The organism is Arthrobacter sp. P4_F10 (assembly GCF_056401435.1).
Genome location: NZ_JBFUJJ010000027.1, coordinates 1 through 42,432, shown reverse-complemented (window position 1 = coordinate 42,432; position 42,432 = coordinate 1). Strand labels below are relative to the sequence as shown.

Annotated in this window: 38 protein-coding genes and 1 pseudogene; 23 read left to right on the top strand and 16 right to left on the bottom strand. The window is 65.8% G+C overall.

Annotated elements, in window-relative coordinates; all coding sequences use genetic code 11:
* Both AC1DR1_RS18905 and AC1DR1_RS18900 read left to right on the top strand, forming a co-directional pair.
* Positions 1 to 1,363 (top strand): NAD(P)/FAD-dependent oxidoreductase (locus tag AC1DR1_RS18905; RefSeq protein WP_476993084.1); only part of this gene is annotated, 1,363 nt, incomplete at its 5' end.
* The gene (locus tag AC1DR1_RS18900) at positions 1,360 to 2,601 is read left to right on the top strand and encodes a cytochrome P450 (protein ID WP_476993083.1); all 1,242 of its coding nucleotides are present in this window, start codon (positions 1,360 to 1,362) and stop codon (positions 2,599 to 2,601) included. The genes AC1DR1_RS18905 and AC1DR1_RS18900, both read left to right, overlap by 4 nt.
* 184 nt (positions 2,602 to 2,785) lie before the next feature.
* Here AC1DR1_RS18900 and AC1DR1_RS18895 read toward each other — a convergent pair whose 3' ends face one another.
* The gene (locus AC1DR1_RS18895; RefSeq protein ID WP_229993066.1) at positions 2,786 to 3,829 is read right to left on the bottom strand and encodes a Gfo/Idh/MocA family protein; all 1,044 of its coding nucleotides are present in this window, start codon (positions 3,827 to 3,829) and stop codon (positions 2,786 to 2,788) included.
* A gap of 364 nt (positions 3,830 to 4,193) precedes the next feature.
* Here AC1DR1_RS18895 and AC1DR1_RS18890 point away from each other — a divergent pair, with 364 nt between their 5' ends.
* The 3 genes from AC1DR1_RS18890 to ligD all read left to right on the top strand — a co-directional run bounded on the left by AC1DR1_RS18890 (position 4,194) and on the right by ligD (position 8,250).
* A complete protein-coding gene (locus AC1DR1_RS18890; protein WP_364742757.1) occupies positions 4,194 to 5,642 on the top strand; it encodes a sugar porter family MFS transporter in 1,449 nt (482 codons plus the stop codon).
* Between the two features lie 199 nt (positions 5,643 to 5,841).
* Positions 5,842 to 6,822 carry a LacI family DNA-binding transcriptional regulator gene (locus AC1DR1_RS18885; RefSeq protein WP_476993082.1) on the top strand — a complete coding sequence of 327 codons (981 nt, stop codon included), beginning with the start codon at positions 5,842 to 5,844 and terminating at the stop codon, positions 6,820 to 6,822.
* A gap of 189 nt (positions 6,823 to 7,011) precedes the next feature.
* Entirely contained in the window at positions 7,012 to 8,250 is a 1,239-nt protein-coding gene (ligD, locus tag AC1DR1_RS18880; protein WP_476993081.1) for a non-homologous end-joining DNA ligase, read from the top strand.
* A gap of 159 nt (positions 8,251 to 8,409) precedes the next feature.
* Here ligD and AC1DR1_RS18875 read toward each other — a convergent pair whose 3' ends face one another.
* The gene (locus tag AC1DR1_RS18875) at positions 8,410 to 8,667 is read right to left on the bottom strand and encodes a metal-sensitive transcriptional regulator (RefSeq protein WP_229993070.1); all 258 of its coding nucleotides are present in this window, start codon (positions 8,665 to 8,667) and stop codon (positions 8,410 to 8,412) included.
* A gap of 132 nt (positions 8,668 to 8,799) precedes the next feature.
* Here AC1DR1_RS18875 and AC1DR1_RS18870 point away from each other — a divergent pair, with 132 nt between their 5' ends.
* From AC1DR1_RS18870 to AC1DR1_RS18830, 9 genes and pseudogenes are all read left to right on the top strand, one after another.
* Positions 8,800 to 9,423 (top strand): rhodanese-like domain-containing protein, encoded by a 624-nt coding sequence (locus tag AC1DR1_RS18870; protein ID WP_476993080.1) that lies wholly within the window; start codon positions 8,800 to 8,802, stop codon positions 9,421 to 9,423.
* Complete coding sequence (locus AC1DR1_RS18865) at positions 9,420 to 10,178, top strand: sulfite exporter TauE/SafE family protein (protein WP_476993079.1); 759 nt, start codon at positions 9,420 to 9,422, stop codon at positions 10,176 to 10,178. The genes AC1DR1_RS18870 and AC1DR1_RS18865 overlap by 4 nt, the downstream gene beginning before the upstream one ends.
* A 130-nt stretch (positions 10,179 to 10,308) precedes the next feature.
* Positions 10,309 to 11,718 (top strand): MBL fold metallo-hydrolase, encoded by a 1,410-nt coding sequence (locus tag AC1DR1_RS18860; RefSeq protein WP_476993078.1) that lies wholly within the window; start codon positions 10,309 to 10,311, stop codon positions 11,716 to 11,718.
* Positions 11,719 to 11,817: 99 nt separating this feature from the next.
* Positions 11,818 to 13,140 (top strand): MFS transporter, encoded by a 1,323-nt coding sequence (locus AC1DR1_RS18855; RefSeq protein ID WP_476993077.1) that lies wholly within the window; start codon positions 11,818 to 11,820, stop codon positions 13,138 to 13,140.
* A 105-nt stretch (positions 13,141 to 13,245) separates the two neighbouring features.
* Positions 13,246 to 13,830, top strand: coding sequence for an HhH-GPD-type base excision DNA repair protein (locus AC1DR1_RS18850; protein WP_476993076.1), 585 nt, complete (start codon positions 13,246 to 13,248; stop codon positions 13,828 to 13,830).
* Positions 13,831 to 14,024: 194 nt separating this feature from the next.
* Complete coding sequence (locus AC1DR1_RS18845) at positions 14,025 to 14,837, top strand: MBL fold metallo-hydrolase (protein ID WP_364742734.1); 813 nt, start codon at positions 14,025 to 14,027, stop codon at positions 14,835 to 14,837.
* A gap of 203 nt (positions 14,838 to 15,040) precedes the next feature.
* A pseudogene (locus AC1DR1_RS18840) lies at positions 15,041 to 15,606 on the top strand (dihydrofolate reductase family protein).
* A gap of 404 nt (positions 15,607 to 16,010) precedes the next feature.
* Positions 16,011 to 17,057, top strand: a complete 1,047-nt coding sequence (locus tag AC1DR1_RS18835; protein WP_229993077.1) for a metallophosphoesterase family protein — start codon at positions 16,011 to 16,013, stop codon at positions 17,055 to 17,057.
* Positions 17,058 to 17,142: 85 nt separating this feature from the next.
* Positions 17,143 to 18,000, top strand: a complete 858-nt coding sequence (locus tag AC1DR1_RS18830) for a prephenate dehydratase (protein ID WP_229993078.1) — start codon at positions 17,143 to 17,145, stop codon at positions 17,998 to 18,000.
* 721 nt (positions 18,001 to 18,721) lie between these two features.
* On the opposite strand, the gene AC1DR1_RS18825 is transcribed toward AC1DR1_RS18830, so the two are convergent.
* Positions 18,722 to 19,834 carry a serine hydrolase domain-containing protein gene (locus AC1DR1_RS18825; protein WP_229993079.1) on the bottom strand — a complete coding sequence of 371 codons (1,113 nt, stop codon included), beginning with the start codon at positions 19,832 to 19,834 and terminating at the stop codon, positions 18,722 to 18,724.
* Between the two features lie 334 nt (positions 19,835 to 20,168).
* Here AC1DR1_RS18825 and AC1DR1_RS18820 point away from each other — a divergent pair, with 334 nt between their 5' ends.
* Genes AC1DR1_RS18820 through AC1DR1_RS18800 form a run of 5 tightly spaced genes read left to right on the top strand, consistent with a single transcriptional unit; the run spans position 20,169 to position 24,908 of the window.
* Entirely contained in the window at positions 20,169 to 21,515 is a 1,347-nt protein-coding gene (locus AC1DR1_RS18820) for an MFS transporter (protein WP_229993080.1), read from the top strand.
* A gap of 38 nt (positions 21,516 to 21,553) precedes the next feature.
* On the top strand, positions 21,554 to 22,708 hold the full coding sequence (locus AC1DR1_RS18815; RefSeq protein WP_229993081.1) for a maleylacetate reductase: 1,155 nt from the start codon (positions 21,554 to 21,556) through the stop codon (positions 22,706 to 22,708).
* Positions 22,705 to 23,664: a dioxygenase family protein gene (locus tag AC1DR1_RS18810; RefSeq protein WP_476993075.1), complete on the top strand. Its 960-nt coding sequence runs from the start codon at positions 22,705 to 22,707 to the stop codon at positions 23,662 to 23,664. Before AC1DR1_RS18815 ends, AC1DR1_RS18810 begins: the two co-directional genes overlap by 4 nt.
* Positions 23,642 to 24,040 (top strand): 4-carboxymuconolactone decarboxylase, encoded by a 399-nt coding sequence (gene pcaC, locus AC1DR1_RS18805; RefSeq protein ID WP_364742716.1) that lies wholly within the window; start codon positions 23,642 to 23,644, stop codon positions 24,038 to 24,040. The genes AC1DR1_RS18810 and pcaC overlap by 23 nt, the downstream gene beginning before the upstream one ends.
* A complete protein-coding gene (locus AC1DR1_RS18800) occupies positions 24,027 to 24,908 on the top strand; it encodes an NAD(P)-dependent oxidoreductase (protein ID WP_364742713.1) in 882 nt (293 codons plus the stop codon). Before pcaC ends, AC1DR1_RS18800 begins: the two co-directional genes overlap by 14 nt.
* A 109-nt stretch (positions 24,909 to 25,017) precedes the next feature.
* Here AC1DR1_RS18800 and AC1DR1_RS18795 read toward each other — a convergent pair whose 3' ends face one another.
* Genes AC1DR1_RS18795 through AC1DR1_RS18760 form a run of 8 tightly spaced genes read right to left on the bottom strand, consistent with a single transcriptional unit; the run spans position 25,018 to position 32,786 of the window.
* Entirely contained in the window at positions 25,018 to 25,392 is a 375-nt protein-coding gene (locus AC1DR1_RS18795; protein ID WP_229995733.1) for an FmdB family zinc ribbon protein, read from the bottom strand.
* Entirely contained in the window at positions 25,392 to 26,216 is an 825-nt protein-coding gene (locus AC1DR1_RS18790) for an N-acyl homoserine lactonase family protein (RefSeq protein ID WP_229995732.1), read from the bottom strand. Before AC1DR1_RS18790 ends, AC1DR1_RS18795 begins: the two co-directional genes overlap by 1 nt.
* Before the next feature lie 9 nt (positions 26,217 to 26,225).
* Positions 26,226 to 27,242, bottom strand: a complete 1,017-nt coding sequence (locus tag AC1DR1_RS18785) for an alpha/beta fold hydrolase (protein WP_364742709.1) — start codon at positions 27,240 to 27,242, stop codon at positions 26,226 to 26,228.
* A 7-nt stretch (positions 27,243 to 27,249) separates the two neighbouring features.
* Positions 27,250 to 28,467 carry a cytochrome P450 gene (locus AC1DR1_RS18780; protein ID WP_229995730.1) on the bottom strand — a complete coding sequence of 406 codons (1,218 nt, stop codon included), beginning with the start codon at positions 28,465 to 28,467 and terminating at the stop codon, positions 27,250 to 27,252.
* A gap of 30 nt (positions 28,468 to 28,497) precedes the next feature.
* The gene (locus tag AC1DR1_RS18775) at positions 28,498 to 29,349 is read right to left on the bottom strand and encodes an SDR family NAD(P)-dependent oxidoreductase (RefSeq protein ID WP_229995729.1); all 852 of its coding nucleotides are present in this window, start codon (positions 29,347 to 29,349) and stop codon (positions 28,498 to 28,500) included.
* Between the two features lie 2 nt (positions 29,350 to 29,351).
* Positions 29,352 to 30,590: an FAD-dependent oxidoreductase gene (locus tag AC1DR1_RS18770; RefSeq protein WP_229995728.1), complete on the bottom strand. Its 1,239-nt coding sequence runs from the start codon at positions 30,588 to 30,590 to the stop codon at positions 29,352 to 29,354.
* Between the two features lie 18 nt (positions 30,591 to 30,608).
* Positions 30,609 to 31,592 (bottom strand): PDR/VanB family oxidoreductase, encoded by a 984-nt coding sequence (locus AC1DR1_RS18765; protein ID WP_229995727.1) that lies wholly within the window; start codon positions 31,590 to 31,592, stop codon positions 30,609 to 30,611.
* Between the two features lie 12 nt (positions 31,593 to 31,604).
* A complete protein-coding gene (locus AC1DR1_RS18760; RefSeq protein ID WP_229995726.1) occupies positions 31,605 to 32,786 on the bottom strand; it encodes a cytochrome P450 in 1,182 nt (393 codons plus the stop codon).
* A gap of 123 nt (positions 32,787 to 32,909) precedes the next feature.
* On the opposite strand from AC1DR1_RS18760, the gene AC1DR1_RS18755 reads away from it, so the two are divergent.
* On the top strand, positions 32,910 to 33,851 hold the full coding sequence (locus tag AC1DR1_RS18755) for a LysR family transcriptional regulator (RefSeq protein ID WP_229995725.1): 942 nt from the start codon (positions 32,910 to 32,912) through the stop codon (positions 33,849 to 33,851).
* A gap of 36 nt (positions 33,852 to 33,887) precedes the next feature.
* Here the strand turns inward: AC1DR1_RS18755 and AC1DR1_RS18750 are convergent, their stop codons facing one another.
* The 4 genes from AC1DR1_RS18750 to AC1DR1_RS18735 form a co-directional block, all read right to left on the bottom strand.
* A complete protein-coding gene (locus AC1DR1_RS18750) occupies positions 33,888 to 34,457 on the bottom strand; it encodes an HtaA domain-containing protein (protein ID WP_476993074.1) in 570 nt (189 codons plus the stop codon).
* Between the two features lie 3 nt (positions 34,458 to 34,460).
* Positions 34,461 to 36,704: a cytochrome P450 gene (locus tag AC1DR1_RS18745; RefSeq protein WP_476993073.1), complete on the bottom strand. Its 2,244-nt coding sequence runs from the start codon at positions 36,702 to 36,704 to the stop codon at positions 34,461 to 34,463.
* A 24-nt stretch (positions 36,705 to 36,728) separates the two neighbouring features.
* Complete coding sequence (locus AC1DR1_RS18740) at positions 36,729 to 37,886, bottom strand: serine hydrolase domain-containing protein (RefSeq protein WP_476993072.1); 1,158 nt, start codon at positions 37,884 to 37,886, stop codon at positions 36,729 to 36,731.
* A 107-nt stretch (positions 37,887 to 37,993) separates the two neighbouring features.
* The gene (locus AC1DR1_RS18735; protein WP_364742696.1) at positions 37,994 to 38,803 is read right to left on the bottom strand and encodes an SDR family NAD(P)-dependent oxidoreductase; all 810 of its coding nucleotides are present in this window, start codon (positions 38,801 to 38,803) and stop codon (positions 37,994 to 37,996) included.
* Positions 38,804 to 39,117: 314 nt separating this feature from the next.
* Between AC1DR1_RS18735 and AC1DR1_RS18730 the strand changes: the two genes are divergently transcribed.
* Positions 39,118 to 40,605, top strand: coding sequence for an MFS transporter (locus AC1DR1_RS18730; RefSeq protein WP_476993071.1), 1,488 nt, complete (start codon positions 39,118 to 39,120; stop codon positions 40,603 to 40,605).
* A 146-nt stretch (positions 40,606 to 40,751) separates the two neighbouring features.
* Here the strand turns inward: AC1DR1_RS18730 and AC1DR1_RS18725 are convergent, their stop codons facing one another.
* Positions 40,752 to 41,426 (bottom strand): TetR/AcrR family transcriptional regulator, encoded by a 675-nt coding sequence (locus AC1DR1_RS18725; protein ID WP_476993070.1) that lies wholly within the window; start codon positions 41,424 to 41,426, stop codon positions 40,752 to 40,754.
* 175 nt (positions 41,427 to 41,601) lie between these two features.
* Between AC1DR1_RS18725 and AC1DR1_RS18720 the strand changes: the two genes are divergently transcribed.
* Complete coding sequence (locus tag AC1DR1_RS18720) at positions 41,602 to 42,150, top strand: TOPRIM nucleotidyl transferase/hydrolase domain-containing protein (RefSeq protein ID WP_476993069.1); 549 nt, start codon at positions 41,602 to 41,604, stop codon at positions 42,148 to 42,150.
* 60 nt (positions 42,151 to 42,210) lie between these two features.
* A partial coding sequence (locus tag AC1DR1_RS18715; RefSeq protein WP_476993068.1) for a hypothetical protein occupies positions 42,211 to 42,432 on the top strand: 222 nt, incomplete at its 3' end.

The following is a 42,432-nucleotide window of genomic DNA, read 5'->3' as shown; positions in this document are numbered from 1 at the left end:
GCGGTTGCGCGAGGAAGGGTTCACCGGATCGCTGACTCTGGTCGGCGAAGAGCCGCACGAGCCCTACGACCGGCCCCCGCTGTCCAAACAGGTCTTGGCCGGGTCGGCACCCTTGGAAGACACTTCCCTGCCACGCCGCCGGGACATCCGCGCCACTTGGCGGCTGGGCATGGCGGCGACCGGGCTGGATCTGGCTGCGAAGCAGCTCCACCTTGCCGACGGCGATCGAATCGGATTCGACAAGCTGTTGATCGCCACCGGCCTGCGGGCACGCCCATGGCCTAACCCTGTCGAGGCGGCCCTCGCAGGAGTGATGACATTGCGCACCCGGGAGGACGCCGCAACCCTGCGACAGCACCTCGCGGGGCGTCCGCGTCGGGTGCTGGTCATCGGCGCCGGGTTCATCGGTTGCGAGGTCGCGTCCGTGTGCCGGGAACTCGGCCTGACGGTCACGGTGGCAGAAGCTGGCCCGGCTCCGCTCGTCGCTGCCCTTGGCGCGGTGATCGGCGCAGTCGCCGGGGAACTGCAGCTCGAGAATGGCGTGGACCTGCGGTGCGGCGTCCGCGTCCTGGCCCTTGAGGGTGATGCCAGCGGACAGCTGCGCCGGGCCATTCTGTCCGACGGCACAACGCTTGAGGTGGATGTGGCGGTCGCCGCGCTGGGCTCCGTCCGCAATGTCGAATGGCTCGCAGATTCCGGCCTGGCGTGCGGCGTATGGGGCGTCGCCTGCGACGCCGGCTGCCGAGCGTTCGACGCAAACGGGTTGGTCACCGATGACGTGTTTGTCGCCGGCGACATAGCGCGCGCCCCGCAGCCGATGTACGGCTATCAATACCTTGCCGTCGAGCACTGGGGGAACGCCATCTCCCAGGCCGAGGTCGCGGCACACAACATGGTCAGCGGCGAGACCGAACGGTGGCCCCACTTGGAGGTGCCGAAATTCTGGTCAGTCCAGTTCGGCACCGAAATAAAGAGCGTCGGGGTACCCTCGGTCGCCGATGAGGTAGCCATCGTCCAAGGATCGGTGGACACGCGGCGATTCCTGGCCGTCTATGGCTACAAGGGCCGCATCGTGGCGGCGGTCGCCTTCAACCAGAACAAGTGGCTCGACTTCTACGAGCCGCTGATCGAGCAGGCCGCACCCTTCCCGCCGGCGTTCCACCACATCGATGAGTCAGACCAAGCCCGGCCCTTGCCGGCCGGGTTCAAGCCCGCGGTCAGCCCCACCCAGGACGCGACGGTCGTTGTGACCGGCCACGATCCCAATGAACGCCGCGCCAGACTGACCAACACCGCGGCCGGTGAAACGCCTTCACGGAGACCCACAGGCACCGCCCCCCGATCGAAGGAGCCTTCACCATGACCCAGGCCAGCATCTGGGAGCGAATCCTCGACTTCTCCAACCGGGCTAACCCCTACCCGTTTTACGACGAGCTCCGCAGGACCCCCGTGACGCGGCTTCCGGACGGAAGCTACCTCGTAAGCACCTACGCGGAGATCGCCGCCCTGCTGCACGACCCGAGGGTCAGTTCCGACATCAACCGCAACCCGGCTGCCGCTGCTGCGGGCGCCACTGCCGGGGACGACGGGGAAGGTCCGGGCATGTCTCCGACTTTCCTCAGCATGGATCCTCCTGATCACGACAAGTTTCGACGGATCACCATGCGCCACTTCGGACCGCCTACGACGCCGGGCAGGGTCGCCGGGATGGAGGCGAGGATGGCGGAAATTGTCACCGCCTTGGTCGACAACATGACGGCCCACTCCCGGATCGACGTCGTCGATGATCTGGCGTATCCGCTGCCCGTCACGGTGATCTGCGAATTGCTTGGGGTGCCACCGGGCGACGAACAGCGCTTCCGGGTCTGGGTGGACGTAGCCCTGCAATCCACGGATCCCGGACTCGATCCCGAAACACAGCAAGAAAAGAGGGCCGAGGCTGGCAAAGAACTGCGCGCATTCATGGAGGAACTGGTCGAAGCCCACCGGCGGACACCGGGCCCGGACCTGCTCTCGGCGATGGCCGCCGATGACGGCCCGGAAGGCCGCATGCCGGACGAACAACTGGTGAGCACCGGGCTTCTTCTGCTCATCGCCGGACATGAAACCACCGTGAACCTCATCGCCAACGGCGCACTGACGTTGCTCCGCCACCCGGCCGAACTCCAACGGCTACGCAACGATCCTGACCTTGCCATCCCGATGGTCGAGGAATTGCTCCGCTACGAGCCGCCCGTCCATTTCGTCCCCTTCCGCACAGCCCTTGACGACATCGACATCGCCGGCACCACYATCCCCGCCGGCGCCAGCCTCACATTGGTCCTGGCCTCAGGGAACCGTGACCCCGCCCATGTCACCGACCCCGACCTCTTCATCCCGGACCGGCGCAACAACCAACACCTCGGCTTCGGCGGCGGCATCCACCTCTGCTTCGGCGCACCCCTGGCCCGGCTCGAAGCCCAGATCGCCCTCACCGCTTTCGCCACCCGGCTCGAGAACCCGCGGCTGGTCTCCTATCCTCCCCCATACCGGCCGAGCCCGTTCCTCCGCGGTCCCTCGCATCTCCTGATCGACATCGACGGCATCGCCGCTCGTCAATAGTCAACAGCGAAGCATGCCGTCGACGAGGGAGGCGGCGGCGCGGAAGTGAAGCTTGCCGGGGTATCGGAGTTGGGCCGGTCCGGCTTGAGTTACCTGGCCAGGGAATCTTACGACTGCTGCAGAAGCCTCCACGGGAGCCCCTCGCCGTCTGCGTTAGCCTCGAAACAGCCTCTTGCACGCGGGTTCATGGATCCCGTGGCCGTTCGCCGGGGAAAACGATTCCGAGCTGGTTCCTGATGGCATCGGCGACTGCCATGGTTCGGATGGATTCGGCCAGCGGCCGCTGCGGGACTTCCAGCTGCCCTGCCACAATGGCACGGGCGACGGCGGCGGCCTCGTAGTGCAGGCCCTCAAAGTGCGCTCCGGCCGGCTCCTCATAAGCCAGCCGGGTTCCGTCCGGAAAGCGGACGCTGAAGTTGCCTGGCATGTTGAAGGGACCGTCAATGGTCAGTGAAGCCTCCGTGCCCACGATGGTGGCCGACGTCGGCGTGAAATTGTGCAGCTGCGTGTTCATCACGGCCTGGCGTCCGCCGGCAAAGGACATCACCGCTGAAAGCTGGGCATTGACTCCGGATTCGTGCGGTTCACCGAGCGCCAGGAGACGGTCCGGTTCGCCGAGGATGGACGTGATGAGCGAAAGCGGATAGGTTCCCAGATCCAGCAGAGGCCCGCCGGCCAGGGCCGGGTCGAAAATCCGGTGGCTGCGGTCGAAATACTCACCGTATTCAGCGAAGACCGTCGTGAGGTCCCCGAGAATTCCGGTGTCGAGCACTTGCCGGATGACGTCGAACTTGGGCAGGAAGAATGTCCACATGGCTTCGGCGGCGAAGAGGCCGGCCGCGGCTGCCCGGCTGGCGATGCCTGCCGCCTGTTCGCGGTTGATGCCGATCGGCTTCTCGATCAGGACATGCTTGCCGGCGTCGAGCGCGACGAGGGCAGCCTGGTAGTGGAAATTGTGCGGCGTGGCCACATAGATGATGTCGACGTCGGCGGCCGCCAGCTCCTCATAGCTGCCAAAGGCTGCAGGGATGCTGTGCCGTCCGGCAAATATTTCGGAGCGGTCCAGCGAGCGGGATCCGATCGCGGCAATCACCTGCGAGGTGTGCGCCTGGACGGATTCCGTGAAGCGTTCCGCAATCCAGCCCGGCCCCATGATCCCCCAGCGCAGCGGAGGCGCGTCGCGGGGGTCCGGAACCCGGGACGCTGGCAGCGAGCGGTTACCGGTCATGTTAGATCCGCCTTAGTGTCGATATCGATTTTCACGAAAGGCGTAGTCTCCTTCGCCTACTTTGTCCTGACATAATAACAAGTCCGATTCACGTCAGACAAGCCCCGCGGCGCCCGAAGTTCCAGGAAACTGCTGCATCGCAGGCATCGCTTCCCCACGCGGCGCCGTGCCACTTCGCCCTGCACGTGCACCAGGGACGTCCATCGCGGCGCGCCTATTCCTACTTTGATCGAATGTCAGCACAAACTATTGACGGTTGCGTTAGAGCGCTCTAACGTTGAGTTCACGTGATCCAGCACACTCCGGGAACGCTCTCCAAATTCAAAGTCCGCCATTCAGGTCGGCCGAATCGAGGAAGTCAACAATGTCGTTGCACACAGCAAGCTCGCCCGCATCGGGCTCAAAACATCGCGGATATCTCGCGCGTCTCACTGTCATCTCCACACTTGGCGGACTCCTGTTCGGCTACGACACCGGTGTCATATCCGGTGCGCTGCTCTACATGCAGGACTCCCTGAGCATGAGCCCCGTAGAAGAGGCCACTGTCGTCAGCGCACTGCTGTTTCCCGGTGCCGCGGTCGGAGCGCTAAGCGGTGGCCGGCTCGCCGATAAGCTCGGACGGCGCGGCACGCTGCTTGTCTGCGCGCTGCTTTTCCTTCTCGGAGCGATAGGCTGCGCCATCGCGCCGACTGTGGGATTCATGGTGGTGGCCCGCGTCGTCCTCGGCCTAGGAGTCGGTGCCGCCGCCGTAACGTGCCCCCTCTACCTTGCAGAAATGGCGCCGGCGCATCTGCGCGGACGCATGGTCACGATCAATGAATTGATGATCGTGACCGGCCAGATGCTCGCTTTTGCCATCAACGCCCTCCTCGACGCCGTCATCCACGACACGGAGGTCTGGCGCATCATGCTTGGCGTTGCCTCCATCCCCGCCATTGCACTCCTGATCGGAATGCTCGTCCTGCCCGAATCGCCGCGCTGGTTCGCTATCCGTGACAGGTTCGACGACAGCCGGCGCATCCTCGACCTCAGCCGCAGCCCGGAGGAAGCCGATTTCGAGTACAAGGAAATCGTCGAGTCCGCGAATATGGCCCGCAATGAGCGCTCCAGTGCCTGGCGCGATCTGAAGAACAATCCCTGGATGCGTCGGCTCCTCTGGGTTGGCATYGGGCTCGCCGTGGCCCAGCAGGCAACGGGCATCAATACCGTGAACTACTACGCACCCACCATCCTCGAGCGCAGCGGTCTCGGCGTGAGCGCATCGCTCGTAGCTACCATCGCGGTCGGTGTGACGTCGGTGCTGATGACCGTCCTGGGCATCTGGCTGCTGGGCTTCATCGGGCGTCGCCGCATGCTGGTTATTGGCTTCTCCGGCGTCGTGGCTTCGCAGGCACTGCTCGCCGTCGTTTTCACGCTCCCCCAGTCGGACCTTGTCAGTTACACCATCCTGGCGGCGATGATGCTGTTCGTGGCCTTCGTGCAGTGCTTCATCGGAACCTGCGTGTGGCTATTGCTTTCCGAAATTTTCCCGCTGGCAATCCGCGGCTTCGCCATGGGCATTGCGGTGTTCGCACTCTGGACCGTGAACGCGGCGATCTCTTTCCTGTTCCCGATCCTGGTCGTCGCCCTGGGCTCAACCGGCACGTTCACCGTGTTCGTGCTGGTGAACATCCTGTCCCTGATCTTTGTGGCGAAATTTGTCCCGGAGACAAAGGGACAATCGCTGGAAGAGTTGGAGGTGCACTTCCGCACCGGAGGCATACCGATCATCGCGCCCCCCGCGGCGCCCGGCGAGAAGGCCGTAGCGCTGTAAGCCCACCGGTCCGGCTGGCACATGGCCGCCGCGGTCCTCGGCCGCGGCGGCCCAGCAGCAGCGGTGCCGGTTCCCGCACCCATGGGGGCGGCGGCCGGGAGCCGTTGCCCTTCCCGCGATACGCTAGCTGGCAGGAGGCCACTTGTCGGGGAATGCATTAAATCAACATGGAGCGGCCAGGCGCGCCACCATTGAGGATGTGGCGCGGGAAGCCGGCGTATCGCGGGCACTGGTGTCCCTGGTGCTCCAGGGTTCGCCAAAGGTAAGTCAACAAAAAAGAGAAGCCGTCGCCATCGCCATGGCTGCACTCGACTACCGGCCAAGCAACGCGGCCCGCTCACTTGCCAGCGGACGCACGCGAACAGTCGGAGTGCTGCTGGATGACCTTGCCAATCCGTGGTTCGTGGAGCTGCTCGACGGCATGCAGAGCATCTTCCGGGAGCAAAAGCTGAGGATGGTCCTCGGCGACTCCCAATATCTGGCCCGCCCTGGGGAAAGCCCGGTGTCCGCGTTCATGGAAATGCGCGTCGACGGACTCGTCATCGCCGGGGATCTCAACGCCGATGAAGATCTCACCCGTGCCACACTGCATACCCCAGCCGTCGTCGCCGGCACCCGCGCCTTCRACCTGCCGGCAGCGGACCGTGTCACCAACGACGACGCCGCCGGCGCCCGCATGGCCGTCGAACACCTCATTGGCCTCGGCCACAAAGACATTGCCTTCCTCACCGCCCCCACCGGATCCGCTAGGGTGCGGGCCGACTCCTACCGGGACACGATGACCCGCCACGGCCTGCAGGACAACATCCGGGTGGAGCCCACGGACATGAGCGAACACTCCGGCTTTGTGGCAATGCGCCGCCTTATCGACGGCGGCCGGACGCCCACGGCGGTCTTCGCCGCCAACGACATCCTTGCCGTCGGTGCGCTCTCGGCCGCCGACGATCACGGCATCAGCGTTCCTTCACAACTTTCACTCGTTGGATACGACAACACCTATCTCGCCGGGATACGGCACCTCTCCCTCACCACAGTCGACCCCGTCAGCCGGGACGTAGGCATCCGCGCCGCGGAGTTTCTCCTCGCCCGCATCGCCGACCGCTCCCTCCCGCCACGTACCGACGTGCTGACCCCGCGCCTCGTCGTTCGCAACAGCACCGCACACGCCTCCCGCGCCTAACGCCCGCGGCCACCACCCCAAGGCAGCGTGCAGCTCACCCCGTAGGAGCTGACTGCTCCCTGCCTCCCTGGCATTCCCGGGGTACGCGCCCCCCGGACGCCCGAGTGCCCTGGAACTGTTCAGGATCTGTTCAGAGGGCCATTGCTCCAGGATCTGGCTGGGACATCTGATCATTGCTAGCGTGGCGGAATGAACTCGTCGAAGACCCCCGCCGAGATCCTCAACATTGCCGGTAACGAGGTTCGCATCTCGAGTCCGGACAAGATGGTGTTCCCCGAGCCCGGGCTGACCAAGCTCGACTTGGTTCGCTACTACCTCGCCGTCGCGGATGGTGCGCTGCGGGGCGCCGGCGGACGACCCATGGTGCTCAAACGCTTCCCGAAGGGGATCGGCGCTGAGCCGTTCTTCCAGAAGCGCGTGCCTGAAAGCCACCCCGACTTCATCTACACGACGACGCTGCACTACGCGTCCGGGACGTCAGCCGAAGAGGCCGTCATCCGGGATGCTGCGGGCTTGGCGTGGGTGGTGAATCTTGGATGCCTGGACCTCAACCCGCACCCCGTGCGTGCCGAGGACCTCGAGCACCCCGACGAACTCCGGGTCGACCTCGACCCGATGCCGGGGGTCGACTGGCAGCAGATCGTTGATGTCGCGTATGTCGCACGGGAGGTTCTCGACGACGTCGGACTGGTGGGGTGGCCGAAGACGAGCGGTTCGCGGGGACTCCACATCCTCGTGCGCATCGCGCCCCAGTGGTCGTACCGCGACGTGCGGCTCGCCGCCGAGACCCTCGCCCGCGAGGTCGAGAACCGAGCTCCGGGCCTCGCCACCGCGCGGTGGTGGAAGGAGGAGCGCGGCGAGAGTGTGTTCGTCGACTTCAATCAGAACGCCAAGGACCGCACCGTGGCATCGGCGTACTCGATCCGGCCCCTGCCCGACGCCCGAGTCTCGACTCCGCTCACGTGGGACGAGGTGACCTCCACCCGGCCGGAACAATTCACGGTGCCCACGGTGCTTGAGCGCTTCGCAGTGATGGGCGACCCCCACTCCGGCATCGACGACGCGGCCGGGACACTCGACAAACTCATCACTTTGGCTGCCGAGCTCGGCCCCGCAGAAAAACCGCCGCGCGCCGGCGTGGGCCGCCGGCAGTCGCTGATGCCGCTTATCGAGGTGGCACGCACCAAGACCAAGCCCGAGGCGCTCGCGGCGCTCGACGAATGGAAAACCCGGCATGCGGACCTCGTCCCGGCCCTGCATCCCGCCGACATACTCGTCGACGGAATGCGCGGATCGAGTTCCCTCTGGTACCGGGTGCGGGTGAACCTGCAGCATGTCCCCGAAAATGAGCGGCCGCCACAGCAGGAGCTCATCGCTGACTACAACCCATGGGCAGGCAAAAAGTGGCCGGGGCGCCCTGCGTCCTGACACCACAGGATGCTGGCCATGCCACGCCAGGAGCCAACCTGCGCCCGGATGGTCATGTGCAGTCTCGCGAGTCGCGTTCCGGTGACCCGATCATTGGCGAAGTGAGGTCATAGCCCACGGCCCCCCCGCGCCGGGTCGCGGTCAGGGACCCGACGCGACCTATGCGAGCGAGAGGAAGAGCTTTTCCAGGTCCTTCGTGTCCATGCTTCCGTCTTTCCTGACGATGCACTGCTCCAGGCCGCTGGCGATGATCGCGAAGCCCGCCCGGTCGAGTGCCTTCGAGACGGCCGCGAGCTGGGTGACGATGTCCTTGCAGTCGCGGCCCTCCTCCAGCATGCGGGTCACGGCCGCGAGCTGGCCCTGGGCGCGCTTGAGCCGGTTCACTACGGGGGTCAGTTCGGTTGAATCGAGTTGCACGGGAGTCTCCAAGCCACAGGGTGATGCACCCAATCCTATACCCCCGGGGGTGTTTTGCATACCCCTGGGGGTATCTGCAATACTCGGTGGGGTATTCAACCCTGCTTTCCCGCTTGTCTCGAAAGGACACCCATGACACCCCCTTCGCCCGCAGCAACACCGGCGGTAACGGCGCTGGCTCCGGAAACCCTGCGCAGCTGGATCGCCGAGCACCACGACCTCCTCGTCATCGATGTACGCTCCGCCGCAGAGTTCGAGTCCGTTCACATCCGCGGCTCCTACAACGTCCCCCTGCCCCTGCTGTCCGAGCACACCCAGGAACTCGCCGCCCGGCTGGGCAGCAGGGTGGTCCTGGTTTGCCAGTCCGGCGCGCGCGCCGAGCAGGCGCGCCAGCGCCTCGGCGGAGCCGGAATCGACACGGCGTACGTCCTCAGCGGAGGGGTGCCGGCATTCGCCGCGGCCGGCGGCGACGTCGTCCGCGGGAAGAACCGCTGGGATCTGGAACGCCAGGTCCGCCTCGCCGCGGGCTCGCTCGTGGTCCTGGGACTGGCCGGAGGAAAATTCATCTCGCCCAAGATCCGCATGCTCGCCGGCACAATCGGCGCGGGCCTGACCTTCTCGGCCGCCACCAATACCTGCGCCATGGGCCAGGCTCTGTCGGCAATGCCGTGGAACAAGGCCGCCAAGGAGCCCACCCGCGAAACCGCGATCCTGCAGCTGCCCCTGGCCGCGGCGCGGCTGACCCCCGCGGCATGATCCCGGCCCTGGCACTGGGGCTGCTCGTCGGGATCGTGCTCGGCGTCGTGGGCGGCGGTGGGTCCATCATCGCTGTCCCAGCCCTGGTGTACGGAGTGGGACTGAGCCCCGCGCAGGCCATTCCCACGTCCCTGCTGGTGGTCGGTGTCTCGTCACTGGCGGCCCTGCTCCCGCGGCTGCGCGAGGGCATTAACTGGCCCGTGGTACTGCTCGTCGGCGCCGCAGGCGTGCCCGCGGCCTGGGGCGGAACGGCGGTCGGCCGCCTTTTGGCCCCGAACATCCTGATGCTCGCCTTCGCGGCGATCATGGTGATCGCCGGAATCCGCATGCTGACCAGCACCACCGAATCCGAGGGCTCGTGCAGCACCGGGCCCACCAGGGCCTTCCGCACCTGCGCCCCCAAAGCCGTGGGAGTCGGGCTCCTGGTGGGCTTCCTGACCGGGCTGCTGGGCGTGGGCGGCGGATTCCTGATCACCCCGGCCCTCACCCTGTTCCTCGGACTGCGCACGAAACAAGCCGTCGGCTCGTCCCTGGCCATTATCGTGATCAATTCCGCCGCAGGCTTCGGCGCCCATGCCGTCGGCTTCACCATCGAATGGCCCACCATTCTGGCCTTCGCAGTCCCGGCGGTCCTCGGCTCACTCTTCGCAGCCCGCTTCGCCCGCCGGCTGAAAGACAAACACGTCCGCCTGTCGTTTGCCGTTCTCATCTTCGCCGTCGCGGCCTGGGTCACGGCAAGCACCGCCACCGCCTGACAGACAAGGAGAAACCATGGCTGTGGGCCGCGGGCGCACACGCGGTAGTGGATACCCCGGTGGTATCCAGCCTTGAAGCAAGAGCACTGCCACCATTTCCCCTCCACCCCCTTTACGAAGGAGAGCACCAATGCTTATCGAACGCATTTACGATGAAGACCTCGCCCAGGCGAGCTACCTGATCGGCTGCCAGGCCAAGGGTGAGGCCGTTGTTGTGGACGGCCGCCGCGACATCGCGGTGTACCAGGAGCTGGCCCGGAAGAACGGCATGAAGATCGTGGCCGTCACAGAGACCCACATCCACGCCGACTACCTCTCCGGCACCCGCGAACTGGCCGCCGCCACCGGCGCCAAGATTTACGTCTCAGGTGAAGGCGGCCCGGACTGGCAGTACGAATTCGACGGCGGACGGCTCTACGACGGCGACAAGATCACGCTGGGCAACATCACCATCCAGGCCCTCCACACTCCGGGCCACACCCCCGAACATCTGTCCTTCCTGGTCACCGACGGTGCGTTCAGCGACCAGCCCGGCTACCTGCTCTCCGGCGACTTCGTCTTCTCGGGTGACCTTGGACGTCCGGACCTGCTCGACGAGGCAGCCGGCGGCGTGGACACCCGCTTCGAAGGCGCCAGGCAGCTCTTCGCCAGCCTGCGGGACAAGTTCCTGACCCTGCCGGACTACGTCCAGATCCACCCTGCCCATGGTGCGGGCAGCGCCTGCGGCAAGGCCCTCGGCGCCATCCCCTCCTCCACCGTCGGTTATGAGCGCCTTTACGCGTGGTGGGGACCTTATCTGGCCGCCAATGACGAGCAGGGCTTCGTCGACGAGCTCCTCGACGGTCAGCCTGACGCCCACGCCTACTTCGGCCGGATGAAGCGCGAAAACCGCGAAGGACCGGCCGTCATGGGCGAACGCGCTCCCCTGCCGGAACTGGACACCGCCGCCGTCGCCAAGGACCTCGCCGGGGACAGGGTGACCTTCATCGACACCCGCTCCAACACCGAAGTCCACGAAGGCACCGTCAGCGGCTCCCTGAACGTTCCCGCCGGCAAGTCTGTGGCCAGCTATGGCGCCTGGGTGGTGAACCCCGAAACCGACAAGAACCCCTTGGTACTCCTGGCCCCGGACCAGGACGCCGCGCAGGAGGTGTGGGACCACCTGATCCGCGTCGGCATCGACAACATCGCCGGCTACGTCACCAGCCTCGATGGTCTGCCCACGACCACTCCGAAGCTGATCCAGCCCGCGGACCTCGCTGATTTCGATGCGGCCCTGGTGCTTGATGTCCGCAACCGCACCGAGCACGCCGCCGGGCACATCCCGGGATCCCACCAGCTCAGCGGCGGCCGCCTCATGTGGCACCTGGACGAGCTCCCCACCGAGGGCACCATCGTGAGCTACTGCCAGAGCGGGGTCCGGAACTCCGTCGCGGCCAGCGCCCTGCGCCGCGCCGGCTACGACATCGTCGAGCTCGACGGCAGCTACGCAGGCTGGACGGCCTGGCAGCTGTCACGGCAGTCCGTCTCCAGCAACTGACTTCAGGCAGCATCCGAAAATATTGATGGACAGCATGGGCGGCGGCACGGGACACCCGGCCGCCGCCCACGCTGCCACCCCGGCAACTGGAGCGCGTTCATGACGTCCCGCATCACCGCTTCACCACAGCATCCAGGACGGCAGGATGGCATCACGCTGGGCCTGCGGCAGAACCTGGCCCAGTTCATCCTCCTCGTTGCGGTCAACGCCCTCGTCGGCGGCGCCTTGGGCCAGGAACGGACCGTCCTGCCGCTGCTCGCGGAAAAGGTCTTCCACCTGGACCTGTACGCCTCCGCGCTGACCTACATTCTGGCGTTCGGGCTGGCCAAAGCCGCCACCAACTACTTCGCCGGCACCCTCTCGGACCGCTATGGACGCAGGCCGGTCCTGGTGGCGGGGTGGCTCATCGCCCTCCCCGTCCCCCTCCTGTTGATCTTCGGGCCTTCCTGGGGCTGGATCGTGGCGGCCAATGTCGTCCTGGGCATCAGCCAAGGCCTGACTTGGTCCACCACGGTCATGATGAAGATGGATCTCGTTGGCCCCGAACGCCGGGGCCTGGCGATGGGCCTGAACGAAGCAGCCGGTTACCTCGGCGTCGCCGGCACTGCCCTGGCCACCGGCTATATCGCCTCCGCCTACGGACTGCGTCCAGGGCCGTTCCTGCTCGGCGCCGCCTTCATCGCCGTCGGCCTCGGGCTGTCCGTCCTGACCATCCGCGAGACACACCACCATGCCAACGCCGAAGCCGCCGTCCACGTCCCGGTCCACGCCGGAAGCCATGCCGGGCTGAGCAACCGTGACGTCTTTACGCTGACAAGCTTCCGTGACAAGTCACTGTCCTCCGTCAGTCAGGCCGGCATGGTGAACAACCTCAACGACGGCCTGGCCTGGGGATTGTTCCCCGTCCTCTTCGCCGCCGGCGGGCTCAGCATCGAACGCATCGGCATCCTCGCGGCCGTGTATCCCGCCGTCTGGGGCGCTGGCCAACTGATCACCGGCGCCCTCTCGGACCGGATCGGGCGAAAGCCCCTGATCGCCGGTGGCATGCTCGTCCAGGCAGCAGCGCTGGCCATGGTCGCATTCGGAAACGACTTCGGAATCTGGCTGGCCGCTGTCGTCCTGCTCGGTGCCGGCACTGCCATGGTCTACCCCACGCTGCTAGCCGCGATCGGCGACGTCGCCCACCCCGCATGGCGGGCCAGGTCCGTCGGCATATACCGGCTGTGGCGCGACGGCGGGTTCGCCGTCGGCGCCGTGCTCTCCGGCTGCGTCGCCGACGCCTACGGCATCCCTGCAGCCGTCGCCGTCGTCGCCGCCCTGACGGCGGCCTCGGGAATCGTCGTGGCGGTACGGATGCGAACCACCGACCACGCGGTTTTCCGGGGTGAACGGGGGGAACGCGTTCCGCCCGACGGCATCTGAGCGCGAGACGCACGCTCCGAGGATGCGGTTCCTGCGCGGTTCCCCGCCGTCGTCAACCCCTGGAGGTGCCATGACGCGGCTCGGAGCAGGTGGGAGGATGGGCGCATGGAACTGCACATCACTGGCGACCCCGCCGCCGACCAACTGCTCAGCAATGACGCGTTCGCACTCCTCATCGGCATGCTGCTTGACCAGCAGGTGACCATGGAGTCTGCGTTCGCCGGACCGGAAAAGATCCAGACGCGCATCGGGTCCATGGCCCCTGCCGCAATCGCCGAATATGACCCGGCAGGCTTCGTTGAGGTCTTCAAGGAGCGTCCGTCCATCCACCGCTTCCCTAGCTCCATGGCCAGCCGCGTCCAGGACCTCGCCGCAACCGTAGAGCGCGATTGGAATGGCGACGCAACTGCCATCTGGAAGCAGGACGATCCTGACGGCCAGGAAGTGCTGCGCAGGTTGAAGGGATTGCCCGGCTTCGGCGAGCAAAAGGCAAAGATCTTCCTCGCACTGCTCGGCAAGCAGTGCGCACTCCAGGCACCAGGCTGGCGTGAGGCTGCCCACCCCTATGGCCAGGAGAGCGCATTTCTTTCTGTCGCCGACATCGTGGACCCGGAGTCGCTGAGAAAAGTGCGCGCCAGCAAGCAGGCAGCCAAGGCCACCATCAAAGCCGCGAAGACGTCCGGGCGCTGATAACCCGGCCCGCCGGCTTCACGCACGCCCGTCCGCCCGGCCAGCGAGAACGGCGGCCCGCCAACTCAATTGATACCGCAAGGATCTCTCTTCCTAGAACACTTTCGCGTGCCATAGTCTGGGCACGCCAGCCTGCGTCCGAAGGTGAAGAAGGCCGGGAAAGCAGGACACAAGGGGCTTAGAAGGGACCGACCATGCTGATCTGCGCAACTTGCGCCGTCGAACGCGACGAACCTACGCCCGGAGTCTGCCCGATCTGCGCCGATGAGCGGCAGTATGTGCCCGAGGACGGACAAAAGTGGCTCACACTGGACGGGCTGGCGCAGGAGGGCCAGCAGACAGTGTCGAAGGAGAACGAGCCGGGACTGATCGGGATCACGACGGAGCCAAAAGTCGGGATCGGCCAGACCGCTCAGCTTGTGGTGACACACGAGGGTTCGCTGCTGTGGGATCCGGTCGGATATGTCGATGACGGCGCTGTGCAGGCAGTCCTCGAGCGGGGCCCGGTCCTGGCCATCGCCGCTAGCCATCCACACATGTTTGGTGTGCAGGTCGAATGGTCGCAGCGGCTCGGTGGTGTCCCCGTACTTGTGGCGGACGCAGACCGGCGATGGCTGGGTCGCACCGATCCGATCATCGAATATTGGTCCGGCTGTCAAGCTATCGCGGAAGGGTTGACACTGCACCAGACCGGGGGGCACTTCCCGGGCAGCGCGGTGGTGCACTGGTCCGCAGGATCGGGCGGCAGAGGAGTTCTGCTGACCGGCGACAGCGTGTTTCCGAATCCAGACCGTCGCTCAATAGCCTTTATGCGCAGCTACCCGAATCGCTTGCCGCTATCCGGCGCGGTGGCGTTGCGAATCGCGGCGCAGCTGGGAGAGCTCAAGTTCGACCGGATCTACGGCAACTTCAACAATGTCATCGCATCCGGAGCCAAGGCCGTTCTGCGCGATTCCGCCCAACGGCACGCTGCTTGGGCGCGAGGAGACTTCGACCATTTAACCTGAGTTGTCCCCCTCCGGCGTCTGTTTGGCTCCCCCTGAGCGATCCCGGCGCGCACGGCGCCTACTCGCGGCGCGGAGTCTGTGGTCGACGAGGACGATGTGGAAGATGAGTTTTCCTGGACTCCAGGAGTCCAACGGCGATGCGATTCGCCGTGGTATCCAGTCGGTATCTACACACCCGGTCAACCGCACCCGAGGAGAGCATCATGACCGCTACCTACACCTTCGACGTCTTTTCAAGCCTCGACGGCTTCGGCGCCGCCAGCGGCAACTGGACCGGCTACTGGGGCAAACAGGGCCCCGAGCTGCTCGAGCGCCGCCTCGCCTTGTACGCCGCGGAGCAGCGGATGGTCTTCGGCGCCAACACGTACCGGGCGTTCGCGCGGATGCTGGCCTCGAGCACCGAGGAGTCCGAGGTGCGTGACCCATGGGTCGCCCGGATGAGAAGCCTGCCGCCAACAGTGGTGTCGACCACACTCGAAGGACCGCTCAACTGGCCGAACGCAACCGTCGTGAGCGGTGACGCCGTCGACGTCGTCGCCCGGCTCAAGGAGGAGTCCCCGGTGCCGTTGCGCTCGCACGGCAGCCTGTCGATGAACCGGGCGCTGATGGCCGCCGGTCTGGTCGACCGCGTCCAGGTGACTCTCTTCCCTGTGATCACCGGGAACAGATCTTCCAGGGTGCGGCCGACTTCGACCTCGAGCTGATCGAGAGCCGGACGCTCGACGGCAACATCCAAGAGCTCATCTACCGGCCCACCCTGCATGCCTGACCTATATCAAGGAACTTGAACAGGACCTCGCAGAAGAACGGGACCGCGCCGCGTTGGCACGGTCATGAGCGACAGACACGGCGGCCACGGCGGCCACGGCGGCCACGGCCGAGGATCTCAACGACCATTTGCGGCTGCAACAGCCGAGTCCGGGTTGCTTCGGTTCCGTAGACGGATCAGCGGCCTGCTGATTGTTCATCTCCGCGTCACCGCGGGGACGCCAAGGAGTCCGGGGCCGGGAAGGTCGCGTCCATAGTCTGCGAAGCAGGCGTCCGCTCGGCGCCGGCGGCCAAGTGCTCTTCGTTGACATCCAATCCGGATTCACCTTGGCGGTCACCGGCCCCGGGACGCCCACGTCGTGCAGCCTGAAAATAGTCCCGCCCCCAGAACGCAGGAGTCAGTCCATGTCATTACGTATCCTTGCCGCCGCAGGCCTTGCCGTGCTGACGGCCACCACTACACTCGCCCCGGCCAACGCGGCCCCTGTCCCGGCCGAGCAGGCCGCGCAGGAATCCTTCAGCTTCGGCGTGATCGGAGACATCCCCTACGGCCAGCAGGAAGCCGAGCTGTTCCCGTCCCGGATCGGCGATCTCAACGCCGACCGGGACCTCGACTTCGTGGCCCACGTCGGCGACATCAAGAACGGCTCCTCGGCCTGCACCGATGAGTACTTCGCCCGGATCCGTGCCGCCTTCGACACCTTCGAACTTCCCCTCGTCTACACCCCGGGCGACAACGAGTGGGTGGACTGCCACCGGGAAAACAACGGCAGTTACAACCCCCTGGAGCGCCTGGACAAGGTGCGTGAAGTCTTTTTCCCGTCGCCCGGAAAGACGCTCGGCGCGACCATGCCGGTCAAGTCCCAGAACGCCCTCGGCCTGCCCGAGAACGTCCGCTTCACCCACAACCGCGTGGCCTTCTCCGTCCTGAACATCCAGGGCAGCAACAACTCGCTGCAGCCCTGGACCGGACTGGGCCGGACCGAAACCACGCCGGAACAGCGGGCCGAAGTCAGACACCGCATCGACGCCACCATCGACCAACTGCACGCAACCTTCACCGACGCCACCCTGCGCAACGACCGGGCCGTGGTGATCATGACCCAGGCCGACATGTTCGACCCCTCACTGCTGGCCGCCGCCACGGCCGACCCGAAAATCCTGTCCGGCTTCCGCGAAATCATCGACGTTTTGGTCAAAGAAGCCAACAATTTCGACGCCCCGGTCTACCTGGTCAACGGCGACAGCCACATCTTCGCCGAGGACCAGCCCCTGGGCGACGGCTCACCCTGGCTGCGGGTCTACGGCCAGGACACCGCCGCCGATGACCTGCAGCGCATCACCGTCGACGGATCCGCCAACGCCACCAACTATGTGAAGTTCACCGTGGCAGCGAACAGTGACGCCACCGGCAACGTGCTCGACTGGAAGAAGGTCCCCTACACCAGCTGATTTTCAGCCCCGGACGGACGTCCCGAAGGGACACAGAGGGTATCCAGTTGGGTGAGCTGGCCCCTGAGGTGAAACCATACGGACCATGGCCCAGAAGATTGCGTACCAGGGTGAACCCGGCGCCAACTCCAATATCGCGTGTCAACAGATGTTCCCCGAGTTCGAAAGCGTTCCCTGCGCCAGCTTCGAGGACGCTTTCGAGCTGGTTTCCAGCGGGGAGGCCGAGCTGGCCATGATCCCGATCGAGAATTCGATTGCCGGCCGCGTGGCGGACATCCATATTCTGCTTCCGCAGTCGCACCTGCAGATCGTGGGCGAGTTCTTCCTGCCCATACACTTCGACCTCTTGGGTATCCCGGGCAGCACCATCGAAGGTGCCACCGAGGTCCACAGTCACATCCACGCCCTTGGACAGTGCCGCCGGCTGATCCGCGACGCCGGGCTCCGGCCCGTCATCGCCGGCGACACCGCCGGCTCCGCCCGGGAGGTCCGGGAATGGAACGACCCCGCCAAACTGTCCCTCGCTCCCCCGTTGGCGGCCCAGATCTACGGTCTGGAGGTACTGGCATCGCGCGTTGAGGACGACCCCTCCAACACCACCCGCTTTGTGGTCCTGGCCCGGGAAAAGAACCTCCCCACCCGGGATGAGTTGGCCGGGCCGGCAGTGACCAGCTTTGTGTTCCGCGTCCGGAACGTCCCATCGGCGCTCTACAAGGCGCTGGGCGGGTTCGCCACGAACGGTGTGAACATGACGCGGCTGGAGAGCTACATGGTGGGTGACGAGTTCGCCGCCACCATGTTCATGGTGGACGTTGAGGGGCACCCCGAGGACCTGCCGCTGCGGCTGGCCCTCGAGGAGCTGGATTTCTTCACCACCGAGGTGCGTATCCTGGGCGTCTACCCCGCTGCCGGCCATCGGACCGCACGGGCACTCAGCAGCTGAGCCCAACTGGCTGAAGGGCCATCGGCCACATCACTCCTTGGCTGCCGCGCCCTCGCTGCCGCCCTCAGCTGCAGGCTTCACGAGGGATGGCGCCCGTGGCCCGCCTCATCCCTCACCGCCGTCCACGCAGGGACGCCGCACTCCCCCGCTGAACCAGGACAGAACACCCAGTCCCGACGTCAGGCCCGGAACCAGAACAGGACTTCGGGCTGACAGGTTCTCTGCTGCGACATAGGCACCATCTCCCCCCATACGGCAAAGCCCGCGGCCAGGAAAGGCACCGGTCGCAGTCCGGAGTACCTGCCCGCCCTGAACAGCGGAACCCGATGGCCACCGCCTGATCGGGTGGTTGGAGAGCATCTGCTACGGACGGGTTTCACTGGCGGCGACAAGGGGGCGGGCTTAAAATGGCGTTGGCTGGGTAGGGATCGCGGTTTGCGTGGATCGTGCCTCAGATCGGAGAGCGTCATGCTCAGGACCTTGTTGTGTAAGTTGAACATGCGCCATGATTGGCACCTGGAGTCCACCGAGGATGGCGGCCGCTACAAGCGCTGCAGGCGTTGCGGTAAGGACGACGACCGTGGCGGTGGCGGAACCGGCGCGAGTGGCGCTTGGGCTGGCATTGCTGGGATGGGATAAGCCCGCGTGCCAGGCGGTCCCCGGCCACGGTCGCCCGTTCACAACGGTAGGGGCTCCACTCGGGCCCGGCTCCCCATTCTGTTTACTGGCAGAGGCGGTCGAGGGTTTCCTGGGCAGCCTGTTGCATCTGCGTCTGGAGCAGGTCGATGCGGCGCGCGGATGCGGGGTCCTGCCAGGCCAGCGGCCGCAGTGCCATGGTCATCGTGATCTGGCTGCCGCCGTCGGCGCTCGTGATGGAAATACTCGTGTAGCCGAATATGTGCCCTGTATGGCCGTAGCGGACGCCGCCGGAACATGCGTCAGGATACCGCTCCAGACCGAGTCCGTATTCCCAGAATTCGGTCTTCTTCTTCATTTCCTCAAGCATGGCGGGGGAGAGGAGCTGGCCGCGGAGGAGGGCCCGRTAGAAGGTGTTTAGGTCCTGGGCGGTGGAGATGACGCCGCCTGCGGGGGAGCCGACAAAAGCCTCGGGCTGGGTGAGATCGACCCGTTCGCCGCCCTCAATGACGTAGGCGTGGATGTTGTCCGGAGCCTGGCGGTCCGGTTCGGCCAGCGACGTGTGCTGAAGTCCCAGGGGCGCGAAGATGTCTTCTTTGAGCACGTCGGCGACGGGCCGTCCGCGCAGTTTTTCGATCAGCTGGCCGAGAGCCAGGTAGTTGGAGTTCGAGTAAGAAAAGCGGTCCACGTTCTTGGACTCCCAAGGGAGAGTGGCGGCCAGTTCGAGTCCACGTTGCATGCTGAACCGCGTGTTCGCAACCTGCTTCAGTGGTCCCGCCGCGTATTCCGAGTCGCCGAAATCGGGCATGCCGGAGTTATGGTTCAGCAACTGGCGGACGGTGATCGGTCCGGGCGGCCGCAGCGTGGTTCGGAAGCTCTCCAGGACACCGTTCACCGGGTCATCGAGCCCGATAAGTCCCTCGTCGACGAGTTTCAAGACGGAGACGGCGACCATCGACTTCGTAATGCTGGCAACGGATACCCTGTCCTGGGGCCGGGCCGGGTCCTTGCTGTCCAGGTTTCGCACCCCGTAGGCCTTGGACCATTCGCCGCCCGGCCATCTCACCTGCACAACAAGGGACGTCGCCCCGCCCTCCATGAAGTGCTGGACCCTGCGTTCCAGAGAATCCGTCGCTGCCTGGATCGCGAAGACGCTCGGCGGAGCCGGCGCGGGAGGGGCCCCCACGCAACCGCTCACAGCGATAACCAAAGCCGCGGAGAAAGCTACGGCACCGGGCAGAGAAAAACGCGTCCGCCGCCAAGCAGCCAAGGCACCCATGACATCGTTGTACGCTCAAACGTGTCCAGTGGATAGGTCGGGCTCGTAACAGCCTCTACAAGTCCCAGGTAGCCAAGATGTCTGTTCATAAGCATGCAGCCCTGAACGCGCTCAGACCCATATATAAATGGTATATGAGACTGTTATGACTTAGTTGTTTTGTATGCATCCTCCCTCTTACGATCACAGTGACCTGCTGCACATTGAGCAGCCGGGGTTCATCCCTCAGACCACTGTCATCACGGAGGAAGCAATGTCGCTCCCGACTCAGAAAACCCCGGCGCCRCGGAATGCCCTGCGCCGGGTCGCCGCCGCCAGCCTCGCCGGCAACGCGATCGAATACTACGACTTTTCGATCTACGGCCTTGCGGCAGCGCTGGTGTTCCCGCAACTGTTCTTTCCCCAGAGCGACCCCTTCGTAGCCACCCTGGCCACCTTTGGCACCCTCGCCGTCGGCTATATCTCACGCCCGCTGGGCGCAATCGTGTTCGGGCACTTCGGTGACAAGGTGGGCCGTAAGCCGATGCTCGTCATCACCTTGCTCCTCATGGGATTCGCCACCCTGGCCATCGGTGTACTTCCCACATTCGACCAAGTGGGCATGTGGGCGGCAGTGATGCTCACGTGCCTGCGCTTCCTCCAAGGCATCGCCTTCGGCGGCGAGTGGGGCGGCGCCATCCTGATGGCCTTCGAATACGCACCGGAGAACCGCCGCGGGCTCTTTGCAGCGATCCCCCAAGTGGGCCCGGCCACAGGTGCTCTGCTCGGCAACGCCGCCTTCCTGCTGGTCACGCTGCTGCCTAAGGAGGACCTGCTCGCATGGGGCTGGCGTCTTCCGTTCCTCTTCAGCTTCGTGCTGGTCATCGTGGGCATGTTTATCCGGCTCAAGATCGCTGAATCCCCCGAGTTCCAGGCCACCAAGGCCGAGGGCCGGCAGGTCAAGGTGCCCATCGCGGCAGTCCTGAAGAACAACCTGAGGGCCGTGCTCCTGGTGGCCGGCGGCTTCCTGGGCTTCGGCGCCTTCTCCGTGATCGTCATGACCTATCTGGTGGGCTACAGCCAAAGCGTGATGGGCATCCCCGCCTCGACCATGCTCTCCTTCACCATGGTCGCCTTTGCCATCCAGATCCCCATGATCCTGCTCTCCGGCCACCTGTCCGACCGGCATGGCCGGCGCACCCTGATCATCGTTGGCTCCCTGGCTGCCGCGGCCTCCATCTTCCTGATGTTCGCTGCCGTGGCCAGTGCCCAGCCCTGGCTGGTGGGCCTGGCGTACGCCCTCGGTTTCGGTTGGCTCTACACCATCTGCTACGGCCTCCAGCCCGCCCTGTTCGCGGATGCGTTCCCGGCCGAGGTCCGCTTCACCGGGATGTCGCTGGGCTACCAACTGGCCAACGTCGTCGGCTCCGGGTTCACGCCGATGATCGCCGTCTGGCTGGTGCACACCACCGGAAACTTCCACTCCGTTCCCATGTTCGTCGCGGCAACCCTGGTTGTGTCGCTGGTCTGCCTGCTCCGTCTCGCGGCCCTGGCCCAGGCACGGAAAGCCGCCGAGTCCCCCGCCCAGCAGGAGAGCCTTCCCCTGGCTGCCACGCACTAAACGGACCCTTCGCCGACGCACTACAGAAAAAGGACATTATGAAGTTCGAACACATCACCCTGGGCCAGCGCGTACTCTTCGGAGCAGGCCGGGCTGCCGAGCACGTCGCCCAGGAGGCCGCACGCCTCGGTGCGCGCAACATCATGTGCATCACCTCCGAATTCGAGCGGCCCTTCGCCGAGGCTGCCCTGACCCTCGCCGACGTGGGCCTCTGGCACACGGATGTTGTCCAGCATGTCCCGGCGGAAACCGCGGACAAGGCCCGGAAGGCAGCGTCCGATGCCGGGATCGACCTGATCGTCTGCGTTGGCGGCGGTTCCACCACTGGCCTGGCGAAGGCAGTGGCGCTGACCACCGGCATCCCCATCGTCGCCGTGCCCACCACCTACGCCGGGTCCGAAGCGACCAACGTGTGGGGCCTGACGGAAAACGCGACCAAAACAACAGGCGTTGATGACCGCGTGCTGCCCGCCGCGGTGGTGTACGACGCCGAGCTGACGCTCAGTCTGCCGGTTTCCCTTTCGGTCGCTTCTGGCCTGAACGCCTTGGCGCACTGCGTTGATTCCCTGTGGGCACCGCGCGCCGATCCCATCAACCAGGCGCTGGCTGCCGAAGGAATCCGAGCCCTCGCCGACGGGCTTCCGCGCATCGCCGCGGACCCGTCGGAYCTGACCGGCCGGGAGACCGCCCTGTACGGGGCATACCTTGCCGCCGTGTCCTTCGCCTCGGCGGGTTCCGGACTGCACCACAAGATCTGCCACGTCCTGGGCGGAACCTTCAACCTGCCCCATGCGGAGACGCACGCAACCGTCCTCCCCTACGTGGTGGCCTTCAATGGGCCCGCAGCTCCGGACGCGGCAGCACGGCTCGCCGGGGCACTCCGCGCGGGACTGGCCAGTGCCCCCGCCCAGGAGCCCGGCGCTGAACCCGCCGAGGATGCCCTGGCGCTCCTGAACAGCCTCCGGGGCACCCTGGGGGCACCCACCGCACTGCGCGACTACGGCTTCACCGAAGCAGATATCCCCGAAGCCGTGGAGCGGATCCTCAAGGTGGTGCCGGCGTCGAACCCTGCCGCAGCCACAGGGGAAAACATCGGAGGCCTTCTTCGCGCAGCCCTGGCCGGAACAGAACCCACCACCCGGTCCGCCGCACTGGCAGCGGCCGGCGCCGTCCAGAACGGAGGAACAAAGTGACTCTTAGCGAAGTAGCAACCGACTCCGGGGCCGGCTCCCAATTCGCCCGGGAGGAAAGCCTCGTGCACGAGGTGGTCCGTTCCTTTACCGGCGGCAGCAAACGCGACCGTGAAGTGATGGGTTCGCTGGTCCGCCACCTGCATTCCTTCGTCAGGGACGTCCGCCTCACCGAGGCGGAATGGACCAAAGGAATCGACTTCCTCACCCGCGTCGGCCAAATCACCACCRAAACCCGTCAGGAGTTTGTGCTGCTTTCCGATGTTCTCGGCGTCTCGATGCAGACCATTGCCGTGAACAACGAGGCCTACGGCGACGCCACCGAGGCCACCGTGTTCGGACCTTTCTTTGTGGCGGATGCCCCGCAGATCCAGATCGGCGGGGACATCGCCGGCGGCGCCGCGGGTGAGCCCTGCTGGGTGGAAGGAACGGTGACGGACACCGAGGGGAATCCCCTGCCCGGCGCCCGGATCGAGGTGTGGGAGGCGGACGAAGACGGCTTCTACGACGTGCAGTACAACGACGGCCGCACCGCCGCCCGCGCCCACCTCTTCACCGATGAAAACGGGCGGTACGCTTTCTGGGCACTGACGCCCACCCCCTACCCCATCCCGCACGACGGCCCCGTGGGCGGGATGCTGGAGCACTTCGGCCGCTCCCCCGTCCGCGCCTCGCACCTGCACTTTATGGTGTCCGCCCCGGAGAAGCACACCCTGGTGACCCACATCTTCGTGAGGGGATGCGCCCACCTGGACAACGATTCGGTCTTCGGCGTGAAGGAATCCCTCATCAAGGACTTCGCCGCCCAGCCGCCGGGAACCCCCGCTCCCGACCGCCGTGACCTTGGCGAGCAATCGTGGACAAAGGCGCGCTTCGACGTCGTCCTGCCGCCCGCGAGCCCCCGCACCACCGAAACCTTCACGAAAGGAAGCCACCATGGAACTGCAGCACACGCATAAAGAAACGTTCGAGGACGGCCTGGCCATCCGCAAGGAAGTCCTCGGCGCCGCCCACGTGGAACGTTCCCTCGCCAACGCCAGCGACTTCGCCACGCCGATGCAGGAACTCGTCACCGAGTACTGCTGGGGCGCCGTCTGGAGCCGGGACGGCCTCGAACGCAAGACCCGGTCCATGCTCAACCTGGCCATGCTCACCGCCCTGAACCGCGGCCACGAGCTCTCTGTCCACGTGAAGGGGGCCATCAACAACGGTGTCACGCCGGAGGAGATCCAGGAAGTACTGATGCAGACGGCCATCTACGTCGGCGTCCCGGCAGCACTCGAATCATTCCGCATCGCCGAAGCAACCCTGAAGGAAATGAATGTCACCGTATAAGCCCCGCATCGGCTTCATCGGCCTGGGCAACATGGGCACGCCCATGTCCCGCCGTCTGCTGGAAGCCGGCTACGCAGTGACCGGCACCGACCTCGCGGCCGCCAACAGGCAGCGCCTGGCAGAGGCCGGCGGCACCGCCGTCGAGACCGCCACCGAGGTGGCGGCCGGCTCCGATGTCCTCATCCTGATGCTTCCCAACTCTGACGTTGTGGAAACGGTCCTGCACGACGGCGGCGTGGCCGCGGCGCTGCCGCCGGCTGCGGTCATCGTGGACATGAGTTCCTCGGAGCCGCTGCGCACGCGGGCCCTCGCCGCGAAGCTCGCGGCTGACGGGCTGGCCCGCCTGGTGGACGCCCCTGTGTCCGGCGGCGTGGGCGGCGCCGAAAAAGGGACACTGACCATCATGACCGGCGGCGACCTGGACACTGTCGCGGAACTCGCCGACGTGCTGGCCGTCCTGGGCCGCGTCCGCCACACCGGCGCAGTGGGGTCAGGACACGCCCTCAAGGCCCTGAACAACCTGCTGTCCGCCACGCACCTGCTGGCCACCTCGGAGGCGATGGTGGCCGGCCAGGAGTTCGGGCTGGATCCGTCCACCATGCTGGAGGTCTTCAACGCCTCCAGTGGACGCAGCGGGTCCACAGAAAACAAGTGGCCCAACTTCGTCCTGCCCGGCGGCTACGACTCCGGCTTCGGCCTGGGCCTGATGCTCAAGGACATGAGGATTGCCACGGACCTGGCGGACGGAATGGGTCGGCCCAGCCGGCTGGGAAGCCGCGCAGTGGATCTGTGGAGCGAAGCGTACGGCGAACTGAACCCCGGTGCCGACCACACGGAAATTGCGCGCTGGGCGGGACACACGTCCTGACCCTGAAATCGCCGTCGTCGGAAGTGTCCGGCAAGCAAAGTGCCGCCCGGAGAGCGTTACGCTCACCGGGCGGCACTTTGCTTATGTCTGATCAGTGGCTCAGGCCAAGTCAGTGGCCGTGGCTGATCACCTGGTCCAGCGGGGCCGGGCCCTTGGCCTCGAATTCGCGTGTCTGGCGTTTCGTTTCGGCCTCGTAGGTGTCAGTGTCCCCCCGGTGCCGGGCAATGAGCCGGCGCCGGGCCGACGGAGCAACATGGCACAGCCCGGGAACGTCCGGGTTGTCGCGGCAATCGATCCCGCCGGCCGCCGGGGCCACGGCCCGCAGGCCCTGGCCGGTCAGCGCCAGGCCCCGGCTCGTATAACGGCGCCGGGCCTCCCCCTCGCAGGCGGGACAGGCCGTGGTTGCCGGGGCGGGAGTGTCCATGAAAAGTTCGACGTCGGCGCGGCAGCCGGTGCAGCGGTAGTCGAAGAGGAGGCGCGCCATCAGACGAGCTCTTTCAGGGGGCCGCCGAAGTCTTCCCAGTCCCTGGGATCGTGGGCGATCCAGACGGAGGCCGATTCCTCGTCGCGGATCCGTTTGAGGGACGCGATGGAGCGCCGGGCCTCGTCATGGTCCCAGTCGGAACCGTCCACGGCGCCCCATTCCATGGCTTCGCGCAGGTGCACCGTATCGCCGGTCAGCAGGATGTTCTGGCTGGGCAGCCGGACCAGCGCGCTGAGCTCACCAGGAGTGTGGCCCGGAGTGTGGTGGATGATGATGGCGCCGTCCCCGAACAGGTCCTGGCTGGGTGACTGGACGGTGGTCCAATCGAACTCCTTGACCTCGGCCGTGAGATCGGTGGGGTTAAAGAGGTGCGCCGATTCCGGGCCCGGGTTCGCGGCCCACTGGAATTCGCCGGGACCGGCGAAGAACTTGGCCTGGGGGAACAGGTACAGGCCGCCGGCATGGTCCGAGTGGGTATGGGACAGGACCACGTGCGTGATGTCCTCGGGACGGTAACCCAGCTTGGCGAGCTGGCGGTCGATCCGCTGTTCCGGGTTGGACACGATCATCGAGGTCTCCGGCCGGTCCCCGAAGACCAGGGCGGGGTCGTCGCACACCAGCGGGTTCATGCTGGTATCAAACAGGACCAGGCCCTGCTCGTGCTCAATCAGGTAGGCGGGCAGGGGAATGCGGACAGCCCCTTCGGCTCCGACCACCAGGTGTGCTGCGTCGATGTCCATCTTCGGGGCGTCCAGCCCCCACATGCGGATGTTGGCTGCCGGGTTCTTCCCGGTTGGTGCCGCCAGATGAGTAGCCTGCGTCATTGCGTGCTCCTAGGTGATGTTGTTCCCCGCCAGCCATTTCAGGACCGGTTCGAGGATCTCTTTGTTGTTGTTTTCGAAAATCAGGCCATGGCCGTTGCCAGCGATGCCCAGGCCTTCCAGCCGCAGGTGCGTTGCCGTGGCACCGGAGCGGTTAAGGAACTCGACGGTTTCGGCGTCGCCACCGGCACGCCCCGAGGCCGCCCCGGAGACCACCAACACCGGCAGGCCCTCAAGTGATCGGCCGCCGGCCAGCGGCACAGCTGTCAGCCCGTGTTCGAGGCTGCCCCGCGGTCCCAAATCCCTGAAGGGTGGGCCGAGGGGTTCGAAGGTGACGATTCCCCGGACCCGTTGAGGGGAGCGGGACGCGGCAAGCCAACCGCCGGCGGCACCGGCGGAATGCGTGGCCAGCACGGCCGGACCTGCTTGTTCGAGCAAGTCCACGATGCGGCGCGCATCGAGTTCCTGGCCGAGCGCAGTGTCCGTCAGCATGCCCGACGAGGAGGCCACCAACCTGTCTAGTTCCGGCGAACCGGGCCGGCGGCCCCACGGCCAGGCGGAGTGTTCGGAGCCGGCACCCGGTATGGCATCGGAACCGGGCTCCGGCGCAAAAACTGCTCCGGCACCGGCGTAGTCCGGAAACCCGGTACGCCCGCCCAGCCGTGCAGGATCGTACGGTGACCGCCCGTGGCCGGGTCGGTCCAGGAGGTAGGCCGGGAACCCGGCATCCACCAGCCGCGGCGCCCAGCCCGGCGCGCTGTCGTCGATCCCCAGCCAGTCTGTGGACTGTCCGCCGCCGCCGTGCACCAAAACCCAAGGCGTCCTGGCGGTGCCGTCAGCCGGCGCCTCCCACTGGACCCAGGCGGGTCCCAACTGACAGGGACCGGCGTCGGACTGCTGGAGGTCTCCCGGGAGGAAGAAGCCGCCGGTCCGCACGGTCCGCGCTGTTTTGTTCAGGTGCGGGGCGCCCGGCTCAGTGGACCACAGCTGAGCGGCGCCCGGACACGGACCCGTCGTCGTCGTGGGCATACGGGACCTACGCCGACACGGCGGGCGTCAGCCGCACGGGAACATGATCATGTCCGAAGGCCTGGTAGTTGACGGTCTTGCGCGGTTCCCCGGTGAGCTCGATCTTCTCGATCCGCTCCACCATGGCGCGCAGCAGCGTGCGGGCTTCGAGCCGGGCCACCTGGTTGCCGGCGCACGTGTGGATCCCGAACCCGAAGGACAGGTGCGCGTTTTTGAGGTCGCGGTCTACGTGGAACTCGTCCGGGGCGTCGTACTGGCGCGGATCCCGCCCCGCGCCCAGCCACATGGTGAGGATCTTGGCGCCTTCCGGAATGCGGACGCCTCCCAGCACCGTCTCTTTGGTGGCCCAGCGTCCGCCGTAGCGTGAGGCGGGATAGAGACGGATGGCTTCCTCCCAGGCGTTGTCCACCAGGCCCGGGTTCTCACGCAGCTTCTGCCATTCCCCGGGGTTGTCCGCGAAGGCGCGGATCATCGAGGCGATCGACGCGGTGGTGGTGTCGAAACCCGCGGCGAAGATGGATTTGAGGATCTGCTGGGCGGTGTGCTCGGAGATCTTGCCCTCGTCCGCCATGGAGTAGAGCTGCCAGCCGATGCCGCCGTCGGCCTGCACGTCGCGCGCGGTGTTGGATTCAACCCATTCCATGGCCTCGGTGCCGCTGGCGAGCTTGGCGGCCTGCAGGTCGCTGGGCGGACCGAAGACGTTGAAGACGGCGTCGCCGAACTTCAGCAGCAGCTCGCGTCCCTCCTCCGGGAGGCCCAGGACGTCCGGGAAGACCTTGAGGACGTACTTCACGGACAGGTCGGTGTACGCGTTGATCTCCGCCGGTCCGTCCGCCAGGAGATTATCGATGAGCCGTTCGGCCTCGGCCTTGAAGTAGGTGGACATCTTGGCGAGGTTCTCGGCGTCGAACACCTTGAACACGGCCGCTTTCGATGCCGTGTGCTCCGGCGGATCCTCCAGGATCAGGGTGCGCGGCCGGAATGCCGACGGCGCGTAGAACGGCCGGTCCGTGGACGAAAAGGTACGCCAGTCGCGCAGCGCCTTCTGGATCTCGGCGTAGCGGGTGATGGCGTAGTAGCCATACTTCTCCATGTAGACCACGGGAGCGATCTCGCGCTGTTCCCCGTCGAACGTGTGCACGTCCTGCAGCGTTTCGAGCGAGAATGCATCGTAGCCGGAGACCGGTGCCTCGATGACCTCGGGGAGGATGTTCGTTTCAGTCATGTCTGTTCCTCGTTGAACGGTAGTGGGGGATTATTTTCCGGCCTGGCGTGCCGGCGGCGGGGTGCCTGTGGCCATCCAGTCCAGCCGCCGCTGCACGCCGGCCTGGGCCATCTCCGGGTGCGTCAGGACGAAGAAGGTGTTGGTGCGGATGGCGTCAAGTACCTGCCCGGCCACCTCTGCCGGGTCCATCCCCACCTCGGCGGTGGTGGCCGCCAGCCGCTCCATGACCGCCAGCCTCCCGGGCTCGGCAGCCAAGGGCACATCGGCAGGGCGGTTCCGCTCGGCGTCGACCATCCGCGTCCTGACCGGGCCCGGCGCCAGCAGCGAAACACCCACGGGGCTGCCGGCAGTGCGCAGTTCCACCTCGAGCGATTCGCTCATGCCCAGCACGGCGAACTTGGAGGCGCAGTACGGCGTCATGGTCGCCGTGCCGGAACTGAACGCAGCCACGGAGGCGGTGTTGACGATGTGTCCTCCGCCGCCGGCCTCCAGGAGGGGCAGGAACACCCGGCAGCCGTTGAGGACGCCGAAGAAGTTCACATCCATCACCCAGCGCCACGCCTCTTCCGGAATACTCAGGAAGCTGCCACCCGTTTCCACGCCCGCGTTGTTGCAGACGACGTCGATCCGGCCGTAAGTGCCCAGCACCGCCTCGGCGAGCGCCTCAAGGTCCCCGACGCTGCGGACGTCTGTCCGCTGGCCCATCACGTCACCGAAGGCGGAGAGTTCCCGCACGGCGGTGTCCAGTGCTGCCTGTTCGACGTCGGCAATGGCAACGCGCATGCCTTCTTCCAGGAAGCGCCGTGCCATGGCGAAGCCGATGCCGCTTGCGCCGCCGGTGACCACGGCAGTCTTACCGCTGAACTCGGTGATGCCCGCCATCGCTACCACGTTCCAATCAGGGAACGGGTTTCCAGGCTCTTGGGGAACATCAGGCGCTTGACCACGGCATCCTCATCCAGTGGGAGCTGCCGGAGCACGGCCAGGTCTTCTTCCAGCCGGGCCTCATCAGAAGAGTGGTACACAAGCCGCTTGTTGTTGCTCGCGGCGGGATTCACGATGTCGACGAAGACGCGGCGCCGCTCTGCGGCGTATTCGTCCAATACCGATTCCGGAGCCGTGCCCTTGACGACGGCGGCCAGCGCCTCGGACAGCACGTAGGTGTCGAAGAGCCCGCTGGTCAGTCCAAGCCCGCCGGTGGGGTTGGTGGCATGCGCCGCGTCGCCGGCCAGCAGCACCCGCCCGGCGCGGAACGTTGCCGCCGCCCGCTGGTGCATGCTGTACGGCGAGTAGGCGTCCACCACCACGTTTTGGGGATCGCGCACAATGGAGGCGAAGAAGTCCGGCATGCGCTCTTCGATTCCGCCTTCCGGCAGTGCTGCGTCCTCGCAGTACGTGTAGCGCCACAGCCCGGTGTCGCCGCTGTTGTCGATTTTGGTGATGATGGCGCCGAAGCGGTCATCGATCAGCATGGTGGTCTGGCTGTAGCCGGCGGCTTCGAAGGGGTAGCGGATGTTCGTGGCAACAAAGCGTTCAGGCCAGGTGATGCCTTCAAAGGCGATCTCCTGGCTTTCGCGGACCTTGCTGCGGGCGCCGTCGGCGCCGATCAGCCAGGAACCGTCAACCGTGGTGGTTCCCTGCGGGGTGGCGAAGTGTGCCGTGACGGAGTCCGGCCCCTGGTCCATGCCGGTGAACTTGTGGTCCCAGAGCACTTCGGCGTGGGGGAAACGGGCCAGGTGTTCAAGGGCGATTTCCACCAGGGCGTTCTGGCCGAGGTGCAGGTTGTAGGGGTGTTTGACGCGTCCTTCGAGCGATCTGAGCCCGTAGTTGATCTCTTCACCTGTCTTGTGCACCTTGTAGGTGTAGTCCTGCTTCAGGAAGCCGCGGGCCACGGCGTCCTCGAATAGCCCGAGGCGCTCCAGCCCGTCCAGGACGGACCAGTGGTAGACCATGGCGCGGGGCGCGTTGGCCACGGTACTGGCCCGTTCGAAGACGCGGACGGGAACCCCGGCCCTTGCCAGGCCCAGGGCGTTGAGGATGCCCACGGGTCCGGCACCGACAATAAGGACGGGTTTCTGCTGTTCAGGTTTCTGCTGTTCGGGTTTCTGCTGTTCAGTGCGCACTATGTGTCTCCGGGCTTTCTAGAGTTCGAGTTCGAGGACGTCGGACTTGGACCGCGAGACGCAGATCATCATCATCTCGTTGGCCGCTTTTTCCTCGTCACTGAGGACGGAGTCGCGGTGGTCGGCCTCGCCGCTGAGGATGCGGGTCTCGCAGGTGCCGCAGGTGCCTTCCATGCAGGAAAAGATGACCGGCGCGCCGGCTTCCTCGGCCACCTCCACGATGCTGCGGCCTGGAGGCACTTCGAGTTCCATGCCGCTGAGGGCGAGTTTGACCCGGAATGAAATGGCCGGGGCCATGGCCGCCGCAGGGTCCTTGGGGGCGAAGCGTTCGAGGTGCAGGGTTCCGGCGGGCCACCCGGCGCAGATTCCTTCGAGGGCGCGCAGCAGGCCTTCGGGGCCGCAGGCGTAGACCTTGACGCCGTCCCGCGGCTTTCCCAGCAAGGCGCCGAGGTCCGGGAAACCGAACTCGTCGTCGGGGTGGATGTCGATCTTGCCGGGGTACTTGGCTGCGAGTTCCTGCCAGAAGGCCATGGAGGATCGCGAGCGCCCCATGTAGGTCAGCTTCCAGCGGGCTCCGCGCCGTTCGGCCTCGTCCAGCATGGGCATCATGGGCGTGACGCCGATACCGGCGGCGAGGAAGTGGTATTCCGGCGATTCCACCAGTTCGAAGTTGTTCCGGGGTCCGGAGACCTCCAGGTTGTCGTCCTCGGCCAGGCCGGTGTGCACGTAGCTGGATCCGCCGCGGCTGGTGGGGTCGTTCAGGATCCCGAGGCGGTAGCTGGAGTTGTCGTCCGGGTTCCCGCAGAGGGAGTACTGGCGGGACAGCCCGGACGGCAGGTGCAGCTCGATGTGGGCGCCTGGCTGCCACCCAGGGAGGGCGGCCCCGTCCGGATGGACCAGCTCAAGTTCCACAACGCAGTCGGACGCGGACCGCTTGCTCCGGACCTGGAGTGGCTGGCGGGTGAGCGTGGCAGGCGTCCTCAGCATGGTTTCCGATGTCATGGTGGTTGTCCTTTACTTCTCGAAGCGGATGGGCACGGAGGTCCAGCCGGTGCGCAGCGGCCTGCCGTTGGATACCGGCTGGCCGGAAAGTTCAAAGTTGCTGGTCTTGGCCAGGATCTGCCGGAGCATCCCCTGGAGCTCGGCGCGGGCAATCGGCGAGCCCATGCACTGGTGCGGGCCGTGCCCGAACGTCAGGTGCGGGTTGGGCGAGCGGTCCGCGATGTACTCGTTGCCCCGGACGAACTTGTCTTCGTCACGGTTGGCCGAAAACACGTTGAGGCCCACCTTGGCGCCTTCGGGAATGACCGCACCGAAGGCTTGGACGTCCTTGGTGGCCTTCCGGCCGGTGTGGTGCAGGGGCGGCGCGAGGCGCAGGATTTCCTCGATGGCGGAGTCCACGAGCTCGGGCCGGCGGCGCAGGTCGGCCTGGTCTTCCGGGTGGCTGCCGAGGTAGGACAGGATGGACCCGATCGCCGCGGTGGTGGTGTCCGCGCCTGCCGAGAAGATCTGCACACCGATGGCGACGGCTTCCTCCTGCGTCACGGGCCTGCCTTCGGGCATCAGTTCCAGCACACCGGACATGATGTCGATGGCAGGATCCTGCGGGTTGGCCCGACGGTCCTCGATGAGGGCCTCCACCGTCGGGTTCCAGAGACTCTTGTTGATTTCCCGCATTGCTGCGATGTCGTGGCGGACGGCGTCGGCTTTGGCCAGGCTCACGGCCATGGTCTCCCACGCATCGTCCGGGAGCAGCAGGAACCTGGCGAGGACCTGCTGGGGAACGATGATGCCGAACTGTTCGATCATGTCCGCTTCACCGGCCTCGATCAGCGGGTCCAGGTTCTTGGCCACTAGGTCTTCGATATCCGGCACCAGCAGCGCCACCCGTTCGGGGGTGAAGTACTGTGCCAGGAACTTCCGGAAGAACGTGTGGGTGGGCGGATTTTCCTGGATGGGGATGGACCGCATGAACTCGGGGAACTCCAGGAACGGCTGGCCGCTGGTGTAAGTGCGCCAGTCCCGCGAGCCCTTCTGGACGTCGGCGTAGCGCATGTATCCATAGAAACCGTCGTAGTCGCTGGTGAAGGCCAGCGGCCGCTCGGCGCGCAGCCTGGTGTACTCTGCCGGGTAGTCGGTCACCGTTATGGGGTTCCAGTCATCGTTGGGGATCCGGGTATCGGCATCAACGCTCACGATGCAGCCTCCTTGCTTTCCTCGTGTGATAGGTATCACTGCTTGTTCCCCACCGTAAGGCGGCCAAGGCGCCTCAGTCATATGTTTCATGGAACTCACACGGCGCAGGTATACACTTTGAATATGGACATTCGGCACATTCGATACTTTCTGGAGATCACCCGGCAAGGGTCCATCTCCAAGGCGGCCAAGGTGCTGCAGATGACCCAGCCGCCGCTGAGCGCCGCCCTGAAGAACCTCGAAGAGGAACTCGGAGTCAAGCTCCTGGAACGGACCGCGCGCGGGATTGTGCCCACCAACGCCGGTGAACTCCTGGTGCAAAAAGGCAGCCGGCTCGTGGACGAAACCGACCAGCTCGCCCGTGAGCTCAGCCGCCAGGGAAAGGGGCTCAGCGGCACTCTTCACCTCGCGGTCATTCTGCCGTTCGCCTGGGCCTACCTGCCCCGGGTCCTGGCACGCTTCCGCGAACTGTCGCCCCACGCGGACGTCACMCTGAGCGACGTCGAACCTGGCACGGTGATTGAGGGCGTCCGCTCCGGCGCCCTGGACGTGGCCATTGTTGCCACGGGAGCGCCGGACCGGCTGCGCACCATGTACCAGGACGACGTGGTGATTGAACCGATCTCCAAGATGTCCCTGTCCTCGGTGCTGCCCACCCGCTTTCGGGATGCACCCAAGCCGGTGGCCCTGACAGACCTGATGGATGAGACCTGGCTCCTGCCCGCGCCGAACATCCGCGTGCCAGGCATCACCGAACTACTGGTTGACTACTGGCTGGAGAACGGCCTGTCCATGCCGCGGCTCAAGACGGTCACCAGCCTGCAGACCACGCTCCCGCTCGTTGCGGCCGACATGGGCATCAGCATCATGCCCCCGGAGATCCAGCAGATCGCCAAGACCACCGTGGTGACCCGCCAGCTGGAGCCGCCCCTGCCGCCGCTGCATGCCGTGGCGGTATGGAGTGCCCAGCGCGAGCTGACCGAGGTTGCCGCAACCTTCGCCGAGGTGCTCCTGGGTCCCCGTGCAAAGAGTGTGCGGATGAGGACCGGCCCCGAGGCGCACTGACGCCACTCCCCCGCAGGTCCCATCAGGACGGCCGCATCAGGCAGGACCCAGGAACACCGGATCCATTTCCTCACCGGCCGCATACTGGCCGTTGAAAAGGTCGACGGCGGCCGGAGCCAATTGTGCCGGCAGTTCCGTCCAGCCCGTCCCGGCAGCCTCCGGCCCTGCAACCTGCGTTCCGGCAACCTTTGGGACGGCCAGCCGGAGGAGCTCCAGCCGGGCACCGCTGCCGGGCGCCTGCCCCGGGTCCGCAACGCTCAGGACGGCGCCCTCGGCATCGAATTCGAGCCACGGGTCCGCCACAAACAGGCTCATCATGCCGTGGTGGCCGCTGAGCCGCACCTGGCCGCGGAACCTGCGGATGCCCGCTGTTCCAATGCCCGCCGGCGTCGGATCCTCTGCTGTTCGCGGATCCGCCGGTGACCCTGCCTCACCGGCCGGCCCGCCGCCGTCGGGCGCAAACTGGAAGTAGCTCCCGCTGACGATGGATGCCCCGGCATCTGCTGAGACGCTCCCGTCGGGAAGGCGTGACAGGTAACTGATGAAGCTCCGTTTGATACCCCAGCGAAGCACCGGGGCATCACACGGGAGCTGCTCCATTCCCATGGCTCAGAGTCCGAGCTTTAGCGGGCAGCCGCCCTGGGACCGGGAGACGCAGATGAACATGCTCTCGCAGCTGGYCTTCTCGTCGTCCGTCAGGATGGAGTCCCGATGGTCGGGAGTACCCGAGATGACCGGGGTTTCACAGGTGCCGCAGGTCCCCTCGCTGCACGATGACAGGGCCGGGAGCCCGGCCGCCTGGGCGACTTCGAGGATGGATTTGTCTGCCGGGATGGTAAGCGTCACGCCGCTGTCCGCGAATTCGACCTCGAAGGAAACGTCGCCGGTGGCATCGATCTTCTTCGGCACGAAGCGCTCCACGTGCAGGCTGCCCGCGGGCCAGTGCGCCGAGGCGCCTTCGACGACGTTCAGCAGCGGCTCCGGGCCGCAGCAGTAGATCAGGGTGTCAGGCCGGACGTCCAACAAGCAGGCAGCGAAGTCCACCCGGCCGTCTGTGTCTTCCGGGACGAGCCGCACCCGGTCACCGAATTCTGCGAGCTCGTCCAGGAAGGCCATGGTGGCCCGTGACCGGCCGCCGTACACGAGGCTCCAGTCGGCGCCTTCCTGTTCGGCCTGGGCCACCATGGCCAGGATCGGGGTGATTCCGATCCCGCCGGCGATAAAAACATAGTTCGGGGAGTGCTGGAGCACAAAGTTGTTGCGCGGCTGGCTGACCGTCAGCGTCGATCCGGCCTCCACGGTGGTGTGGATGGCCAGCGATCCGCCGCGCCCGTTGGCTTCCTTTAGCACACCGATGCGCCAGCTGGACTGGTCCCCGCCGGGCGAGCAGAGCGAGTACTGCCTGACATGCCCGTCAACGTGGACATCGATATGTGCACCGGGGTGCCAGGTGGGCAGCGGGCGGCCGGCCGGGTCCACGAGTGTCAGGGATGCGACGCCGTCGGATTCCTCCCGGCGTTCCCGCACCGTCAGTTCCAGGGTGGCCGTCGGGTCCGAGGGAAGCTCGACGGCGTGCTGCGCCGCCTTGGGTGCCACGTCCCACTGCACCTCAAGGCTCCGGCGGACCGGCAGCAGCGCGAACCGGATGAAGTCCAGGCCCCAGTCCTTGGCGGGACGCAGGCTGGGCAGGCGTTCGAAGAGCACCTTCAGGCCGGTGGATCCCTGGGCGCGGGCCAGTGGCTGGCCCAGGCAGGTGTGCCGTCCCTTGGTGAACGCCAGGTGGTCCCGGGCGTCCTCGCGGTGGATGTCGAACTCGAAGGGCCGGTCGTAGTATTCCGGGTCCGTATTAACACTGGCCAGGGCGATCCAGATCATATCGCCGGCCTTGATGTGGGCGTCCCCGATGGTGACATCCACGTTGGCCCGGCGGGACGCGAACGTCGACGACGGGCGGCGCCGCACGGTCTCGTCAAAGACCCGCTGCCAGAGCGCGGGGTCGTCCAGGGCGTCGGTGAGCGCGGCCGGTGTTTCGTTGAGGAAGATGACCGCGTTCGCCATGGCCTGGGCGGTGGTGTCGGTGCCGGCGGCGGCGAATTCACTCAGGTGCAGGGCGATCTGCTCCTCGGACAGGGACCAGTTCCCTTCCCTGTCCTTGTCCCGGGCCATGACGGAGATGAGGTCGTCAGCTTGGCTGCCCCGCCGTTCGCGGACAATGCCGCGCAGGGTCAGCTGGGCCGTGACATAGCTGTCCCATACTTCCGAGCGGCGCGGTTCTTCAAGCTTTTCCTGGGCGCTGGCGAGCACCTGGAAGAAGTCGTCTCGGAGGCCGCGCATCATGGAATCGAATTCCGGGCCGAGACCCATCAGGGCGAGGAGCGTCTGCGTGGTGAGCTCCAGGCAGTAGGCGTCCATCAGGTTGGCGTGACCCTCCGCCTCGAACCGGTCAATGATGCGGTGGGCGCGGGTTTCGATCTCGGGCCGAAGGGCTTCCATCCGTTCCTGCAGGAAGGCCTTCTGGGCTACGCGCCGGGCCACGGTGTGCCCTGAAGGGTCAGAACCTACCAGGATCCGGGAGATCAGCTCGGCCGGCATGATTTCCTGATAGGCCTCGGGGACCGGGATCAGCCCGCCGTTGCTGGCGCTGGAGAACTTCTGCCAGTCGGGCAGGATGGTTTCCGCGTCGGCGCGGCGGGTGATGATCCACGCGTTCAGGTACGGGTAGAAGAAGGCAGGCTTGCCCTCGCGGACGTCAGCGAAATGCCGGGCCGGATCGCGGTAGTAGTCGTCGCCCATGGCGTCGAAGCCGGGGGCCAGCGGGCCGGGGTGGGCAGGGGCGATCGTGTTGATGGACATGGTGTGCTCCAGGAGGAAGGGGTGTCAGAGGACCGCGGACGCGGCGATGGTGGACAGTTTCTGGAAGCGCAGGACGTTGTCGCCCTCGTCCATGACGCCGGCGGTCAGGCAGACGAAGGTCATGTCGCGTTCCGGGTCGATCCAGAAAAGCGTGGATCCCGCGCCGTAGTTGCCGTGGGTCCGGGGGCTGGTAAAGGGCCCAAAGAAGGAGGGGTGGGTTCCGGTGCCGCTCAGCGAGAAGCCCAGGCCGAAGTTTCCCGGGGGCTCTTCCCAGCCGCGCATCCGGGCGATCATGGCGTACAGGTCGTTGGTCAAGTCGCCGGTCTGCAGTGTGGTGGCGGCGTCCAGGACGGCCGGCGCAATTAGCTGGCGGCCGTCATGGGCCCCCTTGCGGCGGATCATTTCGGCGAAGGCGAAGACATCGGCAGCGGTGCTGGCCGACCCGACCCACGGCATCTCGGCTTCCTCGTTGATGACGTCGTCCAGGACTTCAATGTCCTTGGCCGAGAGCCAGCCGGAGTCCGGGATGTAGGCCTTGAGCGGAACCATCCGGTCCTTCCAGTCTTCCAGCGGACCGAACCGGGTGTCCTTGAGGCCCAGCGGGCCGAACAGGTTCTTGCCGGCCAGGTCGCGGAACGAGTCGGCACCGTAGACCCGGCGGAGCATCTCGCCCATCAGCGCATGGTTGACCGCGGGTGAGTACGTGAGGTTGGTGCCCGGCTCGTGGACCACGTCGAGTTCGCAGATGGCGGCAATGACGTCTTTGAGGTTGCCCAGCCGGGCGTTCGGGAGCGGTTCGGGCGTGGCCGGCATCCCGGAGCGGTGGGTCAGCAGGTGGGCCAGGTTCACGCGGTCCTTGCGTCCGGCGCGGAACCGGTCGCTGCCGTAGAACTCGGGAATGATGTCCACCACGCGGGTGCTCAGGGCGAGCTTGCCCTCGCCAATGGCCTGGTACACCAGGGCGTTGGTGAAGGCTTTGGTCAGCGAGAGGACCCTGAAAATGCTGTCCGCTTCCATGGCGCGGCCGGCGGCGCGGTCCGCCCATCCGAGGGTGGCGTCGAGGGCCACTTCGCCGTGGCGGGCCACGATGATGCGGGCGCCGTCGTAGTCGCCGGCGCTGATGTCGTTGCGGATGGTCTGCTCTAGTAGTCCGATGGTCTCGGCGTTGAGTCCGTGGGTCATGGTCCTGCTCCTGTGTGCCTGGCTTAACGGGGGGATGAAAAGCGTGGCGGCAGCCCGCCGTCGTAATTTCCGACGGCGGACCGTTGCCACGGTGCGCAGCGGCAGCCCTACATGTGGAGGCCGCCGGACGGCGAGAGGGTCTGCCCGGTGTAGTAGGCGCCCGCTTCGCTCGAGAGGAACACCATCGTGGCGGCGATTTCCTCCGGGGTTGCGGGGCGTTTGATGGGCTGCATGCCGATCAGCATTCCGGTGATTTCCTCGGGCTGTTGGCGGAACAACGGGGTGTCCACAGCGCCGGGCGCGATCGCGTTGACCCTGATATTGAAGGGGGCAAGTTCGGCGGCCGCTGCCCTGGTCATGCCGAGGACTCCGGCCTTGGACGCCGGGTAGTACAGCGGCATCGGAACGCCGAGCAGGGCTGCCGAGCTGGAGACGTTGACGATTGAGCCGCCGCCAGTGCGCTTCAGCAGGGGCGCCGCTGCCCGCATGACATAGAAGGGACCGAACAGGTTGACTTCCAGGACACGGCGGAAGTCTTCGTCAGTGATGTCGCCGAGGAAGTCGGGGAAGAACTCCTCGCCTTCCCGTGCTGCCCGGAAGGCCCGGACGTTGGTGTCAACGAGTTTGTCGTTCGCCGCCTTGGACGGCGCGTTGATGCCGGCCGCGTTGATGACCACGTCGAGGCGGCCGAATTCTGCGTCGAGTTTGGCAAAGGCATCGTTGACCGCCGTGCTGCTGGTGACGTCCAGCGCGATGGCGAGTGAACCGGGGATGGCGGAGAACTCGCGGGACAACGCCTCATCGGACATGTCCGCACCCACCACCCGGGCACCCGCGTCAGCGAAAGCCTTTGCGGTGGCAAGGCCGATTCCGGAGGCCGCTCCGGTAATGAATGCCACTTTTCCTTCAAGAGTCACGACGTTGTGCCTTTCTGCTGTCCACCCCGCAGTGCGGTCGTGGGCTGTGATGTAGGGCACCAGTGTTGCAGTTCGCTAGACACATGTCCAGCCAAAATGCTGGACATTCGATAAATAAAAAAGCATTTGTTGAATCACTAGACAACAGTCCAGCCAATGTGTTCTGCTTCTCTCATCCCCGTGAGGACGGTCACACATCACCGGCCGGGTCTGAACACACTTCCCGGCGCTTCGCTCTGGAGCCTGCCGGCTGCGGGGACCCCGTACCAGAGACAGAACTTCGAGGCCCCCGGGCCTCTCTTCAAAGGAGAAGCATGACAGTTCCCACGACGGGCTCCCCGGCCGTCCAACTGGCCCCGGCAGAGCTGCCGGATACGCAGAGAAAGCTCCCCTGGAAGCGCGCCGGCATGCTCATGGCCGTGACGTTCTCCGGCCTGCAGATGCTCAACGAAGTGGGCGCCATGATGGCCATCCCGCTCTACCAGTCCATGAGCATGGATCTTGGCCTCACGCCGTCCCAGGTCTCCTGGGCACTGCTGGCCACCCTCCTCATGGGGGCGGCTTCCATCGCCCTGCTGTCCAAGGCGGGCGATGTCTTCGGCCACCGCAAGGTGATGATCATCTGCATCGTCGGCATCTTCGTGGGCTATGTCATGTCAGCACTCGCTACTGATTTCACCGTCCTGGTGATCGGCCGCGCGCTGACCGGCATCATGGCCGGACAGGCCCTGGTGGTGGGCATCATGAACGACCGCCTGAGCAACTTCGACCGCAAAAAGGCCATCGGCATCATCGCGGGCGGCCAGGCCGTCGGCGTCACGCTGGGCTTCGGCGTGGGCGGACTCATGGTGGTCGTCGGCGCAACGTGGCGCCACGCCTTCTGGATCGGCGCCGCCCTGACCGTCCTGAGCATGGCGGGAATGCTGCTATGGGGCTCGGACTCGGACGCCACGCTGCGGAACCGGGGCAAGAGCAAGCGCATCGATGTCGCCGGCGTCACTCTGCTCGGCTTCTCCCTGACGGCCATCTGCATCGGTTTGAGCCAGAGCCCGGCCTGGGGTTTCACCTCGCCCGCCACCCTGACCTGGGTGATCGCCGGCGTCGTGGGCCTTGGCCTGGCGCTTGTAGCGGAATCCCGCAGCAAGCAGCCGCTCGTTGACATCTCCCTGCTGCTGAGCACGCGACTGATGCCCGCCTACGCCGTATTCGTGACCCTGGGCATCGCCGGCATCATGATGTTCAACTTCGTGATGGGCTGGGCACTGACACCTGCCGAGCTGGYCGGCTACGGCTTCGGACTCAATCCACTGACCGCCGGTTTCCTGTTCATCCCCATGACCCTGGCCGGAATCGTCGTTTCCACCGTCATCCCGCGGCTGCTGCACCGTGTTCCCCCGCGCGGCCCCCTCGCCGTCGGGGCGTTCCTGCTGATGCTGTCCTTTGTCTGGCTGTACTTTATGCACACTCAGCTGTGGGCCGTCGTCGTCGGCATCCTCTTCTACGGCGTCGCCTACACCACGGTCCTGACCATCGCCATCTCGATCATCGCCGCCGAAGCGCCGGCCGGGAAAGGCGCCGGCAYGGCCTCCATCTACGTGGGGATTGCGCTGTCCGCCTCGGCAATCGGCACGGCAGTCTACGCCGCCATCATCGGCCTGAACACAACCCCCGCGGCTCCGCTTCCGCCGGCCGAAAACTATGCCACCGGCTTCCTGACGGCGGCCATCGTCTCGATCGTGGCGATCATCGCGGCATTCACCCTCTCCAAGCGCGTGCAGCTGACCGAAGTGGCCAGCCACTGAGGTCGAAGGATCCGCTGACATGGATCAGCGCAGGTTGAATCACCGCGGTTTGAATCAGCTCAGCTGAGCATTTGAACCACAACAAGGGCGCCGGGCCCATGGTCCGGCGCCTTTGGCGTCTGGTTCTAACGTGTGGTTCTGTCCGTCTAGCTGGCGGTGGCGTCACCGCGGACGAAGGCCAGCCATTGCATTGCCAACACGTCCTTGAGCAGGGCCATGTCCAGTGGCCTGCCGCGAAGGATCGTAAAGAACATGGTCCTGTCCAGCGCCATCTGGAGTGTCAGCAAATGGAGCCGCGCGCGTTCGTGCTGCACCGGATCCGTATACCGGGCAAAGGTCCTCGGCATGACCTTGTAGGTGTCGCCGAGGATAGTCATCCACGTCTCGGTCACCAGGTCATCGTTCGCCAGAGCCTGCTCCATGGTGGTGAAGTCGCTGGAGCGCTCTCGCCACAACATGATGGTGTCGTCCAGCCAGTCGAGGATGCTGGCCTGGTCCGGATCTTCCAAATCGTCCAGGCGGCGGTAGGCGGCCATCACGTCGGACTGGCTCCGCCTCATCAGCTCGGCAACGATCTCCGCTTTGGTCCGGAAATAGACGTAGAACGTGGCGCGGCTGGCGCCGGCCGCACTCGCGATGTTCTCGGCAGTCGTCTCATTGAAGCCGCGGCTGCGGAATTCCTCCGAAGCGGCCTCGATCAGCCGCTCGCGGGTCACTTGTTTCTGCACCTCACGCAGGGATTGCCTGGGAGCCTGCGTGCGTTGGGAACCCGGCGCTTGCCGACGAGGCCCAGCATATTTTTCGTTGTCGGCAGTGGTCACGCTCACCAACTTATCACCGGGAACGGCTGGAATTCGGAAACCCGAAGCGAGCCCTCACCAGCCCTTGAGCGTGAAACTGCTGAATTCAGGTCGCACCGAAAGACGACTCGCGAAATCCTTGCACCCATCTACCGGGAGTATCCTGTCGCGGCCGGGCGTCCGACATACTAGTTCCATGCAGGCGACGACGGTATTAGTCGAGGGCGAGAGTGACCGGCTGGCGGTCGAGACGCTGGCCTTACGCCTTGGCCATGACCTGACAGCCTTGCGGGTGTCGGTCGTACCGATGGGAGGCGCGACGAGCATCGTCCACTTCATCGACCGCTACGGCCCGAATGGTGCAGGCCACCGGTTGTTGGGCCTGTGTGATGCAGGGGAATCTCGTGGCGTCGCCCGCGCGCTCGGCCGTGCAGGTATCGGGTCCGGTTCGCTGGCCGAGCTTGGGTTCTACGTCTGTGACGCCGATCTAGAGGACGAACTCATCCGCTGCCTTGGGATCGATGCCGTGCTCAATGTCATCGCGGCTCAAGGCGAGCTCGCGTCGTTCCGGCTCCTCCAACGCCAGCCGTCATTGCGAGATCGGCCAATAACGGCGCAGTTGCGCCGGTTCTTCGGAGGACGCAGCGGTAACAAGGTCCGATACGCGCCACTGCTGGTCGACGCATTGCCGGCCGGACATGCGCCTGCGCCGCTGGCCCGCCTCGTTGCATCATTCTCACGGTGATCCGACTGTCCAAATAGATGGGCCCTCGCCGCAGGAGTTGGCGCGGCGGTCGCGTCGTTGGTGCAGGCCGCCATCGCCGCGGTGACTGTCCTCGAAGTCGACGCGATGACAGCCGAGGACACACTCGGACTCGTGCAGGCAATTGACCGCCTCGACAGCCTGAAGCTGCTGCTGCTCRCAGGCTTTGTCGCTACCGTAACGACCGTGCTGCGCCGCAATGGGTTTACCGCACACTGGGTCCCCGCCATCGCAGTGCTGCTCGTCCCGATGCTGGTCACCGGG

Bases quoted from the DNA above. Each gene is read 5' to 3' on its own strand.
- AC1DR1_RS18855 (WP_476993077.1), top strand. From the start codon at position 11,818: ATGACGTCCCGCATCACCGCTTCACCACAGCATCCAGGACGGCAGGAT.
- AC1DR1_RS18780 (WP_229995730.1), bottom strand. From the start codon at position 28,467: ATGACTGAAACGAACATCCTCCCCGAGGTCATCGAGGCACCGGTCTCC.
- AC1DR1_RS18860 (WP_476993078.1), top strand. From the start codon at position 10,309: ATGCTTATCGAACGCATTTACGATGAAGACCTCGCCCAGGCGAGCTAC.
- AC1DR1_RS18850 (WP_476993076.1), top strand. From the start codon at position 13,246: ATGGAACTGCACATCACTGGCGACCCCGCCGCCGACCAACTGCTCAGC.
- AC1DR1_RS18720 (WP_476993069.1), top strand. From the start codon at position 41,602: ATGCAGGCGACGACGGTATTAGTCGAGGGCGAGAGTGACCGGCTGGCG.
- AC1DR1_RS18895 (WP_229993066.1), bottom strand. From the start codon at position 3,829: ATGACCGGTAACCGCTCGCTGCCAGCGTCCCGGGTTCCGGACCCCCGC.
- AC1DR1_RS18775 (WP_229995729.1), bottom strand. From the start codon at position 29,349: ATGGCGGGCATCACCGAGTTCAGCGGTAAGACTGCCGTGGTCACCGGC.
- AC1DR1_RS18795 (WP_229995733.1), bottom strand. From the start codon at position 25,392: ATGGCGCGCCTCCTCTTCGACTACCGCTGCACCGGCTGCCGCGCCGAC.
- AC1DR1_RS18740 (WP_476993072.1), bottom strand. From the start codon at position 37,886: ATGACCCACGGACTCAACGCCGAGACCATCGGACTACTAGAGCAGACC.
- AC1DR1_RS18790 (WP_229995732.1), bottom strand. From the start codon at position 26,216: ATGACGCAGGCTACTCATCTGGCGGCACCAACCGGGAAGAACCCGGCA.
- pcaC (WP_364742716.1), top strand. From the start codon at position 23,642: ATGGAACTGCAGCACACGCATAAAGAAACGTTCGAGGACGGCCTGGCC.
- AC1DR1_RS18865 (WP_476993079.1), top strand. From the start codon at position 9,420: ATGATCCCGGCCCTGGCACTGGGGCTGCTCGTCGGGATCGTGCTCGGC.
- AC1DR1_RS18835 (WP_229993077.1), top strand. From the start codon at position 16,011: ATGTCATTACGTATCCTTGCCGCCGCAGGCCTTGCCGTGCTGACGGCC.
- ligD (WP_476993081.1), top strand. From the start codon at position 7,012: ATGAACTCGTCGAAGACCCCCGCCGAGATCCTCAACATTGCCGGTAAC.
- AC1DR1_RS18800 (WP_364742713.1), top strand. From the start codon at position 24,027: ATGTCACCGTATAAGCCCCGCATCGGCTTCATCGGCCTGGGCAACATG.
- AC1DR1_RS18785 (WP_364742709.1), bottom strand. From the start codon at position 27,242: ATGCCCACGACGACGACGGGTCCGTGTCCGGGCGCCGCTCAGCTGTGG.
- AC1DR1_RS18870 (WP_476993080.1), top strand. From the start codon at position 8,800: ATGACACCCCCTTCGCCCGCAGCAACACCGGCGGTAACGGCGCTGGCT.
- AC1DR1_RS18845 (WP_364742734.1), top strand. From the start codon at position 14,025: ATGCTGATCTGCGCAACTTGCGCCGTCGAACGCGACGAACCTACGCCC.
- AC1DR1_RS18750 (WP_476993074.1), bottom strand. From the start codon at position 34,457: ATGGGAATGGAGCAGCTCCCGTGTGATGCCCCGGTGCTTCGCTGGGGT.
- AC1DR1_RS18830 (WP_229993078.1), top strand. From the start codon at position 17,143: ATGGCCCAGAAGATTGCGTACCAGGGTGAACCCGGCGCCAACTCCAAT.
- AC1DR1_RS18765 (WP_229995727.1), bottom strand. From the start codon at position 31,592: ATGACATCGGAAACCATGCTGAGGACGCCTGCCACGCTCACCCGCCAG.